The 54,261-nt window shown below is 64.1% G+C and carries 57 protein-coding genes, 1 tRNA gene, 2 pseudogenes and 1 riboswitch (1 of these 61 only partly in view); of the genes and pseudogenes, 27 read left to right on the top strand and 33 right to left on the bottom strand.

Going from position 1 to position 54,261, the window contains the following annotated elements; genetic code table 11:
- The 15 genes and pseudogenes from nuoK to NKJ64_RS18875 all read right to left on the bottom strand — a co-directional run.
- Positions 1-84: the 5' portion of an NADH-quinone oxidoreductase subunit NuoK gene (nuoK, locus tag NKJ64_RS18945; protein ID WP_023670810.1), read on the bottom strand. The gene continues 225 nt to the left of window position 1, outside the view; the window shows 84 of its 309 coding nt (coding positions 1-84); it begins with the start codon at positions 82-84; its stop codon lies beyond the left edge, outside the window.
- A gap of 1 nt (position 85) precedes the next feature.
- Complete coding sequence (locus tag NKJ64_RS18940; protein ID WP_023690957.1) at positions 86-706, bottom strand: NADH-quinone oxidoreductase subunit J; 621 nt, start codon at positions 704-706, stop codon at positions 86-88.
- A 123-nt stretch (positions 707-829) separates the two neighbouring features.
- Entirely contained in the window at positions 830-1,321 is a 492-nt protein-coding gene (gene nuoI / locus NKJ64_RS18935) for an NADH-quinone oxidoreductase subunit NuoI (RefSeq protein ID WP_023690956.1), read from the bottom strand.
- On the bottom strand, positions 1,321-2,364 hold the full coding sequence (gene nuoH / locus NKJ64_RS18930; protein WP_023685202.1) for an NADH-quinone oxidoreductase subunit NuoH: 1,044 nt from the start codon (positions 2,362-2,364) through the stop codon (positions 1,321-1,323). Before nuoH ends, nuoI begins: the two co-directional genes overlap by 1 nt.
- Before the next feature lie 2 nt (positions 2,365-2,366).
- Positions 2,367-4,448: an NADH-quinone oxidoreductase subunit NuoG gene (gene nuoG, locus NKJ64_RS18925; RefSeq protein ID WP_023823108.1), complete on the bottom strand. Its 2,082-nt coding sequence runs from the start codon at positions 4,446-4,448 to the stop codon at positions 2,367-2,369.
- A complete protein-coding gene (locus NKJ64_RS18920) occupies positions 4,448-4,729 on the bottom strand; it encodes a pentapeptide repeat-containing protein (protein ID WP_023731233.1) in 282 nt (93 codons plus the stop codon). Before NKJ64_RS18920 ends, nuoG begins: the two co-directional genes overlap by 1 nt.
- A gap of 11 nt (positions 4,730-4,740) precedes the next feature.
- Complete coding sequence (locus NKJ64_RS18915) at positions 4,741-5,433, bottom strand: helix-hairpin-helix domain-containing protein (protein ID WP_023823109.1); 693 nt, start codon at positions 5,431-5,433, stop codon at positions 4,741-4,743.
- Positions 5,434-5,505: 72 nt separating this feature from the next.
- A complete protein-coding gene (gene nuoF / locus NKJ64_RS18910) occupies positions 5,506-6,810 on the bottom strand; it encodes an NADH-quinone oxidoreductase subunit NuoF (RefSeq protein WP_023670819.1) in 1,305 nt (434 codons plus the stop codon).
- Between the two features lie 3 nt (positions 6,811-6,813).
- Positions 6,814-7,017 (bottom strand): hypothetical protein, encoded by a 204-nt coding sequence (locus tag NKJ64_RS18905; RefSeq protein WP_352463135.1) that lies wholly within the window; start codon positions 7,015-7,017, stop codon positions 6,814-6,816.
- On the bottom strand, positions 7,017-8,348 hold the full coding sequence (locus NKJ64_RS18900; protein ID WP_352463134.1) for an NADH-quinone oxidoreductase subunit E: 1,332 nt from the start codon (positions 8,346-8,348) through the stop codon (positions 7,017-7,019). Before NKJ64_RS18900 ends, NKJ64_RS18905 begins: the two co-directional genes overlap by 1 nt.
- Positions 8,349-9,539: an NADH-quinone oxidoreductase subunit D gene (locus NKJ64_RS18895; protein WP_023670822.1), complete on the bottom strand. Its 1,191-nt coding sequence runs from the start codon at positions 9,537-9,539 to the stop codon at positions 8,349-8,351. It abuts the gene before it with no gap.
- A 66-nt stretch (positions 9,540-9,605) separates the two neighbouring features.
- Positions 9,606-9,933: pseudogene (locus NKJ64_RS18890) on the bottom strand (four helix bundle protein).
- Between the two features lie 84 nt (positions 9,934-10,017).
- On the bottom strand, positions 10,018-10,620 hold the full coding sequence (locus NKJ64_RS18885; RefSeq protein WP_023670823.1) for an NADH-quinone oxidoreductase subunit C: 603 nt from the start codon (positions 10,618-10,620) through the stop codon (positions 10,018-10,020).
- A 4-nt stretch (positions 10,621-10,624) separates the two neighbouring features.
- The gene (locus NKJ64_RS18880) at positions 10,625-11,206 is read right to left on the bottom strand and encodes a NuoB/complex I 20 kDa subunit family protein (protein ID WP_023670824.1); all 582 of its coding nucleotides are present in this window, start codon (positions 11,204-11,206) and stop codon (positions 10,625-10,627) included.
- Positions 11,197-11,562, bottom strand: coding sequence for an NADH-quinone oxidoreductase subunit A (locus NKJ64_RS18875; protein WP_023670825.1), 366 nt, complete (start codon positions 11,560-11,562; stop codon positions 11,197-11,199). Before NKJ64_RS18875 ends, NKJ64_RS18880 begins: the two co-directional genes overlap by 10 nt.
- 327 nt (positions 11,563-11,889) lie before the next feature.
- Here NKJ64_RS18875 and NKJ64_RS18870 point away from each other — a divergent pair, with 327 nt between their 5' ends.
- From NKJ64_RS18870 to NKJ64_RS18835, 8 genes are all read left to right on the top strand, one after another.
- Entirely contained in the window at positions 11,890-13,092 is a 1,203-nt protein-coding gene (locus tag NKJ64_RS18870; protein WP_352463133.1) for a winged helix-turn-helix domain-containing protein, read from the top strand.
- A 29-nt stretch (positions 13,093-13,121) separates the two neighbouring features.
- Positions 13,122-13,325, top strand: a riboswitch (cobalamin riboswitch).
- Between the two features lie 38 nt (positions 13,326-13,363).
- Positions 13,364-13,789: a DUF1636 family protein gene (locus NKJ64_RS18865; RefSeq protein WP_023670827.1), complete on the top strand. Its 426-nt coding sequence runs from the start codon at positions 13,364-13,366 to the stop codon at positions 13,787-13,789.
- A gap of 2 nt (positions 13,790-13,791) precedes the next feature.
- Entirely contained in the window at positions 13,792-14,829 is a 1,038-nt protein-coding gene (gene cobW / locus NKJ64_RS18860) for a cobalamin biosynthesis protein CobW (RefSeq protein ID WP_352463132.1), read from the top strand.
- Positions 14,830-14,847: 18 nt separating this feature from the next.
- Positions 14,848-18,528: a cobaltochelatase subunit CobN gene (cobN, locus tag NKJ64_RS18855; protein WP_352463131.1), complete on the top strand. Its 3,681-nt coding sequence runs from the start codon at positions 14,848-14,850 to the stop codon at positions 18,526-18,528.
- On the top strand, positions 18,525-19,988 hold the full coding sequence (gene cobG / locus NKJ64_RS18850) for a precorrin-3B synthase (protein WP_352463130.1): 1,464 nt from the start codon (positions 18,525-18,527) through the stop codon (positions 19,986-19,988). The genes cobN and cobG overlap by 4 nt, the downstream gene beginning before the upstream one ends.
- Before the next feature lie 2 nt (positions 19,989-19,990).
- Positions 19,991-20,623 carry a precorrin-8X methylmutase gene (locus NKJ64_RS18845; RefSeq protein WP_352463129.1) on the top strand — a complete coding sequence of 211 codons (633 nt, stop codon included), beginning with the start codon at positions 19,991-19,993 and terminating at the stop codon, positions 20,621-20,623.
- The gene (locus NKJ64_RS18840; protein WP_031197672.1) at positions 20,620-21,393 is read left to right on the top strand and encodes a precorrin-2 C(20)-methyltransferase; all 774 of its coding nucleotides are present in this window, start codon (positions 20,620-20,622) and stop codon (positions 21,391-21,393) included. The genes NKJ64_RS18845 and NKJ64_RS18840 overlap by 4 nt, the downstream gene beginning before the upstream one ends.
- The gene (locus NKJ64_RS18835) at positions 21,390-22,154 is read left to right on the top strand and encodes a precorrin-3B C(17)-methyltransferase (protein WP_023670833.1); all 765 of its coding nucleotides are present in this window, start codon (positions 21,390-21,392) and stop codon (positions 22,152-22,154) included. The genes NKJ64_RS18840 and NKJ64_RS18835 overlap by 4 nt, the downstream gene beginning before the upstream one ends.
- Here the strand turns inward: NKJ64_RS18835 and NKJ64_RS18830 are convergent.
- Entirely contained in the window at positions 22,118-22,891 is a 774-nt protein-coding gene (locus tag NKJ64_RS18830; protein ID WP_033001520.1) for a cobalt-precorrin-6A reductase, read from the bottom strand. The two genes, NKJ64_RS18835 and NKJ64_RS18830, sit on opposite strands and share 37 nt — an antisense overlap.
- A gap of 208 nt (positions 22,892-23,099) precedes the next feature.
- Here NKJ64_RS18830 and NKJ64_RS18825 point away from each other — a divergent pair, with 208 nt between their 5' ends.
- The 8 genes from NKJ64_RS18825 to NKJ64_RS18790 all read left to right on the top strand — a co-directional run bounded on the left by NKJ64_RS18825 (position 23,100) and on the right by NKJ64_RS18790 (position 29,912).
- Positions 23,100-24,326 (top strand): bifunctional cobalt-precorrin-7 (C(5))-methyltransferase/cobalt-precorrin-6B (C(15))-methyltransferase, encoded by a 1,227-nt coding sequence (locus NKJ64_RS18825; protein ID WP_023690314.1) that lies wholly within the window; start codon positions 23,100-23,102, stop codon positions 24,324-24,326.
- Positions 24,323-24,709, top strand: a complete 387-nt coding sequence (locus NKJ64_RS18820; protein WP_352463128.1) for a cobalamin biosynthesis protein — start codon at positions 24,323-24,325, stop codon at positions 24,707-24,709. The genes NKJ64_RS18825 and NKJ64_RS18820 overlap by 4 nt, the downstream gene beginning before the upstream one ends.
- Positions 24,706-25,470 (top strand): precorrin-4 C(11)-methyltransferase, encoded by a 765-nt coding sequence (gene cobM, locus NKJ64_RS18815; protein ID WP_023830154.1) that lies wholly within the window; start codon positions 24,706-24,708, stop codon positions 25,468-25,470. The genes NKJ64_RS18820 and cobM overlap by 4 nt, the downstream gene beginning before the upstream one ends.
- A 26-nt stretch (positions 25,471-25,496) precedes the next feature.
- Positions 25,497-26,279: a uroporphyrinogen-III C-methyltransferase gene (gene cobA / locus NKJ64_RS18810; protein ID WP_196813900.1), complete on the top strand. Its 783-nt coding sequence runs from the start codon at positions 25,497-25,499 to the stop codon at positions 26,277-26,279.
- Entirely contained in the window at positions 26,276-27,589 is a 1,314-nt protein-coding gene (locus NKJ64_RS18805) for a cobyrinic acid a,c-diamide synthase CobB (protein WP_023827326.1), read from the top strand. Before cobA ends, NKJ64_RS18805 begins: the two co-directional genes overlap by 4 nt.
- Positions 27,586-28,353 carry an adenosylcobinamide-GDP ribazoletransferase gene (cobS, locus tag NKJ64_RS18800; RefSeq protein ID WP_031203590.1) on the top strand — a complete coding sequence of 256 codons (768 nt, stop codon included), beginning with the start codon at positions 27,586-27,588 and terminating at the stop codon, positions 28,351-28,353. The genes NKJ64_RS18805 and cobS overlap by 4 nt, the downstream gene beginning before the upstream one ends.
- Before the next feature lie 25 nt (positions 28,354-28,378).
- Entirely contained in the window at positions 28,379-29,389 is a 1,011-nt protein-coding gene (cobT, locus tag NKJ64_RS18795) for a nicotinate-nucleotide--dimethylbenzimidazole phosphoribosyltransferase (RefSeq protein WP_023830152.1), read from the top strand.
- 250 nt (positions 29,390-29,639) lie between these two features.
- Positions 29,640-29,912 carry a hypothetical protein gene (locus NKJ64_RS18790; RefSeq protein WP_155922523.1) on the top strand — a complete coding sequence of 91 codons (273 nt, stop codon included), beginning with the start codon at positions 29,640-29,642 and terminating at the stop codon, positions 29,910-29,912.
- 177 nt (positions 29,913-30,089) lie between these two features.
- Here NKJ64_RS18790 and NKJ64_RS18785 read toward each other — a convergent pair.
- Positions 30,090-30,165: transfer RNA gene (locus tag NKJ64_RS18785), tRNA-Lys, on the bottom strand.
- A 346-nt stretch (positions 30,166-30,511) separates the two neighbouring features.
- Positions 30,512-31,420, bottom strand: a complete 909-nt coding sequence (locus tag NKJ64_RS18780) for a PhzF family phenazine biosynthesis protein (protein ID WP_023830151.1) — start codon at positions 31,418-31,420, stop codon at positions 30,512-30,514.
- A 113-nt stretch (positions 31,421-31,533) separates the two neighbouring features.
- Between NKJ64_RS18780 and NKJ64_RS18775 the strand changes: the two genes are divergently transcribed.
- From NKJ64_RS18775 to NKJ64_RS18760, 4 genes are all read left to right on the top strand, one after another.
- Positions 31,534-32,820: an efflux RND transporter periplasmic adaptor subunit gene (locus NKJ64_RS18775; protein ID WP_023712690.1), complete on the top strand. Its 1,287-nt coding sequence runs from the start codon at positions 31,534-31,536 to the stop codon at positions 32,818-32,820.
- A 4-nt stretch (positions 32,821-32,824) separates the two neighbouring features.
- Entirely contained in the window at positions 32,825-33,529 is a 705-nt protein-coding gene (locus NKJ64_RS18770; RefSeq protein WP_023830150.1) for an ABC transporter ATP-binding protein, read from the top strand.
- A complete protein-coding gene (locus NKJ64_RS18765; protein WP_023685173.1) occupies positions 33,526-34,743 on the top strand; it encodes an ABC transporter permease in 1,218 nt (405 codons plus the stop codon). The genes NKJ64_RS18770 and NKJ64_RS18765 overlap by 4 nt, the downstream gene beginning before the upstream one ends.
- A gap of 129 nt (positions 34,744-34,872) precedes the next feature.
- Complete coding sequence (locus tag NKJ64_RS18760; protein WP_023690325.1) at positions 34,873-35,115, top strand: hypothetical protein; 243 nt, start codon at positions 34,873-34,875, stop codon at positions 35,113-35,115.
- Here NKJ64_RS18760 and NKJ64_RS18755 read toward each other — a convergent pair.
- Both NKJ64_RS18755 and NKJ64_RS18750 read right to left on the bottom strand, forming a co-directional pair.
- A complete protein-coding gene (locus NKJ64_RS18755) occupies positions 35,112-35,831 on the bottom strand; it encodes an NUDIX hydrolase (RefSeq protein WP_023668380.1) in 720 nt (239 codons plus the stop codon). The genes NKJ64_RS18760 and NKJ64_RS18755 overlap by 4 nt on opposite strands.
- 5 nt (positions 35,832-35,836) lie before the next feature.
- Complete coding sequence (locus NKJ64_RS18750; RefSeq protein ID WP_023706152.1) at positions 35,837-36,949, bottom strand: endonuclease/exonuclease/phosphatase family protein; 1,113 nt, start codon at positions 36,947-36,949, stop codon at positions 35,837-35,839.
- Between the two features lie 157 nt (positions 36,950-37,106).
- On the opposite strand from NKJ64_RS18750, the gene NKJ64_RS18745 reads away from it, so the two are divergent.
- Together NKJ64_RS18745 and NKJ64_RS18740 are read left to right on the top strand one after the other, a co-directional pair.
- Positions 37,107-37,700: a BA14K family protein gene (locus NKJ64_RS18745; protein ID WP_023830149.1), complete on the top strand. Its 594-nt coding sequence runs from the start codon at positions 37,107-37,109 to the stop codon at positions 37,698-37,700.
- Positions 37,701-37,869: 169 nt separating this feature from the next.
- The gene (locus NKJ64_RS18740; protein ID WP_023685169.1) at positions 37,870-38,154 is read left to right on the top strand and encodes a PilZ domain-containing protein; all 285 of its coding nucleotides are present in this window, start codon (positions 37,870-37,872) and stop codon (positions 38,152-38,154) included.
- A gap of 81 nt (positions 38,155-38,235) precedes the next feature.
- Here the strand turns inward: NKJ64_RS18740 and ilvC are convergent, their stop codons facing one another.
- From ilvC to NKJ64_RS18725, 3 genes are all read right to left on the bottom strand, one after another.
- Positions 38,236-39,255 carry a ketol-acid reductoisomerase gene (gene ilvC / locus NKJ64_RS18735; protein ID WP_023830148.1) on the bottom strand — a complete coding sequence of 340 codons (1,020 nt, stop codon included), beginning with the start codon at positions 39,253-39,255 and terminating at the stop codon, positions 38,236-38,238.
- Positions 39,256-39,278: 23 nt separating this feature from the next.
- On the bottom strand, positions 39,279-39,944 hold the full coding sequence (locus NKJ64_RS18730; protein WP_245264573.1) for a TetR/AcrR family transcriptional regulator: 666 nt from the start codon (positions 39,942-39,944) through the stop codon (positions 39,279-39,281).
- A 143-nt stretch (positions 39,945-40,087) separates the two neighbouring features.
- Positions 40,088-40,546, bottom strand: a complete 459-nt coding sequence (locus tag NKJ64_RS18725) for a MarR family winged helix-turn-helix transcriptional regulator (protein ID WP_023668376.1) — start codon at positions 40,544-40,546, stop codon at positions 40,088-40,090.
- A 95-nt stretch (positions 40,547-40,641) separates the two neighbouring features.
- Here NKJ64_RS18725 and NKJ64_RS18720 point away from each other — a divergent pair, with 95 nt between their 5' ends.
- Positions 40,642-40,947, top strand: a complete 306-nt coding sequence (locus NKJ64_RS18720) for a Rieske (2Fe-2S) protein (RefSeq protein WP_023668375.1) — start codon at positions 40,642-40,644, stop codon at positions 40,945-40,947.
- Position 40,948: 1 nt separating this feature from the next.
- Positions 40,949-41,689, top strand: coding sequence for a glutathione S-transferase family protein (locus NKJ64_RS18715; protein WP_352463127.1), 741 nt, complete (start codon positions 40,949-40,951; stop codon positions 41,687-41,689).
- Here NKJ64_RS18715 and NKJ64_RS18710 read toward each other — a convergent pair.
- Positions 41,646-42,887: pseudogene (locus NKJ64_RS18710) on the bottom strand (FAD-dependent oxidoreductase); the annotation flags it as partial. The gene NKJ64_RS18715 and the pseudogene NKJ64_RS18710 overlap by 44 nt on opposite strands.
- A 75-nt stretch (positions 42,888-42,962) precedes the next feature.
- A complete protein-coding gene (locus NKJ64_RS18705; protein WP_023690335.1) occupies positions 42,963-43,370 on the bottom strand; it encodes a winged helix-turn-helix transcriptional regulator in 408 nt (135 codons plus the stop codon).
- A gap of 138 nt (positions 43,371-43,508) precedes the next feature.
- On the opposite strand from NKJ64_RS18705, the gene NKJ64_RS18700 reads away from it, so the two are divergent.
- Positions 43,509-44,399 carry an SDR family oxidoreductase gene (locus NKJ64_RS18700; protein ID WP_023741658.1) on the top strand — a complete coding sequence of 297 codons (891 nt, stop codon included), beginning with the start codon at positions 43,509-43,511 and terminating at the stop codon, positions 44,397-44,399.
- Between the two features lie 50 nt (positions 44,400-44,449).
- Here the strand turns inward: NKJ64_RS18700 and NKJ64_RS18695 are convergent, their stop codons facing one another.
- The 4 genes from NKJ64_RS18695 to NKJ64_RS18680 all read right to left on the bottom strand — a co-directional run bounded on the left by NKJ64_RS18695 (position 44,450) and on the right by NKJ64_RS18680 (position 50,319).
- Complete coding sequence (locus tag NKJ64_RS18695) at positions 44,450-45,490, bottom strand: SDR family oxidoreductase (RefSeq protein ID WP_352463126.1); 1,041 nt, start codon at positions 45,488-45,490, stop codon at positions 44,450-44,452.
- A 36-nt stretch (positions 45,491-45,526) separates the two neighbouring features.
- Positions 45,527-47,446 carry a potassium transporter Kup gene (locus NKJ64_RS18690; protein WP_352463125.1) on the bottom strand — a complete coding sequence of 640 codons (1,920 nt, stop codon included), beginning with the start codon at positions 47,444-47,446 and terminating at the stop codon, positions 45,527-45,529.
- Positions 47,447-47,587: 141 nt separating this feature from the next.
- Positions 47,588-49,501 carry a potassium transporter Kup gene (locus NKJ64_RS18685; RefSeq protein ID WP_023823130.1) on the bottom strand — a complete coding sequence of 638 codons (1,914 nt, stop codon included), beginning with the start codon at positions 49,499-49,501 and terminating at the stop codon, positions 47,588-47,590.
- A gap of 77 nt (positions 49,502-49,578) precedes the next feature.
- Positions 49,579-50,319: a pyridoxine 5'-phosphate synthase gene (locus NKJ64_RS18680; RefSeq protein ID WP_352463124.1), complete on the bottom strand. Its 741-nt coding sequence runs from the start codon at positions 50,317-50,319 to the stop codon at positions 49,579-49,581.
- 112 nt (positions 50,320-50,431) lie between these two features.
- Between NKJ64_RS18680 and NKJ64_RS18675 the strand changes: the two genes are divergently transcribed.
- On the top strand, positions 50,432-50,851 hold the full coding sequence (locus NKJ64_RS18675) for a SpoIIAA family protein (protein ID WP_023682069.1): 420 nt from the start codon (positions 50,432-50,434) through the stop codon (positions 50,849-50,851).
- 20 nt (positions 50,852-50,871) lie between these two features.
- Here the strand turns inward: NKJ64_RS18675 and NKJ64_RS18670 are convergent, their stop codons facing one another.
- Positions 50,872-51,999: an ATP-dependent DNA helicase gene (locus NKJ64_RS18670; protein ID WP_352463123.1), complete on the bottom strand. Its 1,128-nt coding sequence runs from the start codon at positions 51,997-51,999 to the stop codon at positions 50,872-50,874.
- 242 nt (positions 52,000-52,241) lie between these two features.
- On the opposite strand from NKJ64_RS18670, the gene NKJ64_RS18665 reads away from it, so the two are divergent.
- Positions 52,242-52,544, top strand: a complete 303-nt coding sequence (locus NKJ64_RS18665; RefSeq protein ID WP_023714736.1) for a hypothetical protein — start codon at positions 52,242-52,244, stop codon at positions 52,542-52,544.
- Between the two features lie 41 nt (positions 52,545-52,585).
- Here the strand turns inward: NKJ64_RS18665 and NKJ64_RS18660 are convergent, their stop codons facing one another.
- The 3 genes from NKJ64_RS18660 to nthA are packed head-to-tail and all read right to left on the bottom strand — an operon-like array spanning position 52,586 to position 54,208.
- Positions 52,586-52,960 carry a nitrile hydratase accessory protein gene (locus NKJ64_RS18660; protein ID WP_023744644.1) on the bottom strand — a complete coding sequence of 125 codons (375 nt, stop codon included), beginning with the start codon at positions 52,958-52,960 and terminating at the stop codon, positions 52,586-52,588.
- The gene (gene nthB, locus NKJ64_RS18655) at positions 52,947-53,606 is read right to left on the bottom strand and encodes a nitrile hydratase subunit beta (protein ID WP_023744643.1); all 660 of its coding nucleotides are present in this window, start codon (positions 53,604-53,606) and stop codon (positions 52,947-52,949) included. The genes NKJ64_RS18660 and nthB overlap by 14 nt, the downstream gene beginning before the upstream one ends.
- Positions 53,603-54,208, bottom strand: a complete 606-nt coding sequence (gene nthA / locus NKJ64_RS18650; protein ID WP_023744642.1) for a nitrile hydratase subunit alpha — start codon at positions 54,206-54,208, stop codon at positions 53,603-53,605. The genes nthB and nthA overlap by 4 nt, the downstream gene beginning before the upstream one ends.
- Positions 54,209-54,261: the final 53 nt, after the last annotated feature.

Genomic DNA, 54,261 nt, shown 5'->3' with positions numbered 1-54,261 from the left:
CCTGCGGTTCAGGAAGATGCCGAACACGCCGAGCGTGAACAGGATCGCCGATACGGTCAGGTAATGTGCGATGCCGACGACCATCTCAGAGCCCCTCGCCCGACTTGACCTTGCGGATTTCCATGCCTGTCGCCGGCGTGCGGCCGACCTGGGCGGCGATCGACTGCCGCTTGACCCCTTCCTTGTGGCGCAGCGTCAGGACGATGGCGCCGATCATGGCGACCAGCAGGATGAGGCCCGAAATCTGGAAGTAGTAGAGGTAGTCCGTATAGAGGATGTCGCCGAGTGCTGCGGTGTTTGTCCGCGCGGCAAGATCCGGGATGGGTTTGGAGACCGTCGAGGCCAGTTGCGGCGCGAAGGTGTAGCCGCCGAGCACCACGATCAGCTCGGCCGCCAGGATCAGCCCGACCAGCGCGCCGATCGGCGCATATTGCAGGGCGCCTTCCTTCATCTCGGCGAAGTCGACATCGAGCATCATGACGACGAACAGGAACAGCACCATGACCGCGCCGACATAGACGACGAGCAGGATCATCGCCAGGAACTCGGCGCCGGTCAGCATGAACAGGCCGGCGGCGTTGAAGAAGGTCAGGATCAGGAACAGCACGGAATGCACGGGGTTGCGCGACGAAATGACCATGAAGGCCGACGCCACCGCGACAAAGGCGAAGAGGTAGAAAAAGGCCGCCTCTAGTCCACTCAGCATTGGGGATCCCCCGGGTTCCTGTCCAAACAGGACATCCGTCCTGTTTGATTTCTGCGACCGCCTCCGGCCGGCAAGTTGCGTTGTCCTTAGACGAGGCCCCTCGCCCCGTCCATGCGTCAAATGTCAGCGGTAGGGCGAGTCCAGCGAGATGTTGCGCGCCAGTTCGCGCTCCCAGCGGTCGCCATTCGCCAGCAGCCTGTCCTTGTCGTAGTAAAGCTCTTCGCGCGTCTCCGTCGCGAACTCGAAATTCGGCCCCTCGACGATGGCGTCGACCGGGCAGGCTTCCTGGCAGAAGCCGCAATAGATGCACTTCACCATGTCGATGTCGTAGCGCACGGTGCGGCGCGTGCCGTCATTGCGGCGCGGGCCGGCCTCGATGGTGATCGCCTGCGCCGGACAGATCGCTTCGCACAGCTTGCAGGCGATGCAGCGTTCCTCGCCATTGGGATAGCGGCGCAGCGCGTGCTCGCCACGGAAGCGCGGGCTGGTCGGCCCCTTTTCGTGCGGATAGTTGATCGTCTCCTTCGGCGCGAAGAACTGGCGCATCGACAGGAAGAAGGCGCTGACGAAATCCTGCAGCAGCAGCGATTTGGCGGCCTGGCCAAGAGCGGACATCACGCAAACCCCGTGATCTTGAGGAAGGCCGCGGTGGCAACGACCATGAACAGCGAGATCGGCAAAAACACTTTCCAGCCGAGCCGCATCAGCTGGTCGTATCGGTAGCGCGGCACGAAGGCCTTCACCATGGAGAACATGAAGAACATCAGGCAGATCTTGAGCACGAACCAGATCACGCCGGGCACCCAGGTGAAGGGGGCGAAGTCGAAGGGCGGCAGCCAGCCGCCGAGGAACAGGATGGTGGCTAGCGCGCACATCATCACCACGGCGACGTATTCGCCGAGGAAGAACAACAGGAACGGCGTCGACGAATATTCGACCATATGGCCGGCGACCAATTCGGACTCGGCTTCCACCAGGTCGAAGGGCGGGCGGTTGGTCTCGGCCAGCGCCGAGATGAAGAAAATGACGAACATCGGGAACAGCGCCAGCCAGTGCCAGTCGAGGAAGCTGTTGGGCAGGCCAAGCTTGGTGCCCAGCCCATCCTGCTGCGACAGCACGATGTCCGACAGGTTGAGCGAGCCGACGCAGAGCAGCACGGTGACGATGACGAAGCCGATCGAGACTTCGTAGGACACCATCTGCGCCGCCGAGCGCAGCGCGCCGAGGAACGGGTATTTGGAGTTGGACGCCCAGCCGCCCATGATCACGCCATAGACCTCGAGCGAGGAGATGGCGAAGACGTAGAGGATGCCGACATTGACGTTGGCGATCCCCCAGCCGGCATTGACGGGAATGACCGCCCAGGCCGAGATTGCCAGCACGGCCGACACCAGCGGCGCCAGCAGGAACACGCCCTTGTTGGCGCCGGACGGAATGACCGGTTCCTTGAAGACGAATTTTAGCAGATCGGCGAAAGCCTGCAGCGTGCCCCACGGGCCGACGACGTTCGGGCCGCGGCGCAATTGTACCGCCGCCCAGATCTTGCGGTCGGCGTAAAGCAGGTAGGCAACCCCGATCAGCAAAACGACGATCAGCACGACCGACTTTAAAAGGATGATCAGCGTCGGCAGCACGTAGAAGGAGAAGAAGGTGTCCATGTCTACTCTGCCGCCTGCCTGAAGCCGTTTTTCGCCAGCGCCGAGCATTCCGCCATGACGGCGGAGGCCCGCGCAATCGGGTTGGTCAGATAGAAATCCGTGACCGGCGAGGTGAAAGTGCCCTTGTTCAGCCGCCCGCCGAGCTTCGCCACCCTAGCGACGTCATCGGCATTGCCGGCTTCGACATGATCGATGCGGGCGAGATGCGGGTATTCGCCATAGAGTTTGGCGCGCAACTGCTGCAGCGAATCGAAGGGTAGTTTCTTGCCCAGCACATCGGACAATGCCCTCAGGATCGCCCAGTCTTCGCGCGCGTCGCCCGGCGCGAAGCCCGCGCGGTTGGTCTGCTGCACGCGTCCCTCGGTGTTGACATAGGTGCCGGACTTTTCGGTGTAAGCGGCTCCCGGCAGGATGACATTGGCGCGGTGCGCACCGGCGTCGCCATGCGTTCCGACATAGACGACGAAGGCGCCGCCGGTCTTCGACATGTCGATCTCGTCGGCGCCGAGCAGGAACAGAACCTCGCTCTCACCCAGCATGCCGGCAACGTTCTTGCCGCCCCTGCCAGGCACGAAGCCGACATCGAGACCGCCGACGCGCGCGGCTGCAGTGTGCAGCACGGCAAAGCCGTTCCAGTCGGCGCGGGCAGCGTTGACGGCGGTGGCGAGTTTCGCCGCCTGGCCGAGCACCGCCGCGCCGTCGGCACGCGACAGCGCGCCCTGGCCGACGATGATCAGCGGATGCGTCGCCTTCTTCAGCACCTGGAAGAACTTGCCATTGCCGTCGGCCAGGTCTTTCAGCGACTCCGGACCGGCGCCGAGCTGTTCGTAGTCGTAACGCGTGTCGCCGACCTCGCCGATGACGCCGACCGGCAGATTGCCGATCCGCCAGCGTTTGCGGATGCGGGCATTGAGCACCGAGGCCTCGAAGCGCGGATTGGCGCCGATGATCAGCACCGCGTCGGCCTGCTCGATGCCCTCGATGGTCGGGTTGAAGATGTAGCTGGCGCGGCCGAGCGCGGGATCGAGTGCGGCGCCGTCCTGGCGGCAATCGGTGTTCCTTGAGCCCAACGCAGCCATAAGCTGCTTCAGTGCGTAGATTTCCTCGACGGCGGCAAGATCGCCCGCAATCGCGCCGATTTTCTCGGGCGCAGCATTCGACGCCGCATCCCTGATCGCAACGAACGCTTCGGCCCAGCTGGCCGGCGCCAACTTTCCGTCCTTGCGGACATAGGGGCGGTCGAGGCGCTGCGTGCGCAATCCGTCCCATATGAAGCGGGTCTTGTCGGAAATCCACTCCTCGTTCACCGCTTCATTGACGCGCGGCAGGATGCGCATCACCTCGCGGCCACGGCTGTCGACGCGGATTGCCGAGCCGACGGCGTCCATGACGTCGATGGATTCTGTCTTGGTCAGCTCCCACGGCCGTGCCTGGAAGGCGAAAGGCTTGGAGGTCAGCGCGCCGACCGGGCAGAGGTCGATGACATTGCCCTGCAGCTCCGAGGTCATGGCGCTTTCGAGATAGGTGGTGATCTCGGCATCCTCGCCGCGGCCGATCAGGCCAAGCTCGGAAATGCCCGCAACTTCCGTGGTGAAGCGGACGCAGCGCGTGCAGTGGATGCAGCGGTTCATAACCGTCTTGACCAATGGGCCGATATACTTGTCTTCGACCGCGCGCTTGTTCTCGTGATAGCGCGAGGAATCGACGCCGAAGGCCATCGCCTGGTCCTGCAGGTCGCATTCGCCGCCCTGGTCGCAGATCGGGCAATCCAGCGGATGGTTGATCAAGAGGAATTCCATCACGCCTTCGCGGGCCTTCTTGACCATCGGCGTGTTGGTGAAGATTTCAGGCGCCTCGCCATTGGGTCCCGGACGGAGGTCGCGCACATTCATGGCGCAGGAGGCCTGCGGCTTCGGCGGCCCGCCCTTCACCTCGATCAGGCACATGCGGCAATTGCCGGCGATCGACAGCCGCTCATGGAAGCAGAAGCGCGGCACTTCCGCGCCGGCGTCCTCGGCTGCCTGCAGCAGCGTGTAGTGGTCGGGTACAGTGATCTCTTTCCCGTCGACCTTGAGCTTTGCCATCAATTGCCCCCGGCGGTCTGCGCCGTCTCATATGCCTGAAACAGATCGCTCAGCCTGATGCCATTGATCATCATGCCGGCGACTTCAGCGTTTTCTATCTTCAGATTGCTCATATTCACATTGCCGAAAAACGCGTTCGAGAGGTTCGCGTCGTCCACCACGGCCGCCGACAGGTCGACGTTGTGAAACTGCGTGTTCGACAAGTTCACATCGTCAAATCTGGAGTTGCTGACGATGGCATTGCGCACATCGAGAACATCGCTCCTGTCGTGGATCTCCATGCCTGCCACCCCTACTTCTTCGCCTTGGCGGCCAGCGTCAGCGCCGCGGCCTGGCGGGTCCACTCGTCGCGGCCGATACGGCCGGTGAGCGACAGGTAGTCCTCGACCCAGGCGATCTCTTCCGGCGCCCAGGCGGCGATCTGGGCAAAGGTCCAGATGCCGAGGCCGTTCAGCACTTTTTCCAGCTTCGGTCCAACGCCGGTGATCGCCTTGAGATCCGACGGCTTGGCCGGACGAGCCACGGCCTTGGGCTGTCTGAAATCCTCCGGCATCAATCCGATCGTCGCGCCTTCGGCGACGGCATCGGTCTTCTCCGGCTCGGCATCGACGGTGCGAGCGGCAATATCGGTCACATCCTGGGCAAAACTCTGCGCCTCGGCGATCAGGGTTCTGGTCGCCGCGCGCGCCTTGGTGGCGGGGGCGGTCTCGGCGAACCCTTGGCTGCGCTGTTCGAAATCGTCGATGATCGGCTGGAAAATCCGCTGCGATGCCTCGGCAGCACCCGACAAGGCGCCTAGCCACACGCCAAAGGCATGGTTGGCAAGGCCGAAGCCCAGCGCCGACATGGCGGCGGCACCAGCGACAGGATGCGCGAGAAGGTTGACGGCGCTGGCCATCTCCTTCGGCATCATCCTTGTCAAATCCTGGTTCATCTTCTCAAGCTGGTCCAAATTGGGCATCAAAGGGTTCGAATAGGGCGCCATAGACATCTCCTGGTCGTTTCTTCGTCAGCCCCGCCCCTATATTTCCGTCCGGGGCTTGCGCCCGATTTCAATCTACTCAGCAGCCACCATCACCGGTTCGGCCCGGTGCGCGTTGCGCGAAAACTCGTCGATGCGCCGCTCCACCTCGCCGCGGAAATGCCGCATCAGGCCCTGGATCGGCCATGCCGCGGCATCGCCCAGCGCGCAGATCGTATGACCCTCCACCTGTTTGGTGACGTCGAGCAGCATGTCGATCTCGCGCTTCTGCGCCTCGCCGCGCACCAGCCGCTCCATCACCCGCCACATCCAGCCGGTGCCTTCGCGGCACGGTGTGCACTGGCCGCAGCTCTCATGCTTGTAAAAATAGGACAGCCTGGCGATCGCCTTCACGATATCGGTCGACTTGTCCATGACGATGACAGCCGCCGTGCCGAGACCCGATTTCAGGTCGCGCAGCGCATCGAAATCCATCGGCGCATCGATGATCTGCTCGGCCGGCACCAGCGGCACCGAAGCGCCGCCCGGAATGACCGCCAGGAGATTGTCCCAGCCGCCGCGAATGCCGCCGCAATGGGTTTCGATCAGCTCGCGGAACGGGATCGACATCGCCTCTTCGACGGTGCACGGATTGTTGACGTGGCCCGAGATGCAAAACAGCTTGGTGCCGACATTGTTGGGCCGGCCGAAGGACGAGAACCAGGCCGCGCCGCGGCGCAAAATGGTCGGCGCGACCGCGATGGACTCGACATTGTTCACGGTTGTCGGACAACCGTACAAGCCGACATTGGCTGGGAATGGCGGCTTCAGCCGGGGCTGGCCCTTCTTGCCTTCGAGGCTTTCGAGCAGCGCTGTTTCCTCGCCGCATATATAGGCGCCGGCGCCGTGATGCATGTAGATGTCGAAATCGTATCCGGACGTGTTGTTCTTGCCGATCAGCCTGGCCTCATAGGCCTCGTCGATGGCGCGCTGCAGCGCCTCGCGCTCGCGGATGAACTCGCCGCGCACATAGATGTAGGCGGCGACCGCGCCCATGGCGAAGCCGGCGATGAACGAGCCCTCGACCAGCGTGTGCGGATCGTTGCGCAGGATATCGCGGTCCTTGCACGTGCCGGGCTCGGATTCGTCGGCGTTGACAACGAGATAGCTCGGCCTTCCGTCGCTCTGCTTGGGCATGAACGACCATTTCAGCCCGGTCGGGAAGCCGGCGCCGCCGCGGCCGCGCAGGCCTGACGCCTTCATCTCGTTGACGATCCACTCGCGCCCCTTGGCGATGATGCCGGGCGTGTTGTCCCAGGCGCCGCGCGCCATCGCGCCGGCCAGCGACTTGTCGAAGAGGCCGTAGATGTTGTTGAAGATGCGGTCTTTGTCGGCCAGCATGACTTACCTCTTTCCCCGCAAGACGATCGAGAACCACACCAGCACGCCTATGCCGGTCGCGGCCATCGATTCCAGGGTATCCGAAAACGGCAATTCGACGAGGCGCCGAAGCCCCTCCAGAAGGATGTTGGCAGCAGCGATGCAGACAACGCCGATGACAATGCTGCGCAGCGTCAGCAAAGATCCGGTGCTTTGCGCTTCAGCCATCAACGTGGCTCCTTGCCGAAGACGCGGATGTATTCGGCGACGCCGCCCTTGGCGAGCGCCTTGGCCTGCTTGCCCCAGTCGTCGCGCTCGATGCGGCCCTGGAAAGCGAGATATCCATCCACCCAGTCGCGCTCGGCCTTATTCCAGGATGCGACCTGTGTGAAGGTGAAGATGCCAAGCGAATGAAGGATGCCCTCGATCTTCGGGCCGATGCCCGAGATCAGCTTGAGATCGTCGACCGCAGCCGGCCTGTCGATTCCGGCCGGACGGTTCTTGTCCTCGAGCGACGGCTTTGCGGGCCTGGCTGCCGGCGCCTTGACGGCCGGGGCCACCGCGGCCTTGGCCGCTGGCGCCTTGAATTCCGGAGCGATGAAGGCAGCTGCCGGCGTGGCGGTGGTCTTCGGGCCATTACGCTGCTTGGCGACCTTCTCGACTTCAGGCGCCGCGGTGTTGGCGTTGGCGGCAGAATGCAGGGGCGCCGGGACGCTCGCCGCTTTTTCCGCCGCCGGTGCAACCTTGGCCCTGGAGGGCGACTTCAACGCCGAGCTGGTTTCCGGCGCATCGGTTTTCGGTTTGCCGGCGTTGGATGGCGCGACCGGGGCGGCCGCTGCAGGAGCGGCAGGCGCCGGAACAGGCGCTGCAATGATCGCGTCGGGCGCCGCGTGGGCAGCCTTGCTCGCCGCCCTGGCTTCCTTGTCGCGCGTCGCTTTGAGGATCGCCTTTTCGCTCTTCAGCGTCGTCAGGCCAGGCGCCGGCTCCGAGCCGGTTCTGCCGTTTTGCGGTCCCGTGGGAACCGAGGCGCCCTTGCCTGCATCATAAAGATCGATGATTTCGGCCAGCCGCTCAGGCGTCAGATCCTCGAACGTGTCCTTGAAGACCATCACCATCGGCGCGTTGACGCAGGCGCCGAGGCATTCGACTTCCTCCCACGACAGCGTGCCCTTGTCGTTGGTGTGGAACTGGTCGTGATGGATTTTCGAGCGGCACACATCCATCAGCGCTTCCGAGCCGCGCAGCATGCAGGGCGTGGTGCCGCAGACCTGGATATGTGCGCGCGTGCCGACCGGATTGAGCTGGTACTGCGTGTAGAAGGTCGCGACTTCGAGGCCGCGAATGCGCGGCATGCCGAGCATGTCCGAAATCGTCTCGATCGCCGCCTTGGTGACCCAGCCTTCCTGCTCCTGCGCAATCATCAGCAAGGGAATGATCGCCGACTGCTCGCGGCCCTTCGGATATTTCTTGATCCATTGCTTCGCAACCGCCGCATTCGCCCGGTTGAAGGCGAAGGAGGCTGGCTGGACGCTTGCTTCTGCGAGACGGCGGACTGACATTTAGCGATCGACCTCACCAAACACGATGTCGAGGGAGCCAAGAACGGCGGTGACGTCGGCCAGCATGTGGCCGCGGCAGAGGAAATCCATGGCTTGCAGATGCGCGAAGCCGGGCGCGCGCAGCTTGCAGCGGTAGGGCTTGTTGGTGCCGTCGGAGACGAGATAGACGCCGAACTCGCCCTTCGGCGCCTCGACCGCGGCATAGACCTCGCCGGCCGGCACGCGGTAACCCTCAGTATAGAGCTTGAAATGATGGATCAGCGCTTCCATCGAGCGCTTCATCGCCTGGCGCTTGGGCGGCACCACCTTGCCGTCGAGGTTCGACACCGGCCCGGTGCTCTCCTTGCCGAGCAGAAGGTCGACGCACTGACGCATGATCTTGGCCGACTGACGCATTTCTTCCATGCGCACGAGATAACGGTCGTAGCAGTCGCCGTTCTTGCCGATCGGGATGTCGAAATCCATCTCGGAATAGCATTCATAGGGCTGCGACTTGCGCAAATCCCAGGCAGCACCCGAGCCGCGCACCATGACGCCGGAAAAACCCCAGGCCCAGGCGTCGGCAAGCGACACGATACCGATATCGACATTGCGTTGCTTGAAGATGCGGTTGCCGGTAAGCAGCTTGTCGAGGTCGTCAAGCGACTTCAGGAACGGGTCGATCCACTTGCCGATGTCCTCGACCAGCTTCGCCGGCAGATCCTGGTGCACACCGCCCGGACGGAAATAGGCCGCGTGCATGCGCGAACCGGAAGCGCGCTCATAAAACACCATCAGCTTTTCGCGTTCGACGAAACCCCACAGCGGCGGCGTCAGCGCGCCGATATCCAGCGCCTGCGTCGTCACATTGAGGATGTGCGACATGATGCGGCTGAGCTCGGAATAGAGCACGCGGATCAACTGGCCGCGCTTCGGCACTTCGATGCCGAGCAACCGCTCGGTGGCGAGCGCGAAGGCATGCTCCTGGTTCATCGGTGCGCAATAGTCGAGCCGGTCGAGGTAGGGCACTGCCTGAAGATAGGTCTTGTGCTCGATCAGCTTTTCGGTGCCGCGATGCAGCAAGCCGATATGCGGATCGACGCGGTCGACCACCTCGCCGTCAAGCTCCAGCACAAGACGCAAAACACCGTGTGCCGCAGGGTGCTGCGGTCCGAAGTTGATGTTAAAGTTGCGGACGGAGGTTTCAGCCATTCTGGCGCCTCTGGCGAAGAGTCAGTAGTGAGTAGTGAGTAGTGATCATCAATCTCAATGCCTGCTTCATTCCGCCTGCTTGGCCTGCACCGTTCGGATAAGAGATCTCATCATTTTTCCAATCTCTTCGCATCGCAGCAGCAGCTCAATCTCATTGTCTTTTCGCAGCAGGCCAACCCGACATGCCAGCAGTATGTGTGTCTCCAGTTCCTTCAACGAGCCTTGCGCCATGCGCAAAAAATTGAACGAACGACCCTCTGTTCTCCCGACCGTATCCCTCCGCGACGTTCGCTGCGACCGAAACCGCCGATCGGCGCATCTGAGAGGTCATGCCGTAAATCTCATCCCTCGGAAACTCTTTGGTGAAACGGTAGCAATCCTCAGCAAGCGTCATCGCCGATTGCCACACCTTCAAGTCGCGATAAGATTCGATCCGTTGCTCCAAATCTTTTCCTACTGACTACTCACTACTTCCTACTCACTGTTTCGCCTTCTCATCGCCCGGCAGGACGTAGTCCGTCCCTTCCCATGGCGAGAGAAAATCGAAGTTCCTGAATTCTTGCTTCAATTCCACCGGCTCGTAGATCACGCGCTTGGCTTCGTCGTCGTAGCGCACCTCGACGAAACCTGTCAGCGGGAAGTCCTTGCGCAGGGGATGGCCCTCGAAGCCGTAATCCGTGAGGATGCGGCGCAGGTCCGGATGGCCGGAGAACAGCACGCCATAGAGATCGTAGGCTTCGCGCTCATACCAGTCGGCGCCGGGATAGACAGCGGTGAGCGACGGCACCAGCGTCTCTTCGTCGGCCTGCACCTTGATGCGGATGCGCAAATTCTGCTTCGGCGACAGCAGATGATAGACGACATCGAAACGCTTGACGCGCGACGGGTAGTCGGCGCCGCAGATATCGATGATCGAAATGAACTGGCAGCCCGAATCGTCACGCAGGAAGCTTGTCACCTCGATCAGATTGTCTGTAGCAACCGAGATCGTCAGTTCGCCATAGGCAAGCACTGCATCGGTGACGCGGCCCGGCAGCTTTTCGCCGAGATAGGTCGACAGTTCGCTCAGGGATGCGGCCATGGGTCTACCGTTCGATCGTGCCGGTGCGGCGGATCTTCTTCTGCAGGAGAAGAATGCCGTAGAGCAGCGCTTCGGCGCTTGGCGGGCAGCCGGGCACATAGATGTCGACCGGCACGATGCGGTCGCAGCCGCGCACCACCGAATAGGAATAGTGATAATAGCCGCCGCCATTGGCGCAGGAACCCATCGAGATGACGTAGCGCGGCTCCGGCATCTGGTCGTAGACCTTGCGCAAAGCCGGGGCCATCTTGTTGGTCAGCGTTCCCGCCACGATCATGATGTCGGACTGGCGCGGCGACGCGCGAGGAGCCACGCCAAACCTTTCAGAATCATAGCGCGGCATCGAGGTGTGGATCATCTCGACGGCGCAGCAGGCGAGACCGAAGGTCATGAACATCAGCGAGCCGCTGCGTGCCCAGGTGATCAGCGCCTCGGTCGAGGTGACCAGAAAACCCTTGTCGGCCAGTTCATTGTTGATCTCGAGGAAGAACGGATCGTCGGAACCGACCGGACGTCCCGTATTGGGGTCGATCAGGCCTTTGGGCTTCGGCGCGACGAGCGTTCCGGAACTGTCGTTCAATCCCATTCCAGCGCTCCTTTTTTCCACTCATAGGCAAAGCCGATGGTCAGCACCGCCAAAAACACCATCATCGACCAGAAACCGAGCATGCCGATCTTCGAGAACGACACCGCCCACGGAAACAGGAAGGCCACTTCCAGATCGAAGATGATGAACAGGATCGACACCAGGTAGAAGCGGATGTCGAATTTCATCCGGGCATCGTCGAACGAGTTGAACCCGCACTCGTAGGCGGAAAGCTTCTCCGGATCGGGATTGCGATAAGCCACCAGGAACGGCGCGATGATAAGCGCCAGGCCTACAACCGCAGCCACGGCGATGAAGAGGACGATGGGCAGGTATGAACTGAGGAGTACGTTCATGCTCGGCTTTCCGTTGGCGGCCAATCCACTTTGATTACAGCAACCAACCCTAATGCGGAAGCGCGACAGTTTAACCGCTGAACCGTGTTAGGTGCCTTTGCTGCAACGCGGCGAGGGTTAGCGCACGGCTTTCAGCGAAGCAAGTCAAACCTTGTTCAAAAGACAGTGCTGGACGGCAGGCCGGGAAAAACTGGTCCGATCTCCTCCTGTTTGATTTCCTTCATCTTTCACTCCACTTTTGTCTCCTGACACATCTCCCGCCATTTGCCTGCTAGCATGACCGGAATCGCCGGCTAAAGTCGGGAAAATGGTTCGAGGCAAGACACTTTGACGAAGGACAAAATCTCACTCCCCGCGGCCAGGCGCATCGCGCTCGCCGCGCAAGGATTTCTCGATCCCCGCCCGGTCGGCACGCCCGATCGCCGCCACCTCGCCCGCGTGCTGTCGCGCACCGGCCTGCTGCAGATCGATTCCGTCAGCGCCGTGGTGCGCGCCCACTATATGCCGCTCTATTCGCGCCTTGGCCCCTACCCGCTCACCCTGCTCGACAATGCCGCAATCACCCGCAAGCGCACCGTGTTCGAGTACTGGGCGCATGAGGCCTCGTTCCTGCCGGTCGAGACCTACCCACTGATGCGCTGGCGCATGCAGCGCGCTGAAAGCGGCGACGAAATGTATCTGGGCCTCGCCAAATGGGGCCGCGAGCACGCCGCCTATATCGAAGAGATCTACCGCGCGGTCGCCGAGCGCGGCCCGATTGCCGCTTCGGCACTGGAGGGCCAGAAAGGTTCGGGCGGCTGGTGGGGCTGGAGCCACGCCAAGCACGCCTTCGAATGGCTCTTCTGGGCCGGACGCATCACCACGGCGCACCGCCGTGGCTTCGAGCGTTTCTACGACCTGCCCGAGCGCGTGCTGCCGCAGGCGATCCTCGACCTGCCGGTGCCGGCGGCCGAGGACGCGCACCGCGAATTGCTGCGCATTTCCGCCCGCGCCCACGGCATCGCGACGTCGGGTGACCTGCGCGATTATTTCCGCTTGTCGCCGGCCGACATGAAGGGCCGGCTGGAGGAACTGGTCGAGATGGGCGAACTGCTGCCGGTAAACGTCGAAGGCTGGGACAAGCCGGCTTACCTCTATAGGGACGCCCGCCTGCCGCGAAAGATCGAGGCCCGCGCCTTGCTGGCCCCCTTCGATCCGGTGGTCTTCGAGCGCGCGCGCACCGAGCGTCTCTTCGATTTCCGCTACCGCATCGAGATCTACACCCCGGCCGACAAGCGGCAATATGGCTATTACGTGCTGCCTTTCTTGCTCGGCGACAAGATCGTCGCCCGCGTCGACCTCAAGGCCGACCGGCCTGCGAGTGTCTTACGCGTCCACGCCGCCTATGCCGAAGCAGGCGCACCGCCTGAGACCACCGCACAGCTTTTCGAGGAACTAAAGGAGATGCAGGGCTGGCTTGGCCTTGAGCGCATCGAAGTGACGCCGGCCGGCAATCTGGGGAAACCCCTGGCCGACATCGCTATGTCGTAGCAGCGCGTTGACACAACTCCCCGCAACAGCCTAAATCCGCTCCAGACGGTCCCCTGCCCGCAACGGCAAGGGCCAAGAGGGAATGCGGTGCGGGACAAAATCCCAAATCCGCGGCTGTCCCCGCAACTGTAAGCGAAGAGCCAAGGCCGAATGCCACTGGGTAACACCGGGAAGGCGGCTAACCAAGGCGATGACCCGCGAGCCAGGAGACCTGCCGTCTGAGACAAAGTATCCGATCGCCTGGCGGGTTTCCGGGCAAGGAGCACGGTTTTTGGACCAGAACAGCAGTTTTTCGGCTGGCACAGCGGACATTGCGTCCGGGGACAACGACGCCCTGACCGGCGTGACCATCATCGTCTGCGCCTCCTGCCGCGATGAGACCGGTTCCGACGCCCATCCGCGCGCCGGCGAATTGCTGGCTGAGGACACACGCCGCGCCGCTGCCGGCGATATCCGGGTCCGCACCGCCGAATGTCTCGGCAATTGCAAGCGCCGCCTCAGCGCCGCCATCCTGCGCGACGGCTGTTGGAGCTATGTCTTTGGCGATTTGACCCCAACCAGCGGCGTCGATCTCGTCACCGGCGCAAAACTTTTCGCGACTTCGACCGACGGCCTCATCCCCTGGCGCGGCCGGCCCGATAGCCTCAAGCGCGGCCTAGTGGCCCGCATCCCGCCCCTCGATATCCTGAAGGACTGACCATGACCGCCAACCTCTCCCGTGTTCCCTGCACCGTCGTTACAGGCTTCCTGGGTGCCGGCAAGACGACGCTGGTCCGCCATCTCCTGGAAAATGCCGGCGGCAAGCGCATCGCCATCATCGTCAACGAGTTCGGCGACATCGGCATCGACGGGGAAATCCTGAAAGGCTGCGGCATCGACACCTGCCCCGAGGAAAACATCGTCGAACTGGCCAATGGCTGCATCTGCTGTACAGTCGCCGACGATTTCGTGCCCGCCCTCGACAAGATCCTCGCGCTGACACCGAGGGTCGACCACATCCTGATCGAGACCTCGGGCCTCGCTCTGCCCAAGCCGCTGGTCCAGGCGTTCCAGTGGCCAAGCGTGAAGAGCCGGGTGACCGTCGATGGCGTCATCGCCGTGGTCGACGGCCCGGCGCTGGCCGAAGGCCGCGTCGCCAACGACATGGACGCGTTGCAGGCACAGCGCGCTCAGGACGAAACGCTCGACCACGACGATCCGGTCGAAGAAGTCTTCGAGGACCAGATCGCCTGCGCCGACCTGATCATCCTGTCGAAAAGCGATTTGATGGATTCAGCCGGTTCGGCCCGCGCCAACGCCATCATCAATGAGCATTCCGCTCGCGCGGTAAAAATCGTGCCGACTGCGCATGGCAAGGTCGACCCGTCGGTGCTGCTTGGCCTCGGTCTCGCCGTCGAAGACGACATCGAGAACCGCAAGTCGCATCACGACGGCGCTTTCGATCATGAGCATGACGATTTCGACACCTTCATCGTCGACATCCCCTCGATCGCCAATCCCGACGACCTGGCCAAGCGCGTCGCCACCGCCGCCGAACAGGAAAACGTGTTGCGTGTAAAAGGCTTCGTCGATGTCGGCGGCAAGCCGATGCGGCTTTTGCTGCAGGCCGTCGGCCCACGCGTCAACCATTACTATGACCGCGCCTGGACGGCCGAGGACGATCGCCGCTCGCGTCTCGTCGTCATTGGCCTGAAGGGGCTGAACCGTCCGGCGATCGAGCGTATACTCGCCGGTTGATCTCAGGCACGAGCCGCGATGCATATACTCGCCACGACCTCCGCCTCGCTCGACGATCTCGCCGAGCCAGTTGATCTCCGGCAGACGCCGGCGGATATCGTGGCGCTGTCCTTCACCGACAGCGACCTCGCCGGCCTCGCGGCGGCCTGGAAGGCCGATGCCGTCCGCCTGCCGTCGATGCGGCTGGCGGCGCTGCGCGACCTGCGCCATCCCATGTCCGTGGACCTCTGGATCGACAGCGTCGCCCGCCACGCCAAGGTGATTTTGGTGCGCATCCTCGGCGGCTACGACTGGTGGCGCTATGGCTGCGACCAGCTTGCCGCGACTGCCGGTGCGAACGGCATCAAGCTGGCGCTGCTGCCGGGCGAGAGCCACGACGAGGATCTCAGGCTGATCGAAGCCTCGACGCTGCCGCGCGAGGATCTGGACGGCCTGCTTGGTTATTTCCGCGAGGGTGGCCCGGAGAATATGACGGCGCTGGTGCAAAGATTGGCGGGGCTGGCGGGACGGGATGCGGGGGCGGCTGACCCGGTTAGCGTGCCGAAAGCTGGCTACTACGAGCCTGGCCGCGGCGTCGTAGGCAAGTTGAATTTTGCCGATGTCGGCGTTCCTTCACACTCCCCTCTGTCCTGCCGGACATCTCCCCCGCAAGGGGGGAGATCAGCCGGCGCGGACCTCGGCACTTTTTCTGCCCAGTCGATAATAGATTCCTCTGCAACATCCCCGATTGGCGAAAGCGTCGATGACAGCGCAATCTCCCCCCTTGCGGGGGAGATGTCCGGCAGGACAGAGGGGGGTGGGCGGGAACTCGGCGCAGACAACATCAACCTTCCCATCATCCCCATCCTATTCTACCGCTCGATGCTGCTGGCCGCCGATGTCGCGCCAATCGATGCCCTCTTTGATGCACTCCGCCAGCGCGGCATGAGACCGATCCCGATCTTCGTCTCCAGCCTCAAAGACCCGACCTCCCTGGCCTTCGTCGGAACCGCGCTGGCCACGCTCAAGCCCACCGCCATCATCACCGCAACCGCCTTCGCTTCCGGTGCCGAACCCGGCGTCGAAACGCTCTTCGACCGCGCCGGCGTGCCGGTCTTCCAGGTCATCGTCGCCACCACCCGCCGCGACGTCTGGGACAACAACCAGCGCGGCCTGGCGCCCGCCGACCTCGCCATGCATGTCGTGCTGCCCGAACTCGACGGCCGCATCCTCGCCGGCGCGATTTCCTTCAAGGGCGAGAGCGAGACCGACCCGGCGCTCGGCCACCGCGCCTTCGCCAACCGGCCGGAACCGGATCGCGTGGCGCAAGTGGCGGACAGGCTAGCGGCGTTCACACGGTTGCAGCAGACGCCCCGCGCGACGCGTAAGTTGGCGATCCTCATTCCGGATTATCCGAGTGCGCCCGGCCGCACTGGCTATGCCGTGGGCCTGGATGTGCCGTCCAGCGTGCTGGCCATGCTGCATGACCTGAAGGAGCAGGGCTACGACGTTGAAGGGATTCCGCAAACGCCGCGTGCGCTGCTGGACGCGTTGGAGCGGAGCGATGGTGGGCTGGGGCTGGATGAGTATCTGGACTTCTCAAAGGATTTGCCGGCTGATGCACTGGCTGCAGTCGAGGCGGCATGGGGCGCTCCTTCACCCTCCCCCTTGTGGGGAGGGTCGGTTCGCGACATTCGCGAAGCGGATGGCGCGAAACGGGGTGGGGGTAGCGGTGCACCACCCCCACCCGGCCCTGCGGGCCACCCTCCCCACAAGGGGGAGGGTAAGAGCGGCTTCCCCTTCCGCGCCGCCACCTTCGGCAACATCACTGTCGCTCTCGCCCCCGACCGTGGCCGCTCGGCCGACCGGCGCGCCGATTACCACGACCCGACGCTGCCGCCGCGCCACGATCTGCTGGCCTTCGGCCTGTGGCTGCGCAAATCGCTCCGCATCCATGCTCTCATCCATGTCGGCGCCCATGGCACGCTGGAATGGCTGCCCGGCAAGACGGTTGCGCTCTCACAAAACTGCTTCCCCGAGATCGCCACCGGCTCGCTGCCCGTCATCTATCCCTTCATCGTCTCCAATCCCGGCGAGGCGGCGCAAGCCAAGCGGCGCATAGCAGCCGTCACGCTTGGCCATCTGCCGCCACCACTGGCAGCTGCTGGCCTTGATGAAGAGCAGCACAAGCTCGAGCGCCTCGTCGACGAATACGCCCAGGCCGACGGCCTCGACCGCCGCCGGCGCGATCGTCTGGCCAAGCTGATCGTCGACACCGCGCAAAAGACCGGCCTCGCCTCCGAAGCCGGCGTCGCCAAAACCGACGCGCCCGACGAGGCGCTGCGCCGCATCGACGCCTGGCTCTGCGACCTCAAGGATTTCGCCATCAAGGACGGCCTGCACATCTATGGCCGCGCTCCCGACGACGAGCCCGACGCCATGCGCGTGCAAAGCGCGGAGGCCGAGAAAGCAGCACTTCTTGCCGCGCTCGACGGCCGTCACATCAAGGCGGGTCCGGCGGGCGCACCGGCGCGTGGCCGCTCCGACGTGCTGCCCACCGGCCGCAACCTGTTCACCTCCGACCCGCGCACCATGCCGACGCCGACCGCCTACGATCTGGGAAAGGCGGCGGCAGAAGAAGTCGTGCGCGGCTATATGCAGTCGCATGGCGACTGGCCGCGCTCGCTGGTCATCGACCTCTGGGGCTCGGCCTCGCTGCGCACCGGCGGCGAGCAGATCGCGCAAGGCCTGGCGCTGATGGGCTGCCGGCCGCAATGGGATTCGGCCACCGGCCGCATCACCGGCATCGAAGTGCTGCCGCCGGCCACGCTCGGTCGCCCGCGCGTCGATGTCACCTGGCGGATTTCGGGTCTGTTCCGCGACATGTTCCCGACCCAGATCGCGCTGATCGACGCCGCCGCCAACGCCGTTGCCGCGCGCGACGAGGACGATTCGGAAAACCCGCTCGCCGCCAGAACCCGTGCCGATGGCAAGATCGGCCCGCGCATCTTCGGCACCTCGCCCGGCACCTACGGCGCCGGCGTCGAGGACCTGCTGTCCAGCGGCGACTGGGTCGGGCGCGAAGAAATCGGCCGCGCCTATCTCGATGCGACATCGCATGCCTATGGCGGCGCCGAGGGCGAAGGCATTGCCTCCCCCGGCGCTTTCGAGACCCGCATCGCCGAGGCCGATCTGCTCGTCCACACCGGCGACGATCCCGGCCGCGACATTCTCGAGGGCTCCGCCGACGTCGCCTTCATCGGCGGCTTTTCGGCTGCACTTGCGACGCTCGGCCGAAATGCCGACGTCATCGTGCTCGACACCACGGATCCGCAGAAGCCCAAGCCGCGCTCGGTCGGCGAGGCTGTGTCGCGGGTTGTGCGGGCGCGAGCCGTCAATGCGCGTTTCATCGCCGGCCAGATGCGGCACGGCCCGCGCGGCGCCTCCGAATTCGCCGAAACGGTCGACCGCCTCATCGGCTTCGCTGAAACCACGCACGCCATTTCAGGCGCGCTGATCGAGGCCGTGCATGATGCCTATGTCGGTGATCCCGATGTCCGCGCCTTCATCCTGCGCGAAAACCCGGCCGCAGCCAAAGTCATCGCAGAACGCTTCCTGTCGGCACGGCGGCGCGGTCTCTGGCATCCCCTGCGCAACTCGATAGACGATGATCTCGCGGCGTTGATCGCCGAGGCCGAGTGGCTCGGGGTCGCGGCATGAACGCCTTCTCGCGCCGCGGCGCCTGTCCGGCTCTCTCGGCGCCGATGCAGACCGGCGATGGCCTGCTGGTGCGGCTCAACCCGGTTGCGGGAGGGCTTTCCCCCAGGTCGCTGATCGGACTCTGCGAATCCGCCTTGAAGCACGGCAACGGCATCATGGAAGTGACCGCACGAGGCAGCCTGCAGATACGCGGGCTGACAGCGGAGAGTGCGGTGCTGTTGGCGGCGGAGGTCGATGCACTGGGGATTGCAGTGCGTACCGGCGTGCCGGTCGAGACCGGGCCGCTGGCCGGCATCGATCCGCGGGAGATTGCCGATCCGCGAGCTTTGGCTGAGCGGATCAGGGCTGCGGTCGAGGAAGCTGGGCTGACGCCAAGGCTCGGACCGAAGGTGTCGGTGGTTGTCGATGGTGGCGGGCAGCTGACGATGGATGGGGTGACGGCTGATGTCAGGCTGAAGGCGGTGCGGGTGGGCGGCAACGTTATGTGGGCTTTGTCTGTTGCCGGCGACGGTCAAAGCGCGAGGCCGCTTGCGACGGCCGATGAGGATGCAGCGCGCGATATTGCGGTTGCTGTGCTGAGGATGATTGCCGAGAAGGGGCGTGACGCACATTCTCGGGATTTGTCGGAGAGGCAATTGGCCTCTCTCGCAAGCTGGCATTCCTTCGCGCCCCCCTCTGTCCTGCCGGACATCTCCCCCTCAAGGGGGGAGATCAGCAGGGTCGCCGGCGGCTCTCCACTTTCGACGCTGAAAATTGGCGAAATCGCCCACGAAGACGCAATCTCCCCCCTTGAGGGGGAGATGTCCGGCAGGACGGAGGGGGGTGTGCAGGATCGCCGGCCTATCGGTCTTTTCCCCTTATCCAACGACACCACCGCTCTCGGCATAGCCCTCCCCTATGGCAGCATGCCGGCCGAAAAACTCATCGCCCTCGCCCAAAGCGCCCTGTCCCTCGGCGTCGCCGAAATCCGCCTCGCCCCCGGCCGCGCCTTGCTGTTCCTCGGCCAACCGTCGTCCGCAAACCACCCCCTGCGAGCCACCGCCGCCGCCCTCGGCTTCGTCACCACCGCCGCCGACCCGCGCACCCGCATCGCCGCCTGCCCCGGCACTCCTGCCTGCGCATCCGGCCGCATCACCACGCGCGATATTGCCGAGACAATCGCCGCCGAAAACGCTGATATCCTCGACTTCACACTGCACATTTCCGGCTGCGCCAAGGGCTGCGCTCACCCCGGCTCTGCCGCGCTAACAATCGTCGGCGGCGAAAACGGAGCCGGACTTGTCGTGAACGCGACGGCAAAGGCCCTTCCTGCGGGCTACAGGCCGGGCTATGACGCCGCACGCGGCGTCAGTCGCGTCGCGGCGATGGTCCGCAGCGCACGATTTCAGGGCGAAACCGCCGCCGCTTGCCTGACAAGGCTCGGGCCGGCGGCAATCGCCGAAAGCTACCGACAGGAATAAGCATGGCCGCCTACGATTACATCCATGACGGCAACGCCATCTATGAGCGCTCTTTTGCCATCATCCGCGCCGAGGCCGATCTGTCCCGCTTTTCCGAGGCCGAGGCCGACGTTGCCATCCGCATGATCCATGCCTGCGGCCAGGTCGAAGCATCAAGTCATTTTGTTTTCTCCAGCGATTTCGTCGCCGCCGCCCGCAGCGCCTTGGCGGCCGGCGCGCCGATCTTCTGCGATGCCGAAATGGTCTCGCATGGCGTCACCCGCGCCAGGCTGCCGGCCGGCAATGAGGTGATCTGCACCTTGCGCGACCCGCGCACGCACGACATCGCCAAGCAGATCGGCAACACCCGCTCGGCCGCCGCGATCGACCTCTGGGGCGAACGCATGGCCGGTTCGGTCGTGGCCATCGGCAATGCGCCGACAGCGCTCTTCTATCTCCTGGAAAAGCTGCGCGATGGCGCGCCGAAACCGGCCGCCATCATCGGCATGCCGGTCGGCTTCGTCGGTGCCGCCGAATCCAAGGATGCGCTGGCTGAAAACTCCTACGTCGTGCCCTACGCCATCGTGCGCGGCAGGCTTGGCGGCAGCGCCATGACTGCAGCCGCCCTCAATTCGCTGGCGAGGCCCGGCCTGTGAACGCAGCCGTCAAAGAAGATCTGGCAAAAGGCCGTCTTGTCGGCGTCGGCACGGGGCCTGGCGACCCCGAGCTGCTGACGCTGAAGGCCGCGCGCGTTCTGGCCGAGGCCGATGTCGTCGCCTACTTCGCCAAGCGCGGCAACAACAGCAATGCGCGCGCCATCGTCGAGGCGCGCTTCCGGCCGGATATGCTGGAACTGCCGCTGCTCTACCCCGTCACCACCGAGATCGACAAGGATCACGACGACTACCGTTCGCAGATCACCGATTTCTACGAGGAGTCGGCCGAGAAGGTCGCCGAACACCTCGAAGCCGGCCGCATGGTCGCCGTGCTCTCCGAAGGCGACCCGCTGTTCTACGGCTCCTACATGCACCTGCATGTCCGCCTCGCCCATCGCTTCCCGACCGAGGTCATCCCCGGCGTCACCGCCATGTCCGGCTGCTGGTCGCAGACCGGCGTGCCTATCGTCCAGGGCGACGATGTGCTGACGGTTTTGCCCGGCACGATGAGCGAGTTCGAGCTGACACGCCGTCTCGCCGACACGGATGCCGCCGTCATCATGAAGGTCGGCCGCAATCTGTCCAAGATCAGGCGGGCACTGGACGCCACCGGCAAGCTCGCCCGCGCCGTTTATGTCGAGCGCGGCACCATGGCCGGCAGCATCTCGATGAAGCTTGCCGACAAGCCGGACGACAAGGCCCCCTATTTCGCCATCGTGCTGGTCGCCGGCTGGTCCGGCCGGCCTGGCGTTATGGGAGCCAAGCCATGAGCGGCCGCCTCACCGTCATCGGCCTTGGGCCCGGCAATGCCGATCAGGTGACGCCGCAAGCCAGCCGCGCCGTCGCCGAGGCAAAGTTCTTCTATGGCTACAAGCCTTATCTCGACCGGCTGGAGCTGCGCCCGGACCAGACCCGCGTCGCCTCGGACAATCGCGAGGAACTCGCCCGCTCCAAGGACGCGCTGGTAAAGGCGGCGGACGGCCATGACGTCGCCGTCGTCTCCGGCGGCGATCCCGGCGTGTTCGCCATGGCGGCCGCCGTCTGCGAGGCGATCGAGGCCGGTCCGGCCGAATGGCGCACCGTCGATGTCACTGTCGTGCCGGGCGTCACCGCCATGCTGGCGGTTGCCGCCCGCATCGGCGCGCCGCTCGGCCATGATTTCTGCGCCATCTCGCTGTCCGACAATCTGAAGCCGTGGGACTTGATCGAACTGCGCCTGCTGGCGGCGGCCGGCGCCGGCTTTGTCATCGCGCTCTATAACCCGATCAGCAAGGCGCGCCCTTGGCAGCTCGGCCGTGCCTTCGAATGCCTGGCCGCCATCCTGCCCGGCACCACGCCGGTCATCTTCGGCCGCGCCGCCGGCCGCCCGGACGAGCGCATCGAGGTCTTTTTGCTGGCCGATGTCGACGCGCAAAAAGCTGACATGGCGACCTGCATCATCATCGGTTCGCCGGAAACACGGATCATCAAGCGCGGCGACAAACCGGCGCTGGTCTACACGCCGCGCTCCGCGACGGGGTCGAGCAAATGATCGACCCAAAATTTATCAACAAGAGCGGCGAGTTCATCGACGGTCTCGGTCGAAGGCACCTCCGGCAGGAAGGGCCTGCGCACCATCACCACCTCGATACCGAGCGCCCGCGCCGCGGCGATCTTGCCGTAGGTGGCCTCGCCGCCGCTGTTCTTGGATACGACGACATCGATGCGGTGCTCCTCGAGCAGAGCGCGTTCATCCGCCTCGCGAAACGGCCCACGCGCCAGCAGGTAGGCCGCATCCGGCACCGCCAGTTTCGGCTCGACCGGATCGACGCTGCGGATGAGGTAGTGATGCTGCGGCGCCGCCTCGAAAGCCGCGACCTCTTGCCGGCCGAGCGACAGGAAGGCGCGGCGCGGCGTCGATCCAAGCGCGTGCACCGCATCGCCTGTCCTATCGACCTGCGTCCAGCGGTCGCCGTCGACAGGCTTCCAGCCGGGACGGCGCAGCGCCAGGATCGGCACACCGGTCAGGCGCGAGGCTTGCGCCGCATTGGCGGATATCTGCGCCGCATAGGGATGTGTGGCGTCGATCAGCAGGTCGATGCCCGCCTCCCTGAGATAGGCGGCCAGCCCGTCGGCGCCGCCAAATCCGCCGCTGCGCACCGGCACGCCTTGCGCGACCGGGCTTTCGGTGCGGCCGGCCAGCGACAGGGTGACACGGAAATCTTCCACCAGTTTTTCGGCCAATTGGCGCGCTTCTGTCGTGCCGCCAAGGATCAGAATCTTCTTCATGAGCACCATGTTGAACAGCGTCGGCGCTGCCCCTCACCCCTACCCTCTCCCCGTGAAGAACGGGGAGAGGGAGGCGTCAGCGCCGGAGCGTCTCCCTTCTCCCCGTCACCACACGGGGAGGTGAGGAGTGGTCTGGCTGGCAGACGAAAAGTCAATTGCTTGACTTTTCGAACGACGAACGCCTCAGGCGAATGAGGGGCGGCGCGACATGTCAAAAAAACAGCCCACGCCAAAATGGCTCGCAATCGTCGGCATCGGCGAGGACGGTTTAGCGGGTCTCGGCGACGAGGCCAAGCGGCAGATCGCTGACGCCGAGACCGTCTTCGGCGGCAAGCGGCATCTGGCGCTGGTGGCTTCGCTCATCAAGGGTGAGCAGCGCCCATGGCCGGTGCCATTCGATGCCGACATGGCAGACGTGCTGGCGCTGGCCGGCCGGCGCGTCTGCGTGCTCGCCTCCGGTGATCCATTCTTCCACGGGGTCGGCGCCACCCTTGCCCGCAAGGTCAAGCCTGAAGAGATGCATGTCATCCCCGCGCCATCGGCGATTTCGCTGGCTGCCGCCCGGCTCGGCTGGGCGTTGCAGGACATCGAGACGATCTCGCTGCATGGAAGGCCGCTCGACCTGATCCGGCCGCTGCTGCATCCCAGGGCGCGCATCCTGGCGCTGACATCGGACGGCGACGCGCCAGCGACAATAGCGCGCCTGCTCGTAGAGCTCGACTTCGGCGGTTCGCGGCTGACCGTTCTGGAAGCGCTGGGCGGACCGAACGAGAAGCTTCGCTCGGCACGTGCCGACGCTTTCGATCTCAGAGACATCAATCCGCTCAACGTGCTGGCGTTTGAGCTTGAATCGACACAAGAGGCCCGCATCCTGCCGCTGACCGTTGGCCGCGCCGACCATCTGTTCGAGCACGACGGCCAGATCACCAAGCACGACATCCGCGCCATCACGCTTGCGGCGCTGGCGCCGAGGCGTGGCGAATTGCTGTGGGACATCGGCGCCGGTTCCGGCTCCATCGGCATCGAATGGATGCTCGCTCACCCCTCGATGCGCGCCATCGCCATCGAGGCCAACAGCGACCGCGCCGCCCGCATCGTCCGCAACGCCGCGCATTGCGGCGTGCCCGGTCTTGTCGTGGTGGAAGGGTCGGCGCCCAAGGCACTGGCCGGGCTGGACACGCCGGATGCGATCTTCATCGGCGGAGGTGGCAGCGACGCCGGCGTACTGAACGCCGCCATCAAGGCGCTGCCATCCCGTGGCCGTCTCGTTGCCAATGCGGTGACGCTGGAGATGGAGGCGCTGCTTCTCGCGGAGCACATCAAGCGCGGCGGCGACCTTACCCGCATCACCATTTCCCGCGCTTCTCCTGTCGGTTCGATGCAGGCCTGGCGCCCGGCCATGCCGGTCACCCAGTGGAGCTGGGTGAAGCCATGATGGTGGCGGGCATCGGCAGCCGGAAGGGCGTGAGCGTCGAAGACGTGCTCGCGGCGATCGAAACCGCCCTCGAAGCGCACGGGCTGGCGATAACGGCGCTGTCGGCCTTGGCGACCGCCGCGCTCAAGAAAGACGAAGAAGCGATCTCTGCCGCTGGCCGCACGCTTCACCTTCCCGTCATCATCGTTGATGACGCAGCACTTCAGGCCGTCTCGCCGGAGGCACTCAGCAAATCCGATCTCTCGCAGGATCTCGCCGGCACACCCTCCGTCTCAGAAGCCTCCGCCCTTGCCGTTGCCGGCCCCGGTGCGAAGCTGCTTGGTCCACGCACCGTGCTCGGCCCGGTCACCTGCGCCATCGCCATCAGCGGAGACGCGCCATGACCGTGCATTTCATCGGCGCCGGTCCCGGCGCCGCCGACCTCATCACACTGCGCGGCGCCAAGCTGCTGGCAAGCTGCCCGGTCTGTCTGCATGCCGGCTCGATCGTCGCGCCGGAATTGCTGCAACACTGCGCACCGGGGACCAAACTGATCGATACGGCGCCGATGTCACTCGACGAAATCGAGGTCGAATATGTGACAGCCCACCAGGCCGGCCACGATGTCGCCCGCCTGCATTCCGGCGACCTCTCGGTGTGGAGCGCCGTGGCCGAGCAGATCCGCCGGCTGGAAAAACACGGCATTCCTTACACGCTGACGCCGGGCGTTCCCTCTTTCGCCGCCGCAGCCGCAGCCCTTCGCCGCGAACTGACCATTCCCGAGGTGGCGCAAAGCCTGGTGCTGACCCGCGTCTCCGGCCGCGCCTCGAAAATGCCGCCGGGCGAAACGCTGGCCGGCTTCGGCCGCACCGGCGCCACACTGGCCATTCATCTCGCCATCCACGCCATCGATCGCGTCGTCGCCGAATTGTCGCCGCATTATGGCGGCGATTGCCCGGTGGCGATCGTCTTTCGCGCTTCATGGCCGGACGAGCGCGTGCTGACCGGCACGCTAGCGACCATGGAGGCGCTGCTCGCCGCCGATCCCATGGAGCGCACGGCGATCATCTTCGTCGGCCGCTCGCTGGCAGCGGAAGGTTTTGGCGAGAGTTCATTGTACGACGCCCACTACCAGCGGCGTTTTCGCGGGCGGGACGGTTTGTGAGCGGCAAGACCAAAAGCGAAAACCCGATGCTCGAACAGGCGCTTGCACGGCTGAACTTCAAGCCGCGCCGGCTTGAGCCGGGCCATGTCTGGCTGGCCGGCGCCGGTCCCGGCGATCCCGGCTGCCTGACGCTGGAAGTGCTGGCGGCATTGGCCGAGGCCGACGCTGTGGTCTATGACGCGCTGGTCTCCTCTGACGTTGTCGCCGTTGCGGACAATGCCCAGCTGTTCTTTGCGGGAAAGCGCGGCGGCAAGCCGTCGATGAAGCAGGACGACATCACCGCTTTGCTGGTGCGGCTGGCACGCGAGGGCCGCCGCGTCGTCCGGCTGAAGGGCGGCGATCCCTATATTTTCGGCCGCGGCGGCGAAGAGGCGCTGGCGCTGGCGCGCGAAAAAATCCCTTTCCGCGTCATGCCCGGCCTGACATCGGGGCTGAGCGCGCTGGCCGCCACCGGCATTCCCGCAACCATGCGCGGCATCAACAAGGCGATCATCCTGGCGACAGGTCATGCCGCCGGCACAGATGACGATCTCGACTGGGGCGCGATCGCCCGCACCGGCCAGCCGGTGGTCATCTATATGGGCATGGCCAATCTGCCTGTTATCGCCGCGTCGCTGCTCGAAGGCGGGCTGGCGCCGTCGACGCCGGCGGCTGTCATCGTTTCGGCGACGACACCGCAGGAGCGGACCGTCGTCGCGACACTCGCCACCATTTCCGAAGCGGCCGCCGCGGCGGAATTGGCCTCGCCGGCCCTCATTGTCGTCGGCGGCATCGTCGCCATGCGCGCAGCGCTGGCGGGTAACGCATGACCCGCGCCATCATCATCGGCGCGCCGCGTTCCGGCTCCGGCAAGACCAGCGTCACCATCGGCATTTTGCGCGCGCTCGTCCGGCGCGGCATCAAGGTGCGCGGCGCCAAGTCCGGCCCCGACTATATCGATCCGGGTTTTCATACCGCCGCCACCGGTCTGTCCGGCGTCAACCTGGACAGCTGGGCGATGTCGCCTGACCTGCTCAACGCGTTGGCCGGCAATGCCACCGAGGACGCCGATTTTATCTTCCTCGAAAGCGCCATGGGCCTGTTCGACGGCATCCCGGCCGGACAAGGCCGCACCGGCTCGGCCGCCGATCTGGCGCGGCTCTACCACCTGCCGGTGCTTTTGGTGCTCGACGTCTCGGGACAGTCGACGACGGCGGCCGCCGTCGCGAAGGGTTTTGCCACCTACGACCCGGATGTGCGCATGGCCGGAATCGTGCTCAACCGTCTCGGCAGCGAGCGCCACCGCAAGCTGTGCAGCGAGGCGATCGAAACGCTCGGCCTGCCGGTCGTCGGCGCCATCCTGCGCGATCCCACGCTCAATTTGCCGGAGCGCCATCTCGGCCTCGTCCAGGCCGGCGAATATGCCGACCTGATGACGCATCTCGACCGCCTCGCCGACATGGTCGAGAAATCCCTCGACCTTGACGCCATCATGGCGCTGGCCGCGCCGTTTTCGCCGGCATCAGGCAGTTTCGAACATGCCTTGCAGCCGCCCGGCCAGCGCATCGCACTCGCCGAAGATGCCGCTTTCACCTTCCTCTATCCGCACGTCGCCGCCCACTGGCGTCAGGCCGGCGCCGAGATCGTGCCGTTCTCGCCGCTCGCCGACGAAGCACCGGCGCAGGATTGCGATGTCTGCTGGCTGCCCGGCGGCTATCCCGAGCTTCACGCCGGCCGCCTCGCGGCGGCGACCAATTTCCGAGCTGGCATGGCAAGGTTTGCCGAGACCAAACCCATCCATGGCGAGTGCGGCGGCTTCATGGTGCTGGGCGAAGCGCTGGAGGACGCGGCCGGCGAGACGCACGCCATGCTTGGCCTGCTCGGCCATTCCACCAGCTTTGCCAAGCGCAAGATGAACCTCGGCTACCGCGAGGCACGCCTGCGCGCCGCCTGTCCGCTGGGGCCGCAAGGCGCGCTGATCCGTGGCCATGAATTCCACTATGCGCAGATGATCGCCACCGGCAATGATGAGCCGCTGGCCGACCTCGCCGACGGCCAGGGCAATCCACTCGGCGCCTCCGGCTATCGCCGCGGCCATGTGAGCGGCACCTTCTTCCACGCCATTGCGAGGGGCGCATGACCTCCGTGCCCTCGCCCCGGCAAGCGCTCGACGACGCCGCGCTTTGCCTCGTCTTCTTCACCCGCCTGCCGCTGCCGGTCTTCGACCTTCGTGGCCGCAGCCTGGCCGATGCGATCTGGGCGGCGCCTGTCGCCGGCCTCGCCGTCGCTTTGGTCGGCGCTGTCGTCTACGCTATCGGGATTAAGCTCGGCCTCGCCGCCGGTCCGGCGGCCGCCCTTGCGCTTGCAGCAACCCTGCTCGCCACGGGCTGCCTGCATGAGGATGGGCTGTCGGATGTCGCAGATGGCTTTGGCGGCGGCAAGACGCGCGATAAAAAACTGGAGATCATGCGCGACAGCCGCATCGGCGCCTATGGCGCAGCAGCTCTTGGCCTGTCGATGCTCATCCGCTGGAGCGCGCTGTCGCAACTGGCCAATCCGACAAGCGTGCTCTTCGCGCTGATCGCCGCACACGCCGCATCGCGCGGCCTGCTCGGCGCGTTCATGCATCTGGCGCCGGCGGCGCGCAGTGACGGCCTGTCTGCCGGCGCCGGGACCGTCTCGACCCAGACAGCTGTTCTCGGCGCCGTGCTCGGGGCCATCCCGCTTCTGACTCTGGGGCTCGGCGGCGCCTTTGCCGCACTGATCCTGCTCGCTCTCGTGTTCAGCGCCTTGCGCGCGCTCTGCCTCAACCAGATTGGCGGCCACACCGGTGACACGATCGGCGCCCTGCAGCAGTTGGGCGAGATCACTGTCCTGCTCGTCGCTTCCATTTCCCTGTCCTGATTCTTCCCCGGAGATTCCTTCCCCCATGCCCTTCAAATCATTCGATGAACTGCGCGCCGCCTGTTTCGATCTGCCTGCCGGCAGCGATACCGCCGCCAATGCAGTCGCCCGCCGCCAGGACACGCTGACGAAGCCGCAAGGCAGCCTGGGCCGGCTGGAAACCCTCGCCGCCTGGCTGGCACGCTGGCAGGGCCGCGACATGCCGAAACTCGATCGCGTCAAAGTCTTCGTGTTCGCCGGCAATCACGGCGTCACCGCGCAGGGCGTGTCGGCCTTCCCGTCGGAAGTGACCGTGCAGATGTTGGCGAATTTTGCCGGCGGCGGCGCCGCCATCAACCAGCTTGCCCGCATCGCCGGCGCGGAACTCGACGTCATCCCGCTCGATCTCGATCATCCGACAGGCGACTTCACTGACGTGCCGGCAATGGACGAAAAAAACTTCCTCGCCGCCGTCTCGGCTGGCTATGACGCGGTGACGAACGACCTCGACCTCGTCTGTTTCGGCGAGATGGGCATCGGCAACACCACGCCGGCGGCCGCCATCTCGACCGCCCTGTTCGGCGGCGGCGCTGAAAAATGGACCGGGCGCGGCACCGGCGTCGACGATGCCGGGCTGAAGCGCAAGGTCACCGCCATTGAATCCGGCCTTAAGCGCCATGCCGACGCGCTGTCCGACCCGCTGAAGATCGCCGCCGCCCTTGGCGGCCGCGAACTCGCCGCCATCTTCGGCGCCACGCTCGCCGCCCGCCGCAAGAACGTCCCGGTGCTGCTCGACGGCTTCGTCTGCACGGCAGCGGCAGCGCCCCTGGCGCGACTGCACCCCTCAGGCCTCGCCCACACCATCGCCGCCCATGTCTCGGCCGAATCCGGCCACCGCCGCCTGCTCGAAGCGCTCGGCCTGCCGCCGCTGCTCGACCTCGGCATGCGGCTCGGCGAAGGCTCCGGCGCCTGCCTCGCCGTCAACATCGTCCGCTCGGCACTGGAATGCCATGCGAGGATGGCGAGTTTTGCCGAGGCTGGCGTGTCAGAGAAGTAGCTAGAGCGATTTGACGGGAGGGCGCCGGCCCGAACCTTCACTGACCATCGTCGGGCCGGTCACTGGCATTCCAGGCTGGTGGCTCGAACAGCACGGCCGCTGAAAGATTCCCCACCTGGGGGTTGGCCCGCTGCTTCTGTGGTGGGCTCTTTTTACTGGCACTATTCGCCGCCGTTGCCGACAAAATGTGATTGACGTAACGGTGACCAGGCGCAATCATTACGGATTGTGCAGGGTGAGGGCGTTTTCAATGAAACTCGTTGTCTTTGGCGTAGCAATAGTATTGGCCGCTACCGGAGCAGCTGTTGCGAAAGAGAAGAAAAAGGTGGCCACCGCTCAGGCTACAACCTCGTGTTCTACAGCTCATAAGAAGGCTGGCAGCAAGCCGACCGCGAAACCGGATTGCAAATCGACAGGCACCGTGGTTGCGCGACCGTCAAATAGGGCCGAAAACTTCCTGGATCATTATAATCCGCGCTTAGGGTATGACACCAGTCCGTGGTTTCAAACTGGCTTTAATTGATGGCGGCTTCGGCTTCCGGGCTTTTCTTAATCCAGCGCGGCCTTCACTCCTTCGCCAAATAGCGCACCGGCTTACCGGCCGCCGAGTTTAAGGCAAACCTGCCCCATGATTGAGGCATGTCGAGGCGCGTCAACGCGTCCGGCATTCCAAGGTCTTCCACCAACTCTTCTAGAAATTTGGTGGGTGCGCACAGGATTGAACTGTGGACCCGCTGATTAAGAGTCAGCTGCTCTACCAACTGAGCTACGCACCCACTCGACCGGTAAAAACCGGCGTTGGCGGGCATATAGCCGCCGATACCGGTCCTGTCCAGCCCTGCCGGAATCATTTCCCGACAAATCGCTCCGGGCTTCGGTTTCGAGTGTTGCAGCGAAGCAAAAACCAGAGTCGGCGGCGGGACAGCGCCCCCCTCTGCCCTGCCGGGCATCTCCCCCACTTGGGGGGAGATTGGCAGCCTTGCCGTTTCGCCTGTCTTTCGGCGTTGGAGATTGGCGAAAGCCAATGCGACATCCGATCTCCCCCCTCGTGGGGGAGATGTCCGGCAGGACAGAGGGGGGCGTGAAGGATCGCCGACAGCGACGATCTCAGCCACGGGCCACTCAAACGAACAGCTTGCCTTCCGCCACTTTTACCGCATGGCCGCCGATGCGCGCGGAGGCCAGTTTTCCGCCTTCGACAGTGAGTTCGAGGCGGATGCGCGAAGGGCGGCCCATCTCCAGCCCCTGCTCGATCCACAGCTGCGAAATGCCGTCGGTCGGGCCATCGAACTGCATGATGGCGCCGGCAAAGGCCGCCGCCGCCGACCCGGTCGCCGGGTCTTCATAGGACGGCGTGCCCGGCACGATCATACGGACATGGAAGGCGCTGTCATGGTTCACCGTCTGGCGGCAATAGACATACGGGCTGGCGAAGGCCCATTCGCTCTTGCGCGGCGCCAGTTCCGACCAGGCCTGGTTGTCGAGCTTGACCCGGGCCGCAGCCTCCAGATTGGCGACCGGAATGGTGACGTAAGGCACGCCTGCCGACCAGAACGACACTAGGTGATTCTCGAAGCCGATCTCGTGCGGCGCCAGGCCAAGGGCTGCGCCGATCGCTTGCGAATCGGCGTCGAGCTTCAGCGGTTCCGGCAGCTTCGCCAGGTCGAACTCCGCAAAGGTGGCGCCATCGTGCCAGCTGACGGCGCAGCGCACCGGGCCGATGTTCTCCTCCAGCACGAAGATGCCGGCGTCGCCCTCGCCCGTCAGTTCAGCCAGCGCGATCGCGGCGCCAACTGTCGGATGTCCGGCGAACGGCATCTCATAGTCGGGCGTGAAAATGCGGATGCGGTTGCGATGTTTTGGATTGTCCGGCGGCAGGACGAAGACCGATTCGGACAGGTTGAACTCGCGCGCAATGGCCTGCATGGCGGCTGTATCCAGCCCTTGGCTGTCGAGCACGACAGCCAGCGGATTGCCGGCCAGCCGCTCCGTCGTAAACACATCGTAGAGCAAGTAATTGCGGGTCTGCATCTTGAAAAACCTTCCGCCTCAATCCGAACATGGCCGAAATTTAATTTGATATTCGAACCACCAAGCCTGATCTGTGCACAACTAGGGACATTACGCTTTCATAGGGGTCCGGCGTGGACCAGCTTGTCAATCTGCCAAAGACGGAATCGGATTCCGCCATCGAGGCGGCGCTCGGGCTTGATCAGAGCGGCGTGCGCAAGACGCGCCGTCGTGGCTGGCTTTACGCGCTGCTGGCGCTGATCGCCGTTGCCGGCGGCCTCGCTGGCTACCAGTGGTATGCCGGCTCCCCGGCCAAGATCGACTACACCACCACGCCGGCTACCATTGCCGACCTCACCGTCGCGGTTTCGGCGACCGGCACGCTGCAGCCCCTCACCCAGGTCGACATTTCAAGCGAGCTGTCCGGTATCATCCGCTCGGTCTCGGCCGAAGAGAACCAGCAGGTCAAGAAGGGCGACGTGCTGGCGACGCTCGACACGGTGAAACTCGAGGTCCAGATCGAACGCGCCGAAGCCTCGGCCAAGGCCGCTGCCGCCAATGTCGAGGACGCCACGGTAACCCTGAAGGAGAACGAAAGCGCCCTCACCCGCGCGGCCGAACTGACCAGGCGTGGCATGGCGACCGACCAGTCGCTCGAGGCGGCGACTGCCACGCGCGACCGCTCCAAGGCGGCGCTCGATAGTGCGCAGGCCAATCTCGCCATCGCCCAGGCCGATCTCAAGGCGCAGCAGACCGACCTTGCCAAGAGCACCATCTATGCGCCGATTGACGGCATCGTCTTGACGCGTTCCGTCGACCCCGGCCAGACGGTCGCCTCCTCGCTGCAGGCGCCGGTTCTGTTCATCATCGCCGCCGATTTGAGGAACATGGAATTGGTGGCGGCGGTCGACGAGGCCGATATCGGCGCGGTCAAACCAGGCCAGCATGCACGCTTCACCGTCGATGCCTTTCCGGAGCGGCCGTTCGACGCCGAGATCCGCGACATCTCCTACGCCTCGGTCACCACCGACGGCGTCGTCACCTACAATGCACGGTTGGAAGTCGACAATAACGAGCTTTTGCTGCGGCCCGGCATGACCGCCACGGTTTCGGTCGTCACCAGGCAGGCCAAGAGCGTGCTCACCGTGCCGTCCACCGCTTTCCGCTACCGCCCGGCGCAGCAGGCCGCGCGCGCGTGGAGCCTCAGCGATCTGTTCACCGGCCGCATGGGCCGTGGCGGCAACCGCCGCCAGCCGGTGAAGGCGCCCACCGACGGCTCACGCACGCTCTATGTGCTGGAGAACGGCCGGCCGCACCCGGTCAACGTCAAGATCGGCTCCACCGACGGCGAACTGACCGAGATCACCTCCGGGCTGGATGAAGGTGCAGAGGTTATCACGACCTCGCAGCTGCGGAGCTGACGCCATGGCCGCGGGCCTCATCGGTTTCGACACGGTCTGGAAGAGCTATGGCCAGGGCGAAGCCAAGGTCCATGCGCTGGCCGGCGTCGACCTCGCCATCCAGCGTAGCGAATTCGTCGCCATCATGGGCCCGTCCGGTTCGGGCAAATCGACCGCGATGAACATCATCGGTTGCCTCGACACGCCGACGGCCGGAACCTACTCCTTCATGGGCATCGACGCCGGGCGGCTCGACCGCAACCGCCGGGCGCTTCTGCGCAATCTCTATATCGGCTTCGTCTTCCAGGGTTACAATCTGTTGCCGCGCACCACGGCGGCGGAAAATGTCGAGCTGCCGCTGATCTATCGCGGCGCGCCGGCCCGCGAGCGCCGCGATCTTGCCATGCAGGCGCTGGCGGAGGTCGGCCTGGTCGGGCGCGAACATCACACGCCGGCCGAACTCTCCGGTGGTCAGCAACAGCGCGTGGCGATCGCGCGCGCCATCGTCACCAGGCCGACGCTGCTCGTCGCCGACGAGCCGACCGGCAATCTCGACACCGCCCGCACGCATGAGATCATGGAGTTGTTGACGCGGCTGAACCGGGAGCTCGGCTTGACCATCGCCATGGTCACCCACGAGGCCGATGTCGCCGATTATGCCGAGCGCACCATCCGCTTCCTCGACGGCCACGTCGCGTCCGACACGGCCAAGTCGGAGTTGGCGTCATGATCTGGGAAACCGTCCGCCTCTCTCTGCGCTCCATCCGCCGCAATGTGCTGCGCTCGTTCCTGACGCTGCTCGGCATCGTCATCGGTGTCGCCGCCGTCATCGCCATGCTGACCATCGGTTCGGGCACCACGGCCAAGGTCAAGTCGGACATCGCCAAGCTCGGCTCGAACCTGCTCGTCGTCCGTTCCGGCCGCCCGGCAGGCACCGGCGGACCAGGCGGGCTCGACCAGGCGGTACGGCCTCTGGCCGACAAGGATGTAGCCGCCCTCGTAGCCCACCTGACCGGAGCGCGCGCCATTGCGCCGGCGTCGCAGAAACAAGTCCGCGTCATCTTCGGCACCGAGAGCCTGACCTCGGGGGTCACCGGCACCGACAGCGCCTATCTCGACGCCCGCGACTGGAAGCTGGTGTCGGGCCGCCCGTTCTCGGATTCGGAAACACGCTCCGGCACCGGCGTGTGCCTGATCGGCGAAACGGTGCGCCAGCAATTCTTCGGCGCCGGCGAACCCGAGGGCGAGATCATCCGCGTCAACCGCACCTCGTGCAAGATCATCGGCCTGCTCGAACCCAAGGGCTATACCGGCTTCGGCCAGGACCAGGACAATGTCGTCTTGATGCCGCTTGCCGCCTATCAGCGCCGCATCGCCGGCAACCGCGACATCGACAACATCTACGTCGCCGCCGACGACCGCACCCCGACCACCGAATTGCAGCCGCGAGTCGAGGACATTTTGCGCGACACCCGCCGCATCACGCCGGACCGCGAAGACGATTTCTCGATCCGCGACATGACCCAGATCGCCGACGCCATGGCCAGCGCCACCACCACCATGACCGGCATGCTGGGCGCCGTCGCGGGCGTCAGCCTGCTGGTCGGCGGCATCGGGATCATGAACATCATGCTGGTCTCGGTCACTGAGCGCACCCGCGAGATCGGCATCAGGCTCGCCATCGGCGCGCATGAAAAGCACATCCTCATCCAGTTCCTGGTCGAGGCGACGGTGCTGTCGCTGCTCGGCGGCATTATCGGCATCCTGATCGGCCTGGCGCTGGCCGGCCTCGCCTCGGCAACGCTGGCCATACCGTTTGCGCCGAGCCCGGCGGTCATCCTGCTCGCCGTCGGTTTTTCGGCGCTGATCGGCATGGTGTTCGGCTTCTTCCCGGCGCTGCGCGGCGCCAGGCTCGACCCGATCGACGCGCTGCGCCACGAATAAGCGCCAGATCAGCTCCACCGCAACCAACCGCTATCCACAAGGATGGGTGCTTGTCGACATCGGCAATACTTGTTGTCGTCCGGTCTGCGATGCTAATTTTAGAGCAAAGCATCTGGTCAAGGAGTGGCAATGAGCAAGAAGGCGCGGCTGATTCTGACGATGGTGATCATCGAAGGCGCCCTTGCGGGACTTTGGTGGTATCTCGCCCGCTACGGCATGGCCAATCCCGATCGTGTCACCGCCGATTTTCAGGCAGTCGTCGGCCAGACGATGGGCATGGTCATGGGTGGATTGCTGGGCATCGGCGTTATCCTGTTCCTCGTCGCCGCCCGCAACGACCGCAAGGCGGCGCAGAACAATCCGCGCCGTTAGCCCCCGCCACCGCCAAAATGCCACTCGACCAGCGGCTTCATATGCGGTGCCAGCCCTTCCGGCAGGTCGGCGGCGTGGCGGATGATCACCGGCCCCTCGATCTCCGGCTCGGTCTCGGTCGCGACGAAGGCGCCGATGCGCCGCGCAATCTCGTCGGCCGGCGCATCGACGTGGTAGCGGCGGAAGAGGACCGTGCCGGTCGAAGTCGACAGCGCATGGTAGCGCTTGCCGCGCGCAGCGCCTGTCAGGTCAAGCCCGGTCTCCTCGCGCACTTCACGGATCATGTTGAAATCGACATCGACGCGGCCATCGCGAAAATCGATCGGCTCGAACGAGCCGGCAGCGAAGTAGACACTGCCGGCCGGGACCGTGTGCGCGCCCATGCGGATCGCCACCAGGGCGTTGTCGCCGGCGACCAGCATGGCGTGACCATAGGCATGCTCGGCGCCCGTCCCCTGCCGGTTCTTTCGCCACAGCAGGAAGGTCGAGTACTTCACCGCGTGACAACGCCCGACGATCCGGTTGTCGCGCCAGGCGAGCGCCGAGAGCAGCACCACCGTGCCGTCGAACAGCGCCGGATTGGCCGTAACCTCACGCCGCCAGTTGTCAGTGATCGCCTGCGCGTTGTCGCGCTCGAACGGATGCGGGCCGGGGTCGAGCCGGACGTCGATTTCGTCGACGGGCAGGATGACGTTGCGCGGCAGGTCGAAGCTCACCGTGCTCAAGCCATGTCCAGGGTAATTGCGACGGGACAATGGTCCGACGCCTTCGGCCGGTCCCAGCCGGCGCGCGGAAAGCGCTCCACCGCCTGTCCCGCCGGAAAGATGGTGCGCCAGGGCTGGCCGTTGCGGATGATGTCGGGCACCGCCGTCGCATTCTTCGCCGCCAGCCCTTTCGACAGCAGGATGTAGTCGAGCTGGCACAGATGCCGCTCCTTCGGCCCGCGCGTGTGGTAGAAACTCCAGCGGTCCATCTCCGGCCGCCGCTCGACGACATTCTCGCAAAAGCCGCCGGCGGTGAGCACATCGATACAGGACTGGCTCTCGTCGATCACCTGGAAGCGGTAGCCGTCGATAGCGTCGCCCTCGATCTTCACCCGCTGGCGGTAGTCGTTCATGTCGCCGCAGATCGCCCAGTTTTTATCGGCTGCGTGCTCTTTGCCGAAGCGCTCCTCGATGATGCGGCGCACGGCTTGCGCCTCGGCGATGCGCACCGGCATCGTCGCCTCGCGGCCGTCGAGCCCATTGCGCGGCGAGCCCATCGATTTGAAATGGACGAGGTAAAGCGTCAGCGGCACGCCGCCGACCTTGATGTCGACCTCCAGGCAATCGCGCCGGAAGATGCGTTCATTGGCCAGGTTGCCGAGCGCCTCGAGTTCAGGCGTGTGCAATCCGAACTGCTCGAACGTGACATAGGCATGGCTGGTCATGCGCACGAATTCGATCGGCTGACCTTGCGCTGTCTCGTTGCGCATCATCAGGGCAACGTCGATGCCGCGCGAATCATTGCCGGCGGTGGTGTATTTCTGCCGGTAACCCTCGCCCACCATCTTGAAGAGATAGCCATACTCGAACGCCTTCAGCGCCTCGATGTTGTCAACCTCCTGCATGCAGATGATGTCGGCGCGGGTGGCGGCGATGGCGAGCGCGGTCAACTGGCGCGTATCGTCGGACTGTGCGATGGCGCGCGCCTGCTCCAGCATCCGGTATTCGGCTTCGCTCTGGATGTCGAAAAGCGCCAGCGTGCGGTCTTCGTTGAGCTGGTTGCGAAAGCCCGAGAAATCGAACCTGTTCATCAGGTTTTCGACATTGAAAGTGGCGAGGCGCAGCGACATGGGCTGACCTTTGCCTGCAAGCGCCCATGAAAACAAGGGCTGCTCGTCATGGCTGATGGAACCTTTCCGTTCATCCTCCGTTCAGACGCCAAGGTCCATCAATAGGCCACTTCCCTGGGGTATCCGGGCGTGGGGCCTGTATCACTTGGAGAGTGCAATGAGCTCGCTCTTTTCGTCCACAGTCAAATCCGGGCTGTTAGCGCTCGGTCTTTTCTCGGGTCTCACGGCGCCATCCGCCGCGGGCCCGATCCTGCAGCCGGACTTGTCGGTGCCGGCAAGCACCGCATTGTCTGACATCACACCGGTTCGCGACAGCTGGGCGGGCGGCAATGACCGCCGCTCCTTCAACGATTGGCAGTGGCGCCGCCACGACGGCCGTCGCTTTGCCCGGTCAGGCAACTGGAACAACGGCAACTGGAATGGCGGCAACTGGAACGGCGGCGACAACTGGCGCTGGCGCCATCACCGCCACCATCGCGGCCGTGATTTTGACACCGGCGCCGCAGCAGTTCTCGGCCTCGGCCTGGGTCTCGGCCTCGGCAGCATCTACAACAACGGCTACTACAACAACGGCTATTACAATGACGGCTATTACGTGCAGCCGGCGCCCCGCCGCTATTACCGCACGCAGCGTCTGTCCAGCGCCCATGTACAGTGGTGCTACGACCGCTATCGGTCCTACCGGGCCTGGGACAACACGTTCCAGCCCTATGATGGCCCGCGCCAGCAATGCTGGTCGCCCTACAGCTGAACTATAAACGACAATACACGACGGCGCCGCCCCATCGCGGCGCCGTTTTCATTTGGGAAAGACGGCTGGTCTCGGTCACCGCTAACCATATGTTTATCGGCTCAGCCTATCCGTGATATCGTGCCCCATCTGACGATCGCGCCGATCCGGTCGCGAAGGACGTGCCGTCATGGCCGACAACGAATTGCGAAACAAACACCGGCAGCGCGTGCTGAAAGGCGCGACGATTCTGACCGGCCTCACCAATTCCGAGGTCAAGTGCACGGTGCGCAACATGCATGCCGGCGGCGCCGAGCTGAAAGTGTCTATAGACGCGCGCGTGCCGGACGAGTTCCTGCTCTATGTGCCGGTCGACGGCATCGGCTACAAGGCCATCGTGCGCTGGCGCCGCGACGACCGCATCGGCGTCGAGTTCACCGGCACCGAGCCGAAGCCGCATTGGCACTATGGCTGAGCGTCCTGATCGATAAACCGGCATGAAAGAGCCGGCGGATCGCTCCGCCGGCTCTTTGCTCCCAATCCCGACGACTGCGGGTTAGTTCTTGGCCTTGTCGACCAGCTTGTTCTTGGAAATCCAGGGCATCATGGCGCGCAGCTTGGCGCCGATTTCCTCGATCTGGTGGCTGTCATTGTTGCGGCGGATGCCCTTGAAGCGCGACATGCCGGCGCGGTATTCCTGCATCCACTCCGAGGTGAATTTTCCGGTCTGGATGTCCTTCAGCACGCGCTTCATCTCGGCCTTGGTCTCGGCGGTGATAATGCGCGGGCCAGAGACATATTCGCCCCATTCGGCCGTGTTCGAGATCGAGTAGTTCATGTTGGCGATGCCCCCTTCATAGATCAGGTCGACGATCAGCTTGACCTCGTGCAGGCACTCGAAATAGGCCATTTCGGGCGCATAGCCGGCTTCCACCAGCGTCTCGAAACCGGCGCGGATCAGTTCGACCAGGCCGCCGCAGAGCACGACCTGCTCGCCGAACAGATCGGTCTCGCATTCCTCGCGGAAATTGGTCTCGATGATGCCCGAACGGCCGCCGCCGACGCCGCAGGCGTAGGACAGAGCGAGATCGAGCGCGTTGCCGGAAGCATCCTGGTTGACGGCGACCAGGCAAGGCACGCCACCGCCCTTCTGGTATTCGCCGCGCACCGTGTGTCCGGGCCCTTTCGGCGCGATCATAACGACGTCGACGGTCGACTTCGGCTCGATCAGGCCGAAATGCACGTTGAGGCCATGCGCGAAGGCGATCGCGGCGCCGTCACGAATGTTCGGCGCGATTTCGTTTTTGTAGATGTCGGCCTGCAATTCGTCAGGCGTCGCCATCATCATCAAATCGGCCCATTTGGCAGCGTCCGCCACGCTCATCACCTTGAGCCCGTCGGCCTCGACCTTCTTGGCCGTCGCCGATCCCGCCTTGAGGCCGATGGCGATTTCCTTGGCGCCCGAATCCTTGAGGTTGAGCGCATGCGCCCGGCCTTGGCTGCCATAGCCGATGATGGCGACCTTCTTGCCCTTGATCAGATTGAGATCGGCGTCGCGATCGTAATAGACACGCATCTTTTGCTTCCTTCCCGTAGAGATTAGAGGCCTTGCGGCCCGGTTTTTGCTCCATAAAGAGCGAGAAACTGCTGCGTTGCCCGGACGGCATCGCCGCCGATCGCCGCTTCAGTCAATTCCAGCCTGTCGCCGAGCAGGAGACGGATCTGCACGTCGCGGGCGACCAGCCCGAAAAAGGTCCGGAACGCCATTTCGGCATCCGTAAAGTCGAGCAGCCCGGCCTGCTTGCCGGCAAGCAGCACCGGCTTCAGCCGTCTGGCCAGCGCGAAACGGCCATTCTCCAGCACGATGGCGCCGAGATCGTCCTTTCCGGATCCGGCATGGCCGACCGCGACGCGGTTCAGCGCGATCGAGGTATCGCTCGAAATCACCTTCAGCCAGTCCGAGGCGAAGCCTTCCAGGCTTGCCGTCAGCGAGGCAAGATCGAGCCGCTCACCGTCGACCGGCACCACGCGCACTTTCGATGCCTGCCACTGCACGGTCGCCGTCAGCAGTCCGTCGCGGTCGCCGAACCATTTGTAGAGCGTTTCCTTCGAGCAGCTGGCGCGGCGCGCCACCGCCGTCATGGTCAGATTGTCGCCCTCCTCGACCAGCAGCCGCAAAGCCGCGTCCAAGACGGCCTTTTGCCGCTCTGTCAGCACTTCGCTGGTATCGATCTCGGCCCTTGCCTGCAACAATTTCCTGCCCATTCGATGAGGTCGCCGGGTCGCCTCAAACGGCGTACCGTACGTTACGGTTCGGCATATTGCGCAATCCTATGCTCGACGCAAGGGGTCAGGTAGAAAAATCGTCGACGTGAGAGCCGCCGAGCAAACCACGAGATTCTGACGGATCAATCATCGGCGGGCGGATGGCGCAGCTCTCCAAGCAGGCTCGCCAGTATCTTCAGCTCCTCCGCGGAGAGTTTTGCGCCGACCAATTCCGCAATCGACCGTCCATAGACAGCCCACATCCGTCGCCGCGTCTGACGGCCCTTGGCCGAGATGCGGATGGTCTGGCCGCGGCCGTCATCGGCAGCCCTGAGCTTCTCGACCAGTCCGTCTGCCTCGAGGCGCGCCAGAAGCCGCGAGATGTTATACTGCGCAAACAGTGTGCGCTCAGTCAGCTGGAATGGCCGCAGCCCGCCCTCACCCGCCTCGGCGAGTTCATGCAGCACGTCATACCAGTCGAGCGGCGGCAAGCCGCTAGTCTTCAAAGCCTCTTCCGCCTTTTCGATGAGCTGGCGCGAAACCCGCATCAGGCGGGCCCAGGCCTTGACGGCTTCGGGCGAAGGCGTGGTTGTTTTGGTCATGACCCATCCTAGGCGGTAGATGCAGTTGCATCAAGCTTGACGGTCAATGCACTTGCATCTATATGCATGCAACTGCATCGATCCGGGAAAGATCCATGAAACACGAAATTTGCAAAGTCGCCGACGTCCCACAGACGGGCAGCCTGATCGCACCGTTCTTCGGCCGCGAGGTCCATGTCTGGCGCAGCGGCGAGCGTGTCCGTGCCGCCGCCAATGTCTGCCTGCATTTCGGCGGGCCGCTCGACTGCAAGGACGGCAAGCTGGTCTGCCAATGGCACGGTGCCGCCTTCGATATGGAAAGCGGCGATCGGCTTGAAGGTCCGGCGCCAAAAGCGTCGCGACTGATGTTCCTGTCGACGCGCGTAGAGGACGGCGCGTTGAACTATGTCTGGGGAGAGTGACATGCCTGAGAAGAATGAAATGACTGGCAAGCTCATTCTGGTCAGCCATCATCTGTGCCCCTATGTCCAGCGCGCCGCGATCTCGCTGACTGAGAAGGGCGTGCCGTTCGAACGCGTCACCATCGACCTCGCCAACAAGCCGGACTGGTTCAAGGCGATCTCGCCGCTGGGCAAGGTGCCGCTGCTGATCGTCCAGGCAAATGGCGAGGAGACGGTGATCTTCGAATCCGCCGTCATTCTCGAATTCCTCGAGGAGACGCAAGCCAATCCTCTGCATCCGGCCGACGCCTACGCCCGTGCCCGGCATCGCGCCTGGATCGAGTTCGGCTCGGCGACATTGAACACCATCGGCCGGTTCTACTCGGCTTCGACGGAGGCCGCCTTCCTGGCAGAGTCCACGGCACTTTCGGCCATGTTCGATCGTCTGGAGGACGAACTGGCCGACCAGGCCGGACCGTGGTTCAGCGGCCAGCGCTTTTGCCTCGTCGATGCCGTCTACGGCCCGGTCTTCCGCTATCTCGACGCCTTCGACCGGATCGGCAATTTCGGCATTCTGGACGGCAAGCCATTGGTCCAGGCCTGGCGCAAGGCGTTGAGCGAACGCGCCTCGATCAAGGGTGCCGTGGCGCCGGACTATCCGCAGCGGCTGCGTCTATTCCTGCGTGCGAGAAATTCGTTTCTCTCGACCCTGATCCCGCCCGATGATCTGGCCAGTGCACCTCCTCTAGCCCGATCCGCCTGAACGGATCGATCAGCGTGCCGGCCACCATCGAGGCAAGCACGCTTGGCACTGGCGGGATTTTGGCGATGGTTGCCACCAGCCTGTCGCGGAAGAAGGGCAGCATCGTGCCGTCCGACTGGTAGAACGGCGTCAGCGCCAGCGACAGCAGCTGGAAGATCCAAACATGCCATCGCCGCGCCCGGGCGTAGCTTTCCAGCGCTGCCTCGACGTTGCCCGTTTGTGCCAAGGCATGGCTGAGTGCTGCCGCGTCGAGCAGCGCCATGTTGGCGCCTTGCCCGAGCTGCGGGCTGGTCGAATGCGCGGCATCGCCGATCACGGCCAGCCTGCGGCCAGCCGGCAGCTTCATCGTGTGGTGGCCGTAGCGCGCCAGCGACAGCTGGTCGAAGCTGTCGATCTGGCTGGTGAACGCCTCGCACTGCGGCCACAGCGAGACCAGTCTCGCCTTCCATGCGTCGAGCCCTGCCGCGCGCACGTTTTCGGCATCCGCCGGCTTCAGGCTCCAGAAGAACGCCGCCATCTTTTCCCCGCCCGGTTCCGGTCGGCCGATCGGCAGGACGCCGATCATCACGCTGGCCTTGTCGTAGCGCTGCAGCAGCGCATTTTCGTCGAAGCCTTGGCGCCAGCCGAGCGAGGCCCAGAACGCGCCGTAAGTGAGCTGCCGCGGCTGGGCCGGATCGTTGAGGCACCGGCGCAGCTTCGAACGCGAGCCGCTGGCGTCGACCACGAGGTCGAACGGCCCTGCCCTGCGGCCCCCCACCGTTCGGCTCTTGTCGAAGATCAGGATCGCCCGCTCACCGACGTCCAGCGTCTCGATCTCGACACCGGTTTCGATGGCGATGCCTTGGCGCTGCGCGGCGCGAAACAACATGTTGAACAACGCCGCCCGGTGCACCGCCAGCCCGAAACGGCCGCCAGGCTGCGCATCGTAGCGCACGGCGAGCACGGTGCGGCCGCTCGAGGCATCGGCGCCATGCAGACGCTCGATGCGGCTCCCCAGCGCCAGAATGTCGTCGAGCAGGCCGAGATCGGCGAGCACGCTCAGCCCGGTCGGCTGCAGGATCAGTCCGGAACCGACGGGCTTGGGTTCCTCGAAACGTTCGAAGATGGTGACGTTGTGGCCCGCGCGCTTGAGATAGAGCGCGGTGGCGAGCCCCGCCGGGCCGGCGCCCGCAATCGCGATGTCGAGAGATTTTTCCATTGCCCGCCCAACTACTGGCCGGACAATCCTTCAGCGCCATTGTCAAATCAAGCCTTTGCTGCATGGACCAAAATATCAGCCACCGGCGTCGAAGGCAGCGCGCGCCTTGCGCACCGCACCATGGTTGAGTTCGGCCCACAGGATCAATTGATGCAAGGCGCCGAACATCGAACGGCCGAGATCGGTCAGGCTGTATTCGACGCTTGGCGGCTTGGTCGGGAACACTTCGCGATGAACAAAGCCGTCGCGCTGCAGATCGTGGAGCGTCTGGGTGAGCATGCGCTGCGAGATGTCGGGCACCAGGCGCCGCAACTCGCCGAAACGATAGGGCTGCTCGGCGAGCGCCGCCATCAGCAGCGAACTCCATTTGCCGTTCACGCCCTGCATCACGTCGCGAACCGGGCAATCGGCAATGTTTGCGCCATCGCTGGTGGCTTTGAATATATTGAGCTTGGTTCTCAGATTGACGACCTTGCCGTCCATGGCTGCTGGTTCCCTGGCGGTGCCTACCTCCCTAAAAACTGCCTTCTTTACGGTGGCCGGTCAATTCTTATTTTAGCGCTGGTCTCTTTTTGAGACTGTCAGAAGCACCCGCCACCCGGCGCAATTTCAGGATCCCCCATGACCGCAACCCTTCTCGTCACCGGCGCTTCCGGCCAGCTTGGCCGCGGCGTCATCAACCACCTGCTGGACACATTAAAGGTCCCCGCAAACCGCATCATCGCCACCACCCGTACACCCGCCAACCTTGCCGATCTGGCGGCGCGCGGCGTCGTCGTCAGAGCCGCTGACTTCAACGACCCGCAATCGCTTGCCGAGGCCTTCGCGGGAGCCGACCGGGCACTCGTCATCTCGACCAACGAACTTGAGGTACAGGGGAAGCGGCGCGAGCAGCAGCTTGCGGCGGTGACCGCGGCCAAACAGGCTGGCGTCGGCCACCTGCTGTACACCTCGATGCCCAACCCCGAGCCTGGTTCGCCGGTTGTTTTCGCGCCCGACCACTACGACACCGAACAGGCGATCAAGGCGAGCGGCATCCCCTACACGATCTTCCGCAATGGCTGGTATAACGAGAACCTGTTCATGGCGTTGCCGCAGGTTCTGGCATCGGGTCAGTGGTACACCTCCGCCGGCGACGGCGCCATTTCCTACGGCACGCGCGACGATTTCGCGGCGGCGATCGCAGCGGGGCTCGCCTCGGACAGCAGCGAAAGCGCGACTTACACGCTGACCGGCCCCAGTGCGTATACGGCTGCCGAAGTGGCGGCGTTGGTCACCGAAGTCACCAGCAAGCCGATCCAGGTCATCCAGCTTTCCGACGAAGCCCTGACCGAGGGAATGAAGTCGGCCGGCCTGCCTGAACCCTTCGCAAAGGTGCTGGTGTCGTTCGACGCTGCCGCCCGCGCAGGTGACCTCGGCATGGTGACCGACGCGGTCGAAAAACTCTCCGGCCGAAAGTCGGTGCCGCTGAAGCAGTTTCTGGAGACGAACAAGGCTGCACTGGCCGGCTGAAAGCTGCCGTTGCGGGACGCCGAGCCCTTACGATTCGGCCTCCCGCACAATTACTTACGTCGCTTGACCAGTCCCAGCCGGATCAGGCTTTCGCCCGTGGCAATCAAAGCATCTTCGCGCGAGCGTGGCGCCCAGCCGAGCACGCGCACCGCCTTGGCGTTGGTGGCGTTCTTGATCTTGCCCAGTTCCGTTGCGAGCTGTGCCGCTTCCGGATTAAACAGCCCGATGATGCGCACCAGCCAATCGGGAAACTCCCGCGTCGAGACGCGCGACGCCGCCGGCCCGAGCCGCGTCTTCAGGGTCTGCGCGATCTCGCGCACCGTCATGAAATCGCCGGCGACAGCGAGGAACCGTTCGCCCTTGGCGGCGGGGTGGGTCATGGCGCGAACATGCAGATCCGCCACGTCGCGCGCGTCGACGACGCCGAAGGACAGGCGCGGCAGCCCAGGCACGGCGCCGTTCAGCATGCGCTGGACAAATTCGGTCGAGGTCGAATGGTCCGCGCCGAGCACCGGTCCAAAGATGCCAACGGGATTGACGACCGCAAGCTCCAGCGCGCCGCCCTGCTCGGCGATGAAATCCCAGGCCGCGCGCTCGGCGAGCGTCTTGGACTTCACATAGGCGCTGACCTTGCCTGCCGGATCGGTCCAGTTTTCCTCGTTGAAAGGCTGCCCATCCGCGCGCATCTTGCCATAGCCGACGGCCGCGAAGGATGAGGTGAGCACGACGCGCCTGACCCCGGCATCCCGCGCCGCCCGCAGCACGCGCAACACGCCCTCGCGCGCCGGAAGGATCAGGTCATCCTCATGCGTGGGCACGCCGGGCGGAAAAGGCGATGCGACATGCAGCACGTAATCGCAGCCGGCCACCGCCGCCGGCCAGCCTGCGTCGGCCATCAGATCGGCATGGGCGAATGAAAGGGCGTCACCGGGCTCCGTGCCACCTGCCTTGAGCATGGCGAGCACATCGGCTTCGCGCCTGGCCGATCGCACGGAGGTGCGGACGCGGTAGCCGGCCTTCAACAGTTCGAGGATGCAGTGAGCGCCGAGGAAGCCGGACCCGCCAGTGACCAGCACCAATTCGCCGCTCATATTAGCCTCCTCGACGATTTATCCCTTCGAGACCCCTCAGATCGCCACCTGCGTGCCGATCTCGACCACACGTCCGGTCGGGATCTGGAAATACTCCGTCGCATCGGCCGCCGAGCGGGCGAGCCCGATGAACAGCTTGTCCTGCCACACCGGCATGCCGGAATTGGGCGATGCCTTGAGCGAGCGCCGCGACAGGAAGAACGACGTCGTCATGATGTCGAACTTCCAGCCCTGCTTGCGGCAGATCGCCAGCGCGCGCGGAATGTTGGGCTGCTCCATATAGCCGAAGGTCAGCGTCACCCGCATGAACAACTCGTTGGCTGTCTCCATCTTGACCCGCTCGCTGTCGGGCACCAGCGGTTGCGGTGCGGTGACCACCGACAGAATGACGTTCTGCTCGTGCAGCACCTTGTAGTGCTTCAGGCTGTGCATCAGCGCTGTCGGCGCGCTTTGCGGATCGCTGGTCAGGAACACGGCGGTGCCGGACACCAGCTGCGGCTTCTTCTTCAGCAGATTGCCGGCGAGGAAATCGAGCGGGATTTCGTTGCGCCGGGTCTTGTCGAACAGATAGCGGCTGCCGCGCACCCAGGTCCACATCGCCAGAACGATGGTGAAGGCCACCGCAAGCGACGCCCAGCCGCCCTCGAACACCTTCACGATGTTGGAGGCGAAGAAGCCGATGTCGATGAAGCCGAACAGCGCCGTCATGGCGACGGCCACCCACAGCCGCCATTTCCAGATGCGGGTCATGACGACGAACAGCAGCACCGTCGTCACCAACATGTTGCCGGTCACCGAGATGCCATAGGCGGAGGCGAGCTTGCTCGATTCGCCGAAACCGACGACCAGCAACATCACCGCCAACGCCAGCAAAACATTGACGCGCGGCATGTAGATCTGGCCCGACTGCCGTTCCGACGTGTGCAGGATTTCGAGGCGCGGCAGCATATTGAGCTGCACCGCCTGCCTGGTCAGCGAGAAGGCGCCCGATATGACCGCCTGGCTGGCGATGACCGTCGCCGCGGTTGCCAATACCACCATCGGGATCAGCGTCCAGCCTTCGTTCATCTCGAAGAATGGATGGCCGACGTGACCGTTCTTCGCCAGCACGAAAGCGCCCTGCCCGGCATAGTTTAGCAGCAGGCAGGGAAACACGATGGCCAGCCAGGCGAGCACGATGGGCTTGCGGCCGAAATGGCCGAGATCGGCATAAAGCGCTTCGGCACCGGTGACGGCGAGGAAGATGGCGCCGATGGTGACGAAGGCGACATCGGGCGAATTGATCAGGAAGGCGACGATGTAGTGCGGGCTGACCGCCCACAGGATTTCGGGATCGGCGATGATGTGGTTCAAGCCCGAAAGACCGATAGCCAGGAACCAGACCGCCGTGATCGGGCCAAAGATCAGCGCCACACCGCCGGTGCCGAAGCGCTGCACCGAAAACAGGATCGCCAGGATGACCAGCGTCAGCGGCACGACGTAGGGCTGGAAGGTCGGGGTAACGACATTCATGCCTTCAACCGCCGAAAGCACCGAGATTGCCGGCGTGATGACGGCGTCACCGAAGAACAATGACGCGCCGACAACACCGATGGCCAGGATGATCGCCGAGCGGGTCGGGAAACTCCCGCGCGCCAGCGCCATCAGCGACAGCACGCCGCCCTCGCCTCGGTTGTCGGCTCTGAGCACGAACATGATGTATTTGATGGTGACGATAATCGTCAACGACCAGATGATCAGCGACAGCACGCCCAGAATATCGCCGCGCTCGGCGATTTCGCCGCCGGAGGACGCAACAAGCGCTTCCCGGAAGGCGTAGATCGGGCTGGTGCCGATGTCGCCATAGACCACACCGAGCGCGCCCAGCATCAGAACTTTGGTGCTGTGCTGTTCGATTTCGGGATGGCTCGATTGTTCGACGGGTTCTGCCTCAATACCAGCATTGGTAAGGGCCATGGACGACACTCCGATAAGCGCGCGGTGCTCTACGCTTGCTGCGATGCAATATCAAGTGCCGTGACGGTAGGGCTACCATGTTCCCAACGCAGGGCTTGCCCCGCAATGACCGGTGCGTGGCGTCAAAGGCTGCCGGAAACCTCAGATCGCCACCTGCGTGCCGATCTCGACCACACGTCCGGTCGGGATCTGGAAATACTCCGTCGCATCGGCCGCCGAGCGGGCGAGCCCGATGAACAGCTTGTCCTGCCACACCGGCATGCCGGAATTGGGCGATGCCTTGAGCGAGCGCCGCGACAGGAAGAACGACGTCGTCATAATGTCGAACTTCCAGCCCTGCTTGCGGCAGATTGCCAGCGCGCGCGGAATGTTGGGCTGTTCCATGTAGCCGAAGGTCAGCGTCACCCGCATGAACAACTCGTTGACTGTCTCCATCTTGACCCGCTCGCTGTCGGGCACCAGCGGCTGCGGTGCGGTGACCACCGACAGAATGACGTTCTGCTCGTGCAGCACCTTGTAGTGCTTCAGGCTGTGCATCAGCGCTGTCGGCGCGCTTTGCGGATCGCTGGTCAGGAACACGGCGGTGCCGGACACCAGCTGCGGCTTCTTCTTCAGCAGATTGCCGGCGAGGAAATCGAGCGGGATTTCGTTGCGCCGGGTCTTGTCGAAGAGATAGCGGCTGCCGCGTATCCAGGTGGTCATGATCAGCCCCATGAGGCAGGCAACGGATATTGACACCCATCCGCCTTCCACGATCTTGACGACATTCGCCAGGAAGAAACCCATGTCGATGGTGCCGAACAGCAGCGCCAATGCCAGGGCGAGCCCAAGCTGCCATTTCCACAAATTGCGCATGACAACGAACAGCAGAATGGTTGTCATCAGCATCTCGCCGGTCACCGAAATTCCGTAAGCGGAAGCCAGCGAACTCGAGCTGCCGAAGCCGACAACCAGCAGCATCACTCCCAGGGCGATGAGCAGGTTGACGCGCGGCATATAAATCTGGCCGCTCTGCATTTCGGACGTGTGCTGCACCTCGATGCGGGGCAGCAGGTTGAGTTGCACTGCCTGACGTGCCAGCGAAAAAGCACCCGAGATCACCGCCTGACTGGCGATCACGGTGGCGGCCGTTGCCAAGCCGACCATTGGCATCAGCGCCCAATCCGGCAACATCTCGAAGAATGGATTGGTCGGCCTGCCGCCATTCGCCAATACAAAGGCGCCCTGGCCGAAGTAGTTGAGCAGCAGGCAAGGAAACACCACGGAAAACCACGCGAGCACGATCGGCTTGCGCCCGAAATGTCCAAGGTCGACATAAAGCGCCTCGGCCCCCGTTACCGCCAGGAACACTGCACCAACGGTCACGAAAGCGGCGGTCGGCGTGCCGGCTAAGTAGGCGATTGCATAATACGGGTTGATAGCCAACAGCACCGAAGGATCATCCATCAGGTGGTAGAGCCCGGAAACGCCGATGGCCAGGAACCATAGCGCCGTCACCGGCCCGAATACTGCCGCCACCTTCCCCGTGCCGAAGCGCTGCACGGAGAACAGAAATGCCAGGATGACCAAGGTGATCGGAACGACATAGGCCTCCAGCGTCGGTGTCACCACTTCCAGGCCCTCAACTGCCGACAGCACGGAAATGGCCGGAGTTATGATAGCGTCTCCGAAAAAAAGCGACGCCCCGCAAAGTCCGATGCCGAGGATAAGCTTGGCGCCTTTTGGATAGGCGCTGCGCGCCAGCGCCATCAGGGACAGCGTGCCGCCCTCGCCCTTGTTGTCGGCGCGAAGCACGAAAGCGACGTATTTTATGGTGACGATAATCGTCAGCGCCCAGACGATCAGCGACAGCACGCCCAGGACATCTATGCGCGTGTCGGTACCAGGCGAAGCGTGAAGCGCCTCGCGGAAGGCATAGATCGGGCTGGTGCCGATATCGCCATAGACGACGCCAAGCGCGCCCAGCATCAGAACTTTGGTGCTGTGCTGTTCAGTGTGGGAGTGGTTCGGTTGTTCGACGGGTTCAGCCTCGCTACCGATGCTGGAAAGAGCCATCGACTACTCCCCGATCATCGTGCGGTGCGCCTTGCTTGCTGTCATGCGATATCACCTTCGACACGAGCCTTCCACCGCTACCAACCGCAAGCCTTCAGAAACCGCCCCACCGTGCCGGCCATGCCATACTCCAACGCATCGGCTGTCAACCCGTGTCCGATAGACACTTCGGCCAATGCCGGAATGCGCTTTGCCAATGCCGGAAGGTTGTTCACCACCAGATCGTGCCCGGCATTGACCTGGAGCCCGGCGGCGAGTGCGGCATCCGCGGTTTTTCCCAATCTTTCCAGCTGCTTCCGCGCCTTGGCGGAATCGGAATGGTAGCTGCCGTAGGGCCCGGTATAGAGCTCGATGCGGTCAGCGCCGGTATCGCGCGCGGCATTGACGCCGGTGGGATCCGGATCGGAAAACAGCGACACGCGGAAGCCCCCTTTTTTCAGACGCTTGACGATCGGGTTAAGGAACGCCGCCTCGGCGGCAAAGTTCCAGCCATGGTCCGATGTCGCCTGCGCCGGATCGTCGGGCACCAGCGTCACCTGCTCCGGCTGGTGCCTTTCCACAAGCGCCAGAAAATCCTCGGTCGGGTAGCCCTCGATGTTGAATTCCGCCATGGGAAACTCGTCGTCGATCAGCGCCCGGATGTCGGGCAGGTCGGAATGCCTGGTGTGGCGCTCGTCGGGCCGCGGATGAACCGTCAGCCCGTGCGCGCCGGCCGCCAGCGCCAGGCGGCCGAGCCCGGTGACGCTCGGCCACGGCAGGTCGCGGCGGTTGCGCAGCATGGCGATGGCGTTGAGATTGACCGAGAGTTTCGCGGGCATGGCGTGAGGTCCGGCTGTTTGTGCAGCGCATCTATACTGCCTTTGATGGGAACAGACAGGGGCTTTCGGGTGTTCCAGTGATGACATCTGCTCGCAAGGGGGAACCCAGCCAATGAATTTTCTCCAATCCGTGCCCGCGATCCGCCGCCTCGAAACCGACCGTGAGGACCTTTTCGCCATCGACGTCGTCGGCCATGTCTCTGCCGCCGACGGCGAAAATCTGTTTGGATTGCTGGAAGCTGCCTACGCGCTGCACCCGAGGATCGATGTCTTGGTGCGGCTGGTCGATCATGAGGGCGTCGACTGGATCGATATGGACGACGAGACGCTGAAACAGGGCACGGTGCACGCCCTAGAGCATATCGCCCGGTGCGCGACGATCGGTGAGCCCGACTGGATAGCGGATGCGCGGAACTTCCTTCCGGCTTCGCCACCCATCGAGTTCAGGCACTTCGCGGCCGAGGATGAAGCGGATGCCTGGCAATGGCTGGGTGCGACGCCACTCAGCCCTGCTGCGCCGGCTGCTACCTGACGCCGGCTATCTAACGCCAGCTATCTAACAATCGTCAGCCGCTCTGCCGCCCGCGTTATGGCAGTATAGAGCCAGCGCTGGCGGGTTTCCTTGAACGCCCAGCTCTCGTCGAACAGCACGACATCGTTCCACTGCGAACCCTGCGCCTTGTGCACGGTCAGCGCGTAGCCATAGTCGAAATCGTCAAAGCGCTTCTTCTGCTGCCAGGGGATATCGGCGTCCGGATCCTCGAAAGCCGACTTGAGCAGCTTGATCTTGGCGACGCCGCGGTCGGGATCGTCCTCCTCGGGCGAGACCAGAAGGTTGATGCCCGGCTTCACCGTTTCGCGCGACGAGGTCATTACCTTCCACAGCGAACCGTTGAGCAGGCCCTTGGCGGGGTCGTTGCGCAGGCAGACCAGCTTGTCTCCGGCCTGCGGATAATCGGCATTGAAACCCTTCAGCTCGCGCAGGCGCTGATTGTAGCGGCGGCGTGTGCGGTTGGTGCCGACCAACACCTGGTCCGCCTTCAGCACCAGCTCCTGGGTGACGTCCTCCTTGCCGATGACCTGCGCGCTGCCGTAGTCGCCGCGCATGAACTCGCGGCCCTCGCGCACGTCGAGCGCCAGCTGGATGATCGGATTGTCGCGCGCCTGGCGGTGGATTTCGGTCAAGAGCACATCCGGCTCATGCTCGGTGAAAAAGCCGCCGCCCGAGATCGGCGGCAGCTGCGCCGGATCGCCAAGCACCAGGATCGGCGTGCCAAAACTCAGAAGGTCGCGGCCAAGCTGCTCGTCGACCATCGAGCATTCGTCGATGACCACCAGCTTCGCCCGTGAAATAGGGCTTTGCCGGTTGAGCGAGAAGGTCGGCGACATCGAGGTCTTGCCGGTCACCTCGTCGGCGACCGATTCCTCGCCCTTGGGCCGGTAGATCAGCGAATGGATAGTGCGTGCATTGACCGCGCCCTTGGAGCGCAGAACCTGCGCCGCCTTGCCGGTGAAGGCGGCGAACTGCACCTGCCCGTCGACATGCTCGGCAAAATAGCGCGCCAGCGTGGTCTTGCCGGTGCCGGCATAGCCGAACAGCCGGAAGACCTGCGGCCGGCCCTCCTTGAGCCAGCGCGCGACCGCTTTCAGAGCCTCGTCCTGTTGGGGAGAGAATTCCATCGATTCGACAGACCGGATTCGCGAGAGAAAGACAAGCTTGGTGCCAACCACCGCTTAAAACGATGGGATTGCCTCACCTTCAACGGGACAAACTAGCAGGCGCAAATGCGAACGTAAAGTGAACATGCAAGCGGATAACGAACGATTTGAATTCAGGCATTTGAACCTAGATCGGGCAATGCCACTATCACGGACATGATCGAGATGCAGATCGGCGCAGACACCTATAAGCGAGGATATTGATGAGGTCGTTCGCAGACAGGCTGATCGGAAAGTCGATAAAGAAGATCGAAATCGGCGAACCTGGTTATGGCATCGTTGTCTCCTTGTCAGATGACGCAGGGTTCGCGATATATACCGAGGTCACGGCCTGTCTGAGTGACGAAAATGCCAGAACCATAGAACGTGTTACCATCAGCGACGAGCAAGTGATCCTCCACTTGGCTGACAACGACTTCGTCGCCATTTCCAAAAACCGTGGCCGCTTCGCCGTCGTTGAGGCGTTTGTCTATGGGGACGACGAAGGCATGGTCGTCGAAAATTAGTTGCATCGGCCGCCAGATTTCAAACACCAACCACAGGCGGACTATATGTTCGCGCCGCCGCCGCTACCTCTGGTCGGCCCGGGATCGTTCTCCAACAAAATCGGCTTGCCGTGCGGGGTTGCATGCGCGGCGCGTTCCCAGGCGGCGGCGAGCGTGTCGACGTCACTTTTTCCCGCGACGCCCTTGGCCGCCAGCAGCGTCTCCAGCGCAGCCAGCCAATGCTCGTAATAATCGTGGCCGTCGCTTGCGGCGCCCGGCTTCTTCACTTGCGCCGACAGCGCATCGGCCCATTCGGCCCAGGAAAACAGGCCCTTGTCGTGCAGCGCCACCGTCATGGCGAAGGCTTCGGCCTGCCAGGGTTCGGCGAATACCGGTTCGTCCAGACCCGCCGGCAATGCACCTTCAGGCCGGCTCAAGATAGCTCTCCCAAGCGTCGATGGAGACGGTAAGCGTCGGGTCGGCGCCCTCGCCCCAGATTTCCGAGCCATCGAAGACCACGGTATAGACCCATTGCGGGTTTTCACCGTTTCCATGCGCGTTGCTGTCGGGGAACACAAAACCGTCACGCACGGCCTCGATCACTCCGTGCTTGCCGCGCGCATAACGCGGCAGCCTCGTGTGGGCGGTGGGATTGAAATTCCTTGTCCGCACCGGGTCGCCGGCCTTGAAGCGCGGCGCTGTCTCGACCGGCCGGTCGCAGGGACTGCCCTTGGCCAGCACCGCCGGAACGTTTTCGGCCTTCAACACCCTTTTGGGCGTCGCCGCCGGATCGACCGCCCGACCTTCCGTCAGATCGCGCTCGCTGACGAAGCCATGGCGCTTCAGCAGCACCTCGAGCGCTTTGATCCATATCTGGTAGTAGCTTGAGGAATAATAGACGGCCGGATGCAGCGATTCCCTGGCGTGCCGGCTCTCGTCGATGTTCCACGCGCCCATGGCGCCGGCAGTCAGCGTCACGCCGAGCGCCCGCCTCTCCCAATCCGCATGAAAATACGGTTCGTCCTTTTCGGGCGCGACCGGCCCGAAACCCATCTGCCCACCGAGATCCTGCGGCCCGTTCATGCCGGTTCTCTCGCCACCGCCGTGCCGATCATCGCATCGCGGCTCACCAGTTCGGCGAGCTGGTCCTCACTCCAGCCTTCGGTACCGTCAGGCCGCATCGGCACCACGAGATAGCGCAGTTCGGCAGTCGAATCCCAGACGCGGATGTTTTTCTCCGCCGGCAAGGTCAGCCCGAACTCCTCCAGCACGCCGCGCGGATCGATCACGGCGCGCGAGCGATAGGGCGGCGCCTTGTACCAGACCGGCGGCAGGCCGAGCACCGACCACGGATAGCAGGAGCACAGCGTGCAGACGACGAGGTTGTGCGTCTCGTCCGTGTTGAACACCGCCTGCATGTGCTCGCCCTGGCGGCCGGTGTAGCCCAGCGAGGTGATCGCCGCAGTCGCGTCGCGCTTCAGCCACTCGGCAAAGGCCGGATCGCTCCAGGCTTTCGCCACCACCCTGGCGCCGTTGCGCGGTCCGATCTTGGTCTCATAGGTGTCGACGATGACGTCGATTGCGGCCGGATCGATCAGGCCTTTTTCGGTGAGGATGGTCTCCAGCGCGCGCACGCGCGCCGCAAACGGGTCGAGTTCGTTGTCGTGGTCATGATCATGGGACATGACCTCAGATTAGGATCGGCGGCACGCGGCCGCAAGCATGACAGCTTGGGCCA

The sequence above is a fragment of the Mesorhizobium sp. M0062 genome (genome assembly GCF_040323125.1).
In the GTDB taxonomy this organism is placed as follows: domain Bacteria; phylum Pseudomonadota; class Alphaproteobacteria; order Rhizobiales; family Rhizobiaceae; genus Mesorhizobium.
This window is presented reverse-complemented; position numbering and strand designations above follow the sequence as displayed.

Bases quoted from the DNA above. Each gene is read 5' to 3' on its own strand.
- NKJ64_RS18685 (WP_023823130.1), bottom strand. From the start codon at position 49,501: ATGGCTCTTTCCAGCATCGGTAGCGAGGCTGAACCCGTCGAACAACCG.
- ilvC (WP_023830148.1), bottom strand. From the start codon at position 39,255: ATGCGTGTCTATTACGATCGCGACGCCGATCTCAATCTGATCAAGGGC.
- NKJ64_RS18915 (WP_023823109.1), bottom strand. From the start codon at position 5,433: ATGGCGCCCTATTCGAACCCTTTGATGCCCAATTTGGACCAGCTTGAG.
- NKJ64_RS18675 (WP_023682069.1), top strand. From the start codon at position 50,432: ATGAATTTTCTCCAATCCGTGCCCGCGATCCGCCGCCTCGAAACCGAC.
- nuoF (WP_023670819.1), bottom strand. From the start codon at position 6,810: ATGCTGGCCGACAAAGACCGCATCTTCAACAACATCTACGGCCTCTTC.
- nuoI (WP_023690956.1), bottom strand. From the start codon at position 1,321: ATGTCCGCTCTTGGCCAGGCCGCCAAATCGCTGCTGCTGCAGGATTTC.
- cobW (WP_352463132.1), top strand. From the start codon at position 13,792: ATGACCGCCAACCTCTCCCGTGTTCCCTGCACCGTCGTTACAGGCTTC.
- NKJ64_RS18745 (WP_023830149.1), top strand. From the start codon at position 37,107: ATGAGCTCGCTCTTTTCGTCCACAGTCAAATCCGGGCTGTTAGCGCTC.
- nthB (WP_023744643.1), bottom strand. From the start codon at position 53,606: ATGAACGGGCCGCAGGATCTCGGTGGGCAGATGGGTTTCGGGCCGGTC.
- NKJ64_RS18830 (WP_033001520.1), bottom strand. From the start codon at position 22,891: ATGAAGAAGATTCTGATCCTTGGCGGCACGACAGAAGCGCGCCAATTG.
- NKJ64_RS18725 (WP_023668376.1), bottom strand. From the start codon at position 40,546: ATGACCAAAACAACCACGCCTTCGCCCGAAGCCGTCAAGGCCTGGGCC.
- NKJ64_RS18765 (WP_023685173.1), top strand. From the start codon at position 33,526: ATGATCTGGGAAACCGTCCGCCTCTCTCTGCGCTCCATCCGCCGCAAT.
- NKJ64_RS18900 (WP_352463134.1), bottom strand. From the start codon at position 8,348: ATGTCAGTCCGCCGTCTCGCAGAAGCAAGCGTCCAGCCAGCCTCCTTC.
- NKJ64_RS18825 (WP_023690314.1), top strand. From the start codon at position 23,100: ATGTCAAAAAAACAGCCCACGCCAAAATGGCTCGCAATCGTCGGCATC.
- NKJ64_RS18845 (WP_352463129.1), top strand. From the start codon at position 19,991: ATGGCCGCCTACGATTACATCCATGACGGCAACGCCATCTATGAGCGC.
- NKJ64_RS18940 (WP_023690957.1), bottom strand. From the start codon at position 706: ATGCTGAGTGGACTAGAGGCGGCCTTTTTCTACCTCTTCGCCTTTGTC.
- nuoH (WP_023685202.1), bottom strand. From the start codon at position 2,364: ATGGACACCTTCTTCTCCTTCTACGTGCTGCCGACGCTGATCATCCTT.
- NKJ64_RS18835 (WP_023670833.1), top strand. From the start codon at position 21,390: ATGAGCGGCCGCCTCACCGTCATCGGCCTTGGGCCCGGCAATGCCGAT.
- NKJ64_RS18880 (WP_023670824.1), bottom strand. From the start codon at position 11,206: ATGGGATTGAACGACAGTTCCGGAACGCTCGTCGCGCCGAAGCCCAAA.
- cobN (WP_352463131.1), top strand. From the start codon at position 14,848: ATGCATATACTCGCCACGACCTCCGCCTCGCTCGACGATCTCGCCGAG.
- NKJ64_RS18695 (WP_352463126.1), bottom strand. From the start codon at position 45,490: ATGAGCGGCGAATTGGTGCTGGTCACTGGCGGGTCCGGCTTCCTCGGC.
- nthA (WP_023744642.1), bottom strand. From the start codon at position 54,208: ATGTCCCATGATCATGACCACGACAACGAACTCGACCCGTTTGCGGCG.
- NKJ64_RS18720 (WP_023668375.1), top strand. From the start codon at position 40,642: ATGAAACACGAAATTTGCAAAGTCGCCGACGTCCCACAGACGGGCAGC.
- NKJ64_RS18760 (WP_023690325.1), top strand. From the start codon at position 34,873: ATGAGCAAGAAGGCGCGGCTGATTCTGACGATGGTGATCATCGAAGGC.
- NKJ64_RS18750 (WP_023706152.1), bottom strand. From the start codon at position 36,949: ATGTCGCTGCGCCTCGCCACTTTCAATGTCGAAAACCTGATGAACAGG.
- NKJ64_RS18730 (WP_245264573.1), bottom strand. From the start codon at position 39,944: ATGGGCAGGAAATTGTTGCAGGCAAGGGCCGAGATCGATACCAGCGAA.
- cobM (WP_023830154.1), top strand. From the start codon at position 24,706: ATGACCGTGCATTTCATCGGCGCCGGTCCCGGCGCCGCCGACCTCATC.
- NKJ64_RS18805 (WP_023827326.1), top strand. From the start codon at position 26,276: ATGACCCGCGCCATCATCATCGGCGCGCCGCGTTCCGGCTCCGGCAAG.
- NKJ64_RS18780 (WP_023830151.1), bottom strand. From the start codon at position 31,420: ATGCAGACCCGCAATTACTTGCTCTACGATGTGTTTACGACGGAGCGG.
- NKJ64_RS18905 (WP_352463135.1), bottom strand. From the start codon at position 7,017: ATGGCTGAAGCGCAAAGCACCGGATCTTTGCTGACGCTGCGCAGCATT.
- NKJ64_RS18670 (WP_352463123.1), bottom strand. From the start codon at position 51,999: ATGGAATTCTCTCCCCAACAGGACGAGGCTCTGAAAGCGGTCGCGCGC.
- NKJ64_RS18680 (WP_352463124.1), bottom strand. From the start codon at position 50,319: ATGCCCGCGAAACTCTCGGTCAATCTCAACGCCATCGCCATGCTGCGC.
- NKJ64_RS18770 (WP_023830150.1), top strand. From the start codon at position 32,825: ATGGCCGCGGGCCTCATCGGTTTCGACACGGTCTGGAAGAGCTATGGC.
- NKJ64_RS18820 (WP_352463128.1), top strand. From the start codon at position 24,323: ATGATGGTGGCGGGCATCGGCAGCCGGAAGGGCGTGAGCGTCGAAGAC.
- NKJ64_RS18895 (WP_023670822.1), bottom strand. From the start codon at position 9,539: ATGGCTGAAACCTCCGTCCGCAACTTTAACATCAACTTCGGACCGCAG.
- cobS (WP_031203590.1), top strand. From the start codon at position 27,586: ATGACCTCCGTGCCCTCGCCCCGGCAAGCGCTCGACGACGCCGCGCTT.
- NKJ64_RS18705 (WP_023690335.1), bottom strand. From the start codon at position 43,370: ATGGACGGCAAGGTCGTCAATCTGAGAACCAAGCTCAATATATTCAAA.
- NKJ64_RS18875 (WP_023670825.1), bottom strand. From the start codon at position 11,562: ATGAACGTACTCCTCAGTTCATACCTGCCCATCGTCCTCTTCATCGCC.
- NKJ64_RS18715 (WP_352463127.1), top strand. From the start codon at position 40,949: ATGCCTGAGAAGAATGAAATGACTGGCAAGCTCATTCTGGTCAGCCAT.
- nuoG (WP_023823108.1), bottom strand. From the start codon at position 4,448: ATGGCAAAGCTCAAGGTCGACGGGAAAGAGATCACTGTACCCGACCAC.
- cobA (WP_196813900.1), top strand. From the start codon at position 25,497: ATGCTCGAACAGGCGCTTGCACGGCTGAACTTCAAGCCGCGCCGGCTT.
- NKJ64_RS18885 (WP_023670823.1), bottom strand. From the start codon at position 10,620: ATGGCCGCATCCCTGAGCGAACTGTCGACCTATCTCGGCGAAAAGCTG.
- cobG (WP_352463130.1), top strand. From the start codon at position 18,525: ATGAACGCCTTCTCGCGCCGCGGCGCCTGTCCGGCTCTCTCGGCGCCG.
- NKJ64_RS18700 (WP_023741658.1), top strand. From the start codon at position 43,509: ATGACCGCAACCCTTCTCGTCACCGGCGCTTCCGGCCAGCTTGGCCGC.
- cobT (WP_023830152.1), top strand. From the start codon at position 28,379: ATGCCCTTCAAATCATTCGATGAACTGCGCGCCGCCTGTTTCGATCTG.
- NKJ64_RS18665 (WP_023714736.1), top strand. From the start codon at position 52,242: ATGAGGTCGTTCGCAGACAGGCTGATCGGAAAGTCGATAAAGAAGATC.
- NKJ64_RS18740 (WP_023685169.1), top strand. From the start codon at position 37,870: ATGGCCGACAACGAATTGCGAAACAAACACCGGCAGCGCGTGCTGAAA.
- NKJ64_RS18920 (WP_023731233.1), bottom strand. From the start codon at position 4,729: ATGGAGATCCACGACAGGAGCGATGTTCTCGATGTGCGCAATGCCATC.
- NKJ64_RS18690 (WP_352463125.1), bottom strand. From the start codon at position 47,446: ATGGCCCTTACCAATGCTGGTATTGAGGCAGAACCCGTCGAACAATCG.
- NKJ64_RS18790 (WP_155922523.1), top strand. From the start codon at position 29,640: ATGAAACTCGTTGTCTTTGGCGTAGCAATAGTATTGGCCGCTACCGGA.